This is a genomic window from uncultured Sphingomonas sp., from assembly GCF_964243315.1.
Classification (GTDB): domain Bacteria; phylum Pseudomonadota; class Alphaproteobacteria; order Sphingomonadales; family Sphingomonadaceae; genus Sphingomonas.
In genome coordinates, this window is sequence record NZ_CAXTEM010000002.1 from 1 (window position 1) to 55,656 (window position 55,656).

The 55,656-nt window shown below is 67.4% G+C and carries 52 protein-coding genes and 2 pseudogenes (1 of these 54 only partly in view); 24 read left to right on the top strand and 30 right to left on the bottom strand.

Translation table 11 applies throughout. From position 1 onward, the window contains the following. Positions 1–206 (top strand): annotated as a pseudogene (locus ACFE77_RS00705) (cation:proton antiporter); the annotation flags it as partial. 8 nt (positions 207–214) lie between these two features. Here the strand turns inward: ACFE77_RS00705 and ACFE77_RS00710 are convergent. From ACFE77_RS00710 to ACFE77_RS00755, 10 genes are all read right to left on the bottom strand, one after another. Then, on the bottom strand, positions 215–928 hold the full coding sequence (locus ACFE77_RS00710; RefSeq protein ID WP_375419696.1) for a PIG-L deacetylase family protein: 714 nt from the start codon (positions 926–928) through the stop codon (positions 215–217). Further along, on the bottom strand, positions 895–2,052 hold the full coding sequence (locus ACFE77_RS00715) for a glycosyltransferase family 4 protein (protein WP_375419697.1): 1,158 nt from the start codon (positions 2,050–2,052) through the stop codon (positions 895–897). Before ACFE77_RS00715 ends, ACFE77_RS00710 begins: the two co-directional genes overlap by 34 nt. Before the next feature lie 44 nt (positions 2,053–2,096). After that, complete coding sequence (locus ACFE77_RS00720) at positions 2,097–2,927, bottom strand: sugar phosphate isomerase/epimerase family protein (RefSeq protein ID WP_375419698.1); 831 nt, start codon at positions 2,925–2,927, stop codon at positions 2,097–2,099. Then, positions 2,924–4,414 carry a YcaO-like family protein gene (locus ACFE77_RS00725; RefSeq protein WP_375419699.1) on the bottom strand — a complete coding sequence of 497 codons (1,491 nt, stop codon included), beginning with the start codon at positions 4,412–4,414 and terminating at the stop codon, positions 2,924–2,926. Before ACFE77_RS00725 ends, ACFE77_RS00720 begins: the two co-directional genes overlap by 4 nt. Then, entirely contained in the window at positions 4,411–5,226 is an 816-nt protein-coding gene (locus ACFE77_RS00730; protein ID WP_375419700.1) for a hypothetical protein, read from the bottom strand. Before ACFE77_RS00730 ends, ACFE77_RS00725 begins: the two co-directional genes overlap by 4 nt. Further along, positions 5,217–6,212 carry a Gfo/Idh/MocA family protein gene (locus ACFE77_RS00735; protein WP_375419701.1) on the bottom strand — a complete coding sequence of 332 codons (996 nt, stop codon included), beginning with the start codon at positions 6,210–6,212 and terminating at the stop codon, positions 5,217–5,219. The genes ACFE77_RS00730 and ACFE77_RS00735 overlap by 10 nt, the downstream gene beginning before the upstream one ends. Then, positions 6,212–7,306, bottom strand: coding sequence for a class I SAM-dependent methyltransferase (locus ACFE77_RS00740; RefSeq protein WP_375419702.1), 1,095 nt, complete (start codon positions 7,304–7,306; stop codon positions 6,212–6,214). Before ACFE77_RS00740 ends, ACFE77_RS00735 begins: the two co-directional genes overlap by 1 nt. Further along, positions 7,303–8,199, bottom strand: coding sequence for a hypothetical protein (locus tag ACFE77_RS00745; RefSeq protein WP_375419703.1), 897 nt, complete (start codon positions 8,197–8,199; stop codon positions 7,303–7,305). Before ACFE77_RS00745 ends, ACFE77_RS00740 begins: the two co-directional genes overlap by 4 nt. Beyond that, positions 8,196–9,377, bottom strand: a complete 1,182-nt coding sequence (locus ACFE77_RS00750) for an inositol-3-phosphate synthase (RefSeq protein ID WP_375419704.1) — start codon at positions 9,375–9,377, stop codon at positions 8,196–8,198. Before ACFE77_RS00750 ends, ACFE77_RS00745 begins: the two co-directional genes overlap by 4 nt. Positions 9,378–9,491: 114 nt before the next feature. Continuing rightward, positions 9,492–10,271 (bottom strand): Crp/Fnr family transcriptional regulator, encoded by a 780-nt coding sequence (locus ACFE77_RS00755; RefSeq protein WP_375419705.1) that lies wholly within the window; start codon positions 10,269–10,271, stop codon positions 9,492–9,494. 237 nt (positions 10,272–10,508) lie between these two features. Between ACFE77_RS00755 and ACFE77_RS00760 the strand changes: the two genes are divergently transcribed. From ACFE77_RS00760 to ACFE77_RS00770, 3 genes are read left to right on the top strand one after another with little or no spacing between them, the layout of a single operon-like run. After that, a complete protein-coding gene (locus ACFE77_RS00760; RefSeq protein WP_375419706.1) occupies positions 10,509–11,978 on the top strand; it encodes a DUF4173 domain-containing protein in 1,470 nt (489 codons plus the stop codon). 53 nt (positions 11,979–12,031) lie between these two features. Continuing rightward, positions 12,032–12,733 (top strand): response regulator transcription factor, encoded by a 702-nt coding sequence (locus ACFE77_RS00765; RefSeq protein ID WP_375419707.1) that lies wholly within the window; start codon positions 12,032–12,034, stop codon positions 12,731–12,733. Then, complete coding sequence (locus tag ACFE77_RS00770) at positions 12,730–14,292, top strand: sensor histidine kinase (RefSeq protein WP_375419708.1); 1,563 nt, start codon at positions 12,730–12,732, stop codon at positions 14,290–14,292. The genes ACFE77_RS00765 and ACFE77_RS00770 overlap by 4 nt, the downstream gene beginning before the upstream one ends. Here ACFE77_RS00770 and ACFE77_RS00775 read toward each other — a convergent pair. The 4 genes from ACFE77_RS00775 to ACFE77_RS00790 form a co-directional block, all read right to left on the bottom strand. Continuing rightward, positions 14,289–14,555, bottom strand: a complete 267-nt coding sequence (locus ACFE77_RS00775) for a hypothetical protein (RefSeq protein WP_375419709.1) — start codon at positions 14,553–14,555, stop codon at positions 14,289–14,291. The two genes, ACFE77_RS00770 and ACFE77_RS00775, sit on opposite strands and share 4 nt — an antisense overlap. Next, the gene (locus ACFE77_RS00780) at positions 14,552–15,106 is read right to left on the bottom strand and encodes an SAM-dependent methyltransferase (protein WP_375419710.1); all 555 of its coding nucleotides are present in this window, start codon (positions 15,104–15,106) and stop codon (positions 14,552–14,554) included. Before ACFE77_RS00780 ends, ACFE77_RS00775 begins: the two co-directional genes overlap by 4 nt. Positions 15,107–15,293: 187 nt before the next feature. Further along, the gene (locus ACFE77_RS00785) at positions 15,294–15,455 is read right to left on the bottom strand and encodes a hypothetical protein (protein ID WP_375419711.1); all 162 of its coding nucleotides are present in this window, start codon (positions 15,453–15,455) and stop codon (positions 15,294–15,296) included. Positions 15,456–15,555: 100 nt separating this feature from the next. Then, entirely contained in the window at positions 15,556–16,428 is an 873-nt protein-coding gene (locus ACFE77_RS00790; protein ID WP_375419712.1) for a TorF family putative porin, read from the bottom strand. 548 nt (positions 16,429–16,976) lie between these two features. Between ACFE77_RS00790 and ACFE77_RS00795 the strand changes: the two genes are divergently transcribed. The 6 genes from ACFE77_RS00795 to ACFE77_RS00820 all read left to right on the top strand — a co-directional run bounded on the left by ACFE77_RS00795 (position 16,977) and on the right by ACFE77_RS00820 (position 23,168). After that, positions 16,977–18,125, top strand: a complete 1,149-nt coding sequence (locus ACFE77_RS00795; RefSeq protein WP_375419713.1) for a helix-turn-helix transcriptional regulator — start codon at positions 16,977–16,979, stop codon at positions 18,123–18,125. A 173-nt stretch (positions 18,126–18,298) separates the two neighbouring features. Further along, positions 18,299–19,945: a beta strand repeat-containing protein gene (locus ACFE77_RS00800; protein ID WP_375419714.1), complete on the top strand. Its 1,647-nt coding sequence runs from the start codon at positions 18,299–18,301 to the stop codon at positions 19,943–19,945. A 109-nt stretch (positions 19,946–20,054) separates the two neighbouring features. Then, positions 20,055–20,417, top strand: coding sequence for a hypothetical protein (locus ACFE77_RS00805; protein ID WP_375419715.1), 363 nt, complete (start codon positions 20,055–20,057; stop codon positions 20,415–20,417). Next, the gene (locus ACFE77_RS00810; RefSeq protein WP_375419716.1) at positions 20,414–21,112 is read left to right on the top strand and encodes a C39 family peptidase; all 699 of its coding nucleotides are present in this window, start codon (positions 20,414–20,416) and stop codon (positions 21,110–21,112) included. The genes ACFE77_RS00805 and ACFE77_RS00810 overlap by 4 nt, the downstream gene beginning before the upstream one ends. Next, positions 21,109–21,795, top strand: a complete 687-nt coding sequence (locus ACFE77_RS00815) for a hypothetical protein (RefSeq protein ID WP_375419717.1) — start codon at positions 21,109–21,111, stop codon at positions 21,793–21,795. The genes ACFE77_RS00810 and ACFE77_RS00815 overlap by 4 nt, the downstream gene beginning before the upstream one ends. An 11-nt stretch (positions 21,796–21,806) precedes the next feature. Further along, positions 21,807–23,168, top strand: coding sequence for a transporter (locus ACFE77_RS00820; protein WP_375419718.1), 1,362 nt, complete (start codon positions 21,807–21,809; stop codon positions 23,166–23,168). Positions 23,169–23,235: 67 nt separating this feature from the next. Here ACFE77_RS00820 and ACFE77_RS00825 read toward each other — a convergent pair. The 3 genes and pseudogenes from ACFE77_RS00825 to ACFE77_RS00835 form a co-directional block, all read right to left on the bottom strand. Then, a pseudogene (locus tag ACFE77_RS00825) lies at positions 23,236–23,349 on the bottom strand (PEPxxWA-CTERM sorting domain-containing protein); the annotation flags it as partial. Between the two features lie 387 nt (positions 23,350–23,736). After that, complete coding sequence (locus ACFE77_RS00830) at positions 23,737–24,171, bottom strand: hypothetical protein (protein ID WP_375419719.1); 435 nt, start codon at positions 24,169–24,171, stop codon at positions 23,737–23,739. Positions 24,172–24,375: 204 nt separating this feature from the next. Continuing rightward, positions 24,376–24,990, bottom strand: a complete 615-nt coding sequence (locus ACFE77_RS00835) for a carbonic anhydrase (RefSeq protein WP_375419720.1) — start codon at positions 24,988–24,990, stop codon at positions 24,376–24,378. 209 nt (positions 24,991–25,199) lie between these two features. On the opposite strand from ACFE77_RS00835, the gene ACFE77_RS00840 reads away from it, so the two are divergent. Together ACFE77_RS00840 and ACFE77_RS00845 are read left to right on the top strand one after the other, a co-directional pair. Beyond that, on the top strand, positions 25,200–26,150 hold the full coding sequence (locus ACFE77_RS00840; protein ID WP_375419721.1) for an alpha/beta hydrolase: 951 nt from the start codon (positions 25,200–25,202) through the stop codon (positions 26,148–26,150). 21 nt (positions 26,151–26,171) lie between these two features. Further along, a complete protein-coding gene (locus tag ACFE77_RS00845) occupies positions 26,172–28,115 on the top strand; it encodes a sialate O-acetylesterase (RefSeq protein ID WP_375419722.1) in 1,944 nt (647 codons plus the stop codon). Between the two features lie 18 nt (positions 28,116–28,133). Here the strand turns inward: ACFE77_RS00845 and ACFE77_RS00850 are convergent, their stop codons facing one another. Further along, complete coding sequence (locus tag ACFE77_RS00850; RefSeq protein ID WP_375419723.1) at positions 28,134–28,826, bottom strand: NnrU family protein; 693 nt, start codon at positions 28,824–28,826, stop codon at positions 28,134–28,136. 137 nt (positions 28,827–28,963) lie between these two features. Between ACFE77_RS00850 and ACFE77_RS00855 the strand changes: the two genes are divergently transcribed. Next, the gene (locus ACFE77_RS00855; protein WP_375419724.1) at positions 28,964–29,164 is read left to right on the top strand and encodes a hypothetical protein; all 201 of its coding nucleotides are present in this window, start codon (positions 28,964–28,966) and stop codon (positions 29,162–29,164) included. Between the two features lie 18 nt (positions 29,165–29,182). Here ACFE77_RS00855 and ACFE77_RS00860 read toward each other — a convergent pair whose 3' ends face one another. The 4 genes from ACFE77_RS00860 to ACFE77_RS00875 form a co-directional block, all read right to left on the bottom strand. Beyond that, the gene (locus ACFE77_RS00860) at positions 29,183–31,516 is read right to left on the bottom strand and encodes a xanthine dehydrogenase family protein molybdopterin-binding subunit (protein WP_375419725.1); all 2,334 of its coding nucleotides are present in this window, start codon (positions 31,514–31,516) and stop codon (positions 29,183–29,185) included. Further along, positions 31,513–32,499: an FAD binding domain-containing protein gene (locus tag ACFE77_RS00865; protein ID WP_375419726.1), complete on the bottom strand. Its 987-nt coding sequence runs from the start codon at positions 32,497–32,499 to the stop codon at positions 31,513–31,515. The genes ACFE77_RS00860 and ACFE77_RS00865 overlap by 4 nt, the downstream gene beginning before the upstream one ends. Continuing rightward, positions 32,496–33,002 (bottom strand): 2Fe-2S iron-sulfur cluster-binding protein, encoded by a 507-nt coding sequence (locus ACFE77_RS00870; RefSeq protein ID WP_375419727.1) that lies wholly within the window; start codon positions 33,000–33,002, stop codon positions 32,496–32,498. The genes ACFE77_RS00865 and ACFE77_RS00870 overlap by 4 nt, the downstream gene beginning before the upstream one ends. A 134-nt stretch (positions 33,003–33,136) precedes the next feature. Continuing rightward, positions 33,137–34,147 (bottom strand): glycoside hydrolase family 43 protein, encoded by a 1,011-nt coding sequence (locus ACFE77_RS00875; RefSeq protein WP_375419728.1) that lies wholly within the window; start codon positions 34,145–34,147, stop codon positions 33,137–33,139. Positions 34,148–34,328: 181 nt separating this feature from the next. On the opposite strand from ACFE77_RS00875, the gene ACFE77_RS00880 reads away from it, so the two are divergent. Genes ACFE77_RS00880 through ACFE77_RS00890 form a run of 3 tightly spaced genes read left to right on the top strand, consistent with a single transcriptional unit; the run spans position 34,329 to position 38,910 of the window. Further along, on the top strand, positions 34,329–35,912 hold the full coding sequence (locus ACFE77_RS00880; protein ID WP_375419729.1) for a carboxylesterase/lipase family protein: 1,584 nt from the start codon (positions 34,329–34,331) through the stop codon (positions 35,910–35,912). 53 nt (positions 35,913–35,965) lie between these two features. Beyond that, a complete protein-coding gene (locus ACFE77_RS00885; protein WP_375419730.1) occupies positions 35,966–37,387 on the top strand; it encodes a DUF4139 domain-containing protein in 1,422 nt (473 codons plus the stop codon). Further along, the gene (locus ACFE77_RS00890; protein ID WP_375419731.1) at positions 37,387–38,910 is read left to right on the top strand and encodes a DUF4139 domain-containing protein; all 1,524 of its coding nucleotides are present in this window, start codon (positions 37,387–37,389) and stop codon (positions 38,908–38,910) included. The genes ACFE77_RS00885 and ACFE77_RS00890 overlap by 1 nt, the downstream gene beginning before the upstream one ends. 17 nt (positions 38,911–38,927) lie before the next feature. Here the strand turns inward: ACFE77_RS00890 and ACFE77_RS00895 are convergent, their stop codons facing one another. Then, positions 38,928–39,293: a response regulator gene (locus ACFE77_RS00895; RefSeq protein ID WP_375419732.1), complete on the bottom strand. Its 366-nt coding sequence runs from the start codon at positions 39,291–39,293 to the stop codon at positions 38,928–38,930. Next, positions 39,294–40,703 (bottom strand): sensor histidine kinase, encoded by a 1,410-nt coding sequence (locus ACFE77_RS00900; protein ID WP_375419733.1) that lies wholly within the window; start codon positions 40,701–40,703, stop codon positions 39,294–39,296. A gap of 131 nt (positions 40,704–40,834) precedes the next feature. On the opposite strand from ACFE77_RS00900, the gene ACFE77_RS00905 reads away from it, so the two are divergent. Next, a complete protein-coding gene (locus ACFE77_RS00905; protein WP_375419734.1) occupies positions 40,835–41,842 on the top strand; it encodes a chemotaxis protein CheB in 1,008 nt (335 codons plus the stop codon). Positions 41,843–42,117: 275 nt separating this feature from the next. Here ACFE77_RS00905 and ACFE77_RS00910 read toward each other — a convergent pair whose 3' ends face one another. Further along, a complete protein-coding gene (locus tag ACFE77_RS00910) occupies positions 42,118–44,355 on the bottom strand; it encodes a CheR family methyltransferase (RefSeq protein ID WP_375419735.1) in 2,238 nt (745 codons plus the stop codon). A 175-nt stretch (positions 44,356–44,530) separates the two neighbouring features. On the opposite strand from ACFE77_RS00910, the gene ACFE77_RS00915 reads away from it, so the two are divergent. The 4 genes from ACFE77_RS00915 (at position 44,531) to ACFE77_RS00930 (ending at position 47,364) form a co-directional block, all read left to right on the top strand. Next, a complete protein-coding gene (locus tag ACFE77_RS00915) occupies positions 44,531–45,286 on the top strand; it encodes an HWE histidine kinase domain-containing protein (protein WP_375419736.1) in 756 nt (251 codons plus the stop codon). Between the two features lie 6 nt (positions 45,287–45,292). Beyond that, positions 45,293–46,033 carry a Crp/Fnr family transcriptional regulator gene (locus ACFE77_RS00920; RefSeq protein ID WP_375419737.1) on the top strand — a complete coding sequence of 247 codons (741 nt, stop codon included), beginning with the start codon at positions 45,293–45,295 and terminating at the stop codon, positions 46,031–46,033. Between the two features lie 87 nt (positions 46,034–46,120). Continuing rightward, positions 46,121–46,360: a DUF6894 family protein gene (locus ACFE77_RS00925; protein WP_375419738.1), complete on the top strand. Its 240-nt coding sequence runs from the start codon at positions 46,121–46,123 to the stop codon at positions 46,358–46,360. Positions 46,361–46,509: 149 nt separating this feature from the next. After that, positions 46,510–47,364: a manganese catalase family protein gene (locus tag ACFE77_RS00930; RefSeq protein ID WP_375419739.1), complete on the top strand. Its 855-nt coding sequence runs from the start codon at positions 46,510–46,512 to the stop codon at positions 47,362–47,364. 72 nt (positions 47,365–47,436) lie between these two features. On the opposite strand, the gene ACFE77_RS00935 is transcribed toward ACFE77_RS00930, so the two are convergent. Further along, on the bottom strand, positions 47,437–49,632 hold the full coding sequence (locus ACFE77_RS00935) for an ATP-binding protein (protein WP_375419740.1): 2,196 nt from the start codon (positions 49,630–49,632) through the stop codon (positions 47,437–47,439). A 117-nt stretch (positions 49,633–49,749) separates the two neighbouring features. Between ACFE77_RS00935 and ACFE77_RS00940 the strand changes: the two genes are divergently transcribed. Beyond that, a complete protein-coding gene (locus ACFE77_RS00940) occupies positions 49,750–51,237 on the top strand; it encodes a deoxyribodipyrimidine photo-lyase (protein WP_375419741.1) in 1,488 nt (495 codons plus the stop codon). 187 nt (positions 51,238–51,424) lie between these two features. Here ACFE77_RS00940 and ACFE77_RS00945 read toward each other — a convergent pair whose 3' ends face one another. The 4 genes from ACFE77_RS00945 to ACFE77_RS00960 all read right to left on the bottom strand — a co-directional run bounded on the left by ACFE77_RS00945 (position 51,425) and on the right by ACFE77_RS00960 (position 54,536). Continuing rightward, positions 51,425–51,796: a tRNA-binding protein gene (locus ACFE77_RS00945; RefSeq protein WP_375419860.1), complete on the bottom strand. Its 372-nt coding sequence runs from the start codon at positions 51,794–51,796 to the stop codon at positions 51,425–51,427. 141 nt (positions 51,797–51,937) lie between these two features. Next, positions 51,938–52,846 carry an MBL fold metallo-hydrolase gene (locus tag ACFE77_RS00950; RefSeq protein WP_375419742.1) on the bottom strand — a complete coding sequence of 303 codons (909 nt, stop codon included), beginning with the start codon at positions 52,844–52,846 and terminating at the stop codon, positions 51,938–51,940. After that, positions 52,843–53,448: a hypothetical protein gene (locus tag ACFE77_RS00955; protein WP_375419743.1), complete on the bottom strand. Its 606-nt coding sequence runs from the start codon at positions 53,446–53,448 to the stop codon at positions 52,843–52,845. Before ACFE77_RS00955 ends, ACFE77_RS00950 begins: the two co-directional genes overlap by 4 nt. Positions 53,449–53,531: 83 nt before the next feature. Beyond that, positions 53,532–54,536, bottom strand: a complete 1,005-nt coding sequence (locus ACFE77_RS00960; protein ID WP_375419744.1) for a sterol desaturase family protein — start codon at positions 54,534–54,536, stop codon at positions 53,532–53,534. Positions 54,537–54,837: 301 nt separating this feature from the next. On the opposite strand from ACFE77_RS00960, the gene ACFE77_RS00965 reads away from it, so the two are divergent. Both ACFE77_RS00965 and ACFE77_RS00970 read left to right on the top strand, forming a co-directional pair. Then, positions 54,838–55,137 (top strand): hypothetical protein, encoded by a 300-nt coding sequence (locus ACFE77_RS00965; protein WP_375419745.1) that lies wholly within the window; start codon positions 54,838–54,840, stop codon positions 55,135–55,137. A 118-nt stretch (positions 55,138–55,255) separates the two neighbouring features. Further along, positions 55,256–55,656, top strand: the 5' portion of a protein-coding gene (locus tag ACFE77_RS00970; RefSeq protein WP_375419746.1) for a hypothetical protein. The gene runs 307 nt beyond the window's last position; 401 of the gene's 708 nt are visible here — the first part of the coding sequence; the start codon lies at positions 55,256–55,258; its stop codon lies beyond the right edge, outside the window.

A 55,656-nucleotide genomic window follows, 5' to 3' on the forward strand; every position in this document is an offset into this window, starting at 1 on the left:
ACTCGCGCGGGCTGATGGAGCTCATCATCATCAACATCGGCCTGCAAAAGGGCATTATCGGGCCGACGCTTTTTTCGATGCTGGTGCTGATGGCGATCATCACGACGATAATGGCGACACCGCTGTTCGAGCTGTTCTACGGCCGCAAGGGCCGCGAGAGCGGGGAGCTGGCGGCGCTGGACGGCACCGTGGCGAGCCCCGCCTGACCGGCGACCTACAACTCGTAGAGCCGTTCCTCCACGATTCCGGCGATCTGTTCCTGCAGCCCCGCGGCCCCGCCGAACTGGAAGCCCAATTGCGACGTGTACGCCCCGCACATCGCCAGTCGCGCCTGCCGGTCGTCGTCCGTCAACGGGTGGCTGACCGCCGGCGTCGCCTCCTGCGGACCCGCACGGCGCAGATACGGCCAATCCTCCCACAGCATCAGCCTCTGCGCCGACGCCGCCAGCGCATCGCGCACGATCCAGTGATCGACGTGATCGCCAACCGCCAGCGGACCCAGCAACAGGTCGGGCGCAAGGCTCTCGACCAGTTCGCCGAGCGCATAGGTCAGCGGTAGCAGCACGCCGTCGTCCATCCGCCGCTCGGCGAACAGCTCCGCCGCGCTCGCATAGCCGCGGTGCGGCGCCTCCAGGAACGACAGGTGGATCGCCTCGGCCCCGATAACCGCACAGGCGGCGAGATCCTCCTCGCGGCGCAGCGCCATATAGTCGACCGCCGCATCCAGCCCTTTGTCGAGCTGACACGCGAGCGCGAAGCCCTGCGGCTGCGCGACGTTGCCGGTGAAGCAGGTCACGATCGTGATCCTGTCCCCGGCCCGCGCGCGCGCCGCCAACAAGCCCCCGACGGAGAAAGCCGCGTCGTCCAGATGCGGCGAGATGGCGACGACATGCGTCACAGCAGTTGCGGCTCCGCGCGATACCGACATGGCGCGATCGGGATGGTCTCGGCGATCCCCGTGGCCGGCGCGGTGCCGCGCAGCGCCTCGTAGATGTCGATGATCTGCCGCCCGACTGCATGCCAGCTATAGACCTGCCGGCATTCGGCGAGCGCGGCACGCGCCAGTCGATCGCGCAACGCCCGGTCCTCGATCAGGCGGCTGAGTGCCGCTGCCTGCGCGGGCAGGTCGCCGGGTTCGACGAGCAGACCGTTTTCGTCGTCGCGGAGGCAATCGACCACCCCGACCGACCGGCACGACAGCACCGCATGACCGCTCGCCATGGCTTCCAGGATCGTATTCGAGAACCCTTCCGCGTAGGTCGGGGACACGAAGACGTCGTGCGTGCGATAGAGCGCGGGCACCTCGCCATAATCGGCATAGCCGGTGAAGGTGACGCGGTCGTCGAGCGACAATGCCGTGGCAAGCGCGCGTGCGGGTTCGAGATCGGGACCGATCCCGGATACCGTGCAGCACCAGTCGCCGCGCACCGCCGGCAGCGCGTGGAGCATGTCGAGCACGCCCTTCCGACGATCGACGCGGCCGTGATAGAGCAGCCGCACCGGGCCCTCGCCCGGCTCGCCCGGCGTGAACCGTTCGGTATCTACGGCGCCCGGGACGATCGTGAAGCGCGACAGCGGCGTCCCCATCCGCTCATGCACCTCGGCCGCGAAGCTGCGCCCGCCGATCAGGATTGCGCCGGCGTGCGCTAGCACCTGTTCCATCGCGACGCGGTGCGTCTCGCAGCACGAACCCACCCAATGGCCATCGCCGCCCTGGATCGACACCACGCACGGCACGCCGATCCGCTGCGCCGCCAGCAAGGTCGCCCAGCCCGTTGGATAGCCATATTGCGCGTGGAGGATGTCGAACGGCGCAACCGCGTGTTCGGCGACGATCGCGTCGGTCATCGCCACGATGTCGCGCTCGAAGTCGCCGCCGTCCTGCTCGCCGACCGCCTCCAGCCCGATCACGCGAACCCCGGGCACCGCGGGCGGCGCGCCGCCGCCATAGACGCGACGCTTGTCGGCATCGCCGTAATATTGGCTGATCATCGTGACGTCGTGCCCCGCCGCGACCAGCTGGCGCAGCAGGTTGATCGCGTAGATCGACATGCCCGAAATCGCGGGAAAAAAGCGCCGCGAGACGAAGCATATCCTCACGCGGCCGCGGCCCGCAGATACGCGATCGCCTCAGGTATGGCGGCATGCGCGCGCGGGCTTTCGCGCGACAGTTCGACGCAGACCAGTCGCGAGTAGCCGATCTCTTCGAGGGCGGCCAATACCGCGGGCACGTCCATGTCGCCCTCGCCGAACGGCAAATGGATGTGCTCGCCCCGACGCATGTCCTCGACCGCGACGGTGCCGATCCGGTCGGCATAGCGGCGGACCGCGTTGGCGGGGTCGATGTCCTGGGTGACGAGGCAATGCCCGGTGTCGAGCGCCAGTTTCAGCCGGGGATGCCGCGCGCGCAACGCGTCGTAATCCGCCACCGTCTCGATCAGCATGCCCGGCTCGGGCTCGAAGCTCGCATCGACCCCGCGCTGCTCGGCATGGTCGAGGACGCGCCCGATCCCTTCTCCAAGCCAAAGCCGCGCCTCCTCCGTCGCGACACCCGCCTGCGGGACTCCCGCCCAGAACGAAACCGTCTCGCTGCCGAGCATCGCCGCGATGTCGATCGCGCGGTTGAGGAACGCGACACGACGGGCACGGCCCTCGGCTTCGGGCGCGATCAAGGTCGGTTCGTGCTTGCGGCGGGGATCGAGCAGATAACGCGCGCCCGTCTCGATCACACTGCCGAGCGCGAGCCGTTCGAGCAGCGCCGCCACGCGTTCCGCCTCGTGTTGCCAATCGTCGGCGAACGGATCCAGGTGATGATGATCGAGCGTCAGCGCGACGCCGTCATACCCGCAATCCGCGATCAGCCGGATCGCGTCGTCAAGCCGGTGGTTGGCGGCACCGTTGGTGTTGTACGCGAAGCGCAACGTCATGCGGATCGCTCCAGCGCGGCGACATGATGCGCCTCGGGCTCGCGGTAGAGCGGGTAAAGCGACCCCACGATCGCATCGGCCGCGACCGTATCGAACAACGGCCGGCCTAAGCGCTCTTCGTCCTCCGGTGTCAGTCGGATCGCGCGCATGATCTCGGTCGGCTCCCCAAATCCGATCAGCGGCGAGTCCATCGCGAGCAGCTTCTCGGCGTTACGTGCGCCGATCCGGTAATAGCTCATCGTCTCGACCTCCATTCCGGGGACGATCACCTTGACCACGGTCACGGCGCGGTCGGGCGGCGACATGTCGACGTAGAGGATGTCGAACCCCGCCGCCTCGACCGCGGCGCGCGCACGGGCGGCACGCGCATGGCCGTCGGCCGCCGGCTGGTTCGGCAGGTCCGAGAAGCGGCGGGTGGAGCGTTCCGACAGCATCGTGTCGGCGAGCCAGCCGCGCAGCGTCACCGCGTCGCGCCGGGTCCAATCGCGCATCGTGTCGAACGCGCGCGTGTCGCTGGACTTGGCCGCACGCCCGGCCTGCGCCAGGAAGCGGCGGACATACCCCTCGGGCGCGACCGCCGCCGCGAGTTCCGCCGGGCCGTGCGCGAACGCCTTGCGCGCGCGGCTCGCGGCATATTCGGTGAGCGCCTTATCGAGCGCCGCGGTGCGATCGGGGTGGCACGCCTCGCCGCAGGCTGTGACCATGATCGGCGCGGCGGGCGCGCGTGCCTCGTCGACGCCGACGCAATAGAGGTTGGGAAGCCCGAACTGGTCGGTCGCAAACTTCGGGATCGCCCTGATCCCCGCCTCGGCGAAGCGATCGAGGATCGCTTGGCTCGATGCGGCCAATGGCGTATCGAGATCGAGCGCCACGCCGCGGTCAAGCGCGCGGAACAACAGGCCGTTGCCGTCGCGTTGCAGGATCTCGCATAATCCGTGGCCGACCGCCCAGTCGAGGTCGGGGCCCGCACCCATCCCGTTGGAGATGATCGTCGTGAACGGCTGGTAGCCGGGCGCCAGCTCCTTGGCCGAATAGGCGGCGAAATCGATCGGCACGAGCACGCTCGATCCATCCGCCCAACGTCGTGCCTCGACCCAGTCGAGAACGGTGTCGCGATCGACCGGCGAACCAGCGGGCAGACACAGCGTCAACGGATCGGCGACCGACCGATCGCCAAGGTTGGTGGCGAGATCGTTGTAGCTGCCGGACGTCTTGGCACGCGCACCGAGCGTCAGCGTCGGCCACACCATCTCGGCAATTTCGCCGAGCGCACCGAGCACCGCCGCCTCATCGGTTGAGCCGTACCCGACGCCATAGGGCATGATCCCCGACAGCGCCTCGCCCTCGGGGAACAGCGCGACAACCCACACCGGCAGCCCCAACGCATCGAGCTGGTGGATCGGGAATGCAACGACCTCGCCGGGCGGAAACGCGTCGAGATACGCCTGCGCCGCGGTGCCGAGATCCTGGGGGAGCCCGGTCCTCATAGCGGCAACCGCTTGACGCCCGGCGCACGCGCCAGGCCGTCGTCTAGGGCGGCTAAGGCGACCGCGCGGTCTACCTCTGGGGCATATTCGAACGGCGTCAGTACCGCATCGAATGACAGCGGCGCGATCGTGTCGCGATAGCGTCGCAGCTCGGCGTGGGTCAGCGGGATATCCTTGTGGAACGCCTTGTGGCTGGAGATCGCGGTCGATCGGCCCGTCGCATCCTGGTCGATCTTGAACATGTCGCCGCAGAACAGCCGATGGCTGGGCGCATCATGGAGGCACGCCTGCCCTTCGTAATGACCCCCGACCTGATGAAGCGTGTAGCCCGGCGCGAGTTCGTAGGTGTCGTCATAGGGCGCGGTGACGCGGAACGCCTTGGTCAAGCGCAGGTCCTCCTTCTGGATCGCGACGGTCGCGGGATCGAAGTGGCGCTGGAGCTGGAACAGCGCGCCATAGCCATGGACATGACTCGCCGCGAGGAAGGCGATGCCGCCGAGCGCCTCGATCTGTGCCAGCATCGCATCGGAATGATAGGGCGCCGCCTCGAACGCGATGTTGCCGCCGTCGCGCACGATCAGCCAGCCGGTCCCGGCCAGCCCCAGTGCGGGCGTGGTGGTGAACGCCCACAAATCCTGCGCCACCTGCCGCGCTTCGCCGGTGTGCGTCGCCGCGACTTCCGCCTCGGGTAAGAACCGCCAGCCCTCCTCGGGCAGGTCGTTGCGAACATCGCTGCACACCGGGCAATCGGGTGGCGCGAAATGACGCTGCCAAAAGCCGCAATTGGCACAGGCGAACCAGCTCAGAGCCATGTCAGCGCCTCCCGGTACGCGTTGTCGAACAGCCGCATCAGCGCGAGGTCGCGCGTGATCGAGAAATCGTGCGGCTCACCGCGTGCTGCAGCCATGAACGCCGCGGCTTGCCCGGCAAAGGGCGATCGTTCCGCAGCGAAGTCGATTGCAACTCCCTCGCCGCCGTCACTCGATCGGCGCATCAGCGTGCCGCCCGCGGTCTGTCCCATCGTGTCCGTCGCGATCAGCAGGCCATGCTCGCCGAGCACCTCGAGCCGCCGCCGCGGCAGCGCTTCCGCGCAATTATACGCGACATGGCTCTGGAAGAGCACGCCCGACGCGGTGCGCCCGGTGAGCATCCCGCCATCGTCGACCGCATAATCGTGGATTCGCCGCTGCAACGCGATGGACAGCCGCTCGACCGGCTCGCCCAACAGCCGTTCGGCAAGGTCGAGCCCGTGCAGTGCTAGGTCGATCACGGCACCGCCGCCCGCCCGCCCGGGATCGGCGCGCCAATTGTCGTGCGCACCGCCGTGGGGCGACCAGTGTGGATCGACCCAGCAGGCATAGACGATCCGCACCCCGACCGGCCGACCGATCGACCCCGCGGCGATCGCCGCTGCCATCGCGACGTGCGCGGGATGGTGGCGCTGGTCGAATGCGGTCCCATAGAGCGTGCGATCCGCGACCGTCGCAGCGATCGCCTCGGCGCCATCTATCGTCGCGGCCATCGGCTTCTCGCAGAGCACCGGTATGCCTGCCGCTGCCGCGGCTGCCACCGGTTCCAGATGCGTGTCGTTCGGGGTGGCGACGTAGAGTAGATCGCACATCCCCGCCGCCAGCATCGCCTCGGCGGTCTCGAACGCCCGCATCCCCAGCGACGCGGCGCGTTCCCGCGCGCGCGGCGACGGATCGGCGATGGCGGTCACGGTGCCGCCAGCAGCGCGGATCCCCGGCGTCATGTAATCGGCCGCGACCCAGCCGAACCCGGCGATCCCCCAGCGCATCACCACCGCTCCGGCAGGTCGACGACGCGCCGCGCCCGCACCGCATCGGCAGTAGCGGGATCGGCCCAGCGACACCCCGCGCCATATTCGTCGCGCCACCGGTTCGACGGCCAGGTCACAGCGCCTTCGGCCAGCAGCGGGTTGTCGCGCAGCGTCGTGCCGGCTCCGGGCACGGCGAGCCCCCGATCGACGGCACGAGGCGCGTCGCCCCCTTCGACCAACGACCAGGCCTCGACCGCCGGATCGTCGACCCAGCCGGTCGGGACGGGCGTGCCGGCGCCGACCAGTGCATCGAGCAGCGCTCGCTCGTCATAAACCGTCGCATCGGGGAACAGCGCCTGCCACTCGTCCACCGACCGCGCCGGGCCCTTCGCACCCTCACGAAAGGCGCTGTTGTGCAGATGGCTTATCGCCAACACGCCATCGTCTGCCGTCAGCGCCCGCAACTGCGCGGCAACCGCCGCCTGATCAGGCAGGAAGTAGAACGCGTCATGGCACGCGACGAGATCGAACCGCATGTCCGCGATCGGCCAAGGGGCGCCGGCATCGAACACCAAGTAATCGGCATCCGGTGCTACCCAATGCTTCGCCAGCCAGCATTTCGCGAACACCACGTCCGCGCCGATACAGGCGACTCCCAGCCGACCCAGATCGCGCAGGTAATGCCCGATCCCGCACGCCAGCTCGAACGCGCGCACAGGCCGCCGCCAATGCGCCTCCATCAACGCCAGCCCCGCAAGATACGTCGGATCGACCCAACGATACGCGAAGTAATCGGCCACCGGCCCGAACCGCAGCAGCGCCATCGCGTCGCGTAGCGACACCGTCTCGCGCTCGCGCACCAATTGTTTCAGCTCGCGAAGATCCGTCGCCGGCCCGGTCCACCAGCTGTCCTGGTCGGTCAGCAACGCCACCAACGCGTCGTCGGGGCAGCCCGCATCGAGATGGTCCAGCGCCACCGCGACCAACCCCTCGCTCTCGACCCGCAGATACGGGATGCCATCCACCACCGGCCACCGCTCGCCCGGTGCCGCCAGCGAGTGCGGCGTGTCGGCGACCAGCGGTCGTCCGGACAGAGGCGAGCGATAGGTCACGCCAGCCCGGCGTCGGCGAGGATGCGATCGTGGAACGGCTTGACTGGCCCGTCATGCACCAGCCCATATTCGTCGAGCACCGCCGCCATCGTCAGTTGTCGGGTGCGCAGATGCTGGTCGATCTCCAGGACGCGGTCGAGCACGTCGGCGACATGGAACGCCTTCGCCTCGGGTGTGGCGTCCCCTGCGATCGGCGCGAGCGCGCCGCGGACCTGCTCGGCGAGCCGCGCCGGCAACTCGGCCAGCGCGTTGTCGCGTGCACGAACGATGACGCCATCCAGCGCCGCGCCAAGCAGCATTTCCCCAGTATAACCGCTGTCGGGCATCTCGGCATTGTGCAGATGATGCGCCATTGCCGCGAGGAAAGCCTCGGTAGGATCGGCACCGTACCAGGGGCTGGCGATCACCACATAGACTGCGACCATCAGGCAATGTTCGGCGTGGTTCTCGGACGGTTGCAGCACCACCCGCGCCCGCCCCGGGCAGGTTACCCCGGCGCGCGGCTGCCACGCGAGCTTGCCGACGAACGCCGGCGTAGCGCCCGTGGGCGGCGCGCCCGCCGCCAGCGCCGCGCGGAGCCGCGAGCGCAAACCCGCATCCAGATCGCCCGTGACGGCATCGAACCCGGCTTCGAGTGTGGCAGTCCCATCTGCCGTTAGCCCCAGCACGCGCAACTTGGTCGCATCCAGATCGCCTAGCCGCGCCGCCGCCAGTGCAGCCGCGACGATCCGCTCCATCACCTCGCCCGCCGGCATGCCCGCGACCAGTGCCGCCCAACCGCCGATGAAAAGCCGCTCCGCGATCGATCCGATGCGATCGGCCGAATGGATGCGCTTCAGATCGCCCAGTTCGCGGAACAGCGGCAGGACGTCCGGCGACAATCCGCCACTCACGCGGTCTTGTCGCCCAGCCAGGTGTCGAGGATCAGCTGCTGTTCGGGAAAGCCGTGGACCGGATCGCTGCCGTCGCTGGTCTGGGGCAGCTTGAAGAACACCCCCATCTGGTCCTGCACGCCACCGTCGCCGCGCTGGTGCGCGAGATCGAGGCAGCGCGCGATCTCGATCGCGAGCGGCGCCGCGAGCACCGAATCCTTGCACAGGAAGTTGAGCTTCAGCTGCATCTTCTGGCCGAGGAACCCGGTTATATCGATGTTGTCCCAGGCTTCCTTGTCGTCGCCGCGCGGCCGGTAATAATGGATCATGACGATGTGATCCTCGACCGGGTAGCCGAGGATCTGGTTGAGCACGCTGCCCTTGGTGCCGAGCTTCGACTTCAGCGCATCCGGATTGTCGAGCGCCAGGCCGTCCGAATTGCCGAGGATGTTGGTCGAGAACCAGCCATCGACGTGCAGCGCGCGATCGCGCAGTGCGGGGGCGATCACCGTCTTCATGAAGGTCTGCCCGGTCTTGCCGTCCTTGCCCGCGACGGGGACATTGCGCTCTCGCGCGAAGTCCGCGAGCGGCGCGACGTCGGCGGCCATCGACGGGGTGAAGTTGGCATAGGGCGTGCCCGCGTCGATCGCGGCATAGGCGTAGAGCATCGCCGGGCTGATCGCGGCATCGTCGCTGTCGAGCCCGCGTTCGAACGCATCGCGCGATTCCAGGCATGCGGCGTCACCGCCTGGCTGGCGCTCGGTCGAGGCGAGATTGATCATCACGACCCGGTCGAGCGACTGTTCCTCGCGGAAGCGCTGCAGATCGCCCTGGATCTGGCTCACGACCGCACGGTGCCCGCTTGCCAGCTTGTGGCCGCCATCGATGTTGGCGCAATAGGCGGTGCTGCCCGCCGCCTTCCACGGCCGCATCTCATTCAGCTTCGACGCGCCATCGGCAAGCTCCTTCTCGCCGATCACGCCGTGGCGCATCGCGCACGCGCCGAGCGTATCTTCGGTAAGGTCCCAGCCGCCGAAATGCAGGTCGCGGTACGGGACCATCCCCGCGACATCGCGATCGGCGAGCGGCAACCCTTCGAGGCTGTTCGACCCCGCCTTGATCATTTCCACGCCCGCGATCGCGGTGGTCGCGACTGCGCCGCCGACGCCGACGATCGCTACGCCTAGACGATCCGCCATGCCTGTTCTCCCAAATGGCGGTCCGCACGTCGGACGACCCGAGCAAGCCCAAGTCGCGGCGCGGGGCGGGGTTCAGCAGTCGGCGGGGGAAATCGCGAAAATAGTTAGCACGCGTTACATATGTTCGCGGACGCGAGTCTCGGAGTGATCTATGTCACCCTTGCCACCCACCGGCGGCAGCCAGTCGATCGCGACATGCCCGTGGCGATCGCGGAAATCGACCAGCGCGGACAACCGGGCGACGTCGTTGATCCGGATTATCCGGCCGTCGCGTTCGATCAATCCGGTCTCCGCCAACGCCTTCAGTCCGCGGTTGACATGGGTCTTGGTCAGCCCGACCGCATCGCCGAGATCCTGCTGCGTCAGCGGCAGTTCGAACATGCCGTCGTCCAGCCCGTCGGCGATCCGCAACCGCGACCGTACGTCGAGCAGCAACGTCGCGATCCGCGTCATGCCGTCGGTGCGTCCGATCGAGGTCAGCCGATCCGCCATCGCGACATTCTCCGACGCGCTAACCGCATAGAGTAGCGCGCCGAGCCGCGGATGATCGCGGAACAGTCGTCCGAGCGCATCGCGCGGGGTCTCGAACAAGGTGCAGCCGCTGACCGCGGTCAGCGTCGCCGCACTGCTGCCCCAAGCTATCGAGAAGGTCGTGGTGATGTCGCCGACGAAGTAGAAGCGCAGGATCTGCCGCCCGCCATTCTTCAGCTGGACCGACCCGTGGAGCCAACCGGACGCAATGATGTGCACCAGGTCGAGCGGCTCGCCTTCGCGCACCACCACCTCGCCCGCCTCATACCGGCGCTCGCGACGTTCGAGCCAGCGCAACGCGTCGCGTTCGGCGAAGGTGAGCGCCAGATATTGCGATAGACGGTGTTCGAGCGGACTTGTCACGGGCGATGCTCACCTTTTCACCTGGTCGGCACGCGGTGCCTCCCGGCCGTCGCGGCAAATCTATGCGCTTACGTACCGCAATTGTTCGTCATCTTCCAAATGGTTCGCGCGACAGGTCCGCGTTCGGGTGTCCCGTGCACATGATCTGCACAGCTTCTCCCGGCAACGCTCACGCGGCCGGCATTACCGCGTCACTCCCTCCGGATAGATCGACCGCTTCTCGTGGAGGATGCAGCGGTGCGACATGGTTTCCTGATCAAATGTGCGGTTCTCGTCGTGCTGGTGGTTCTGTTCGACCGCTTGTTTCCAGGGCCGTTTGCGGGTGCGAAGGTGGGCGTGTTCGCCGCGGCCTGGCTGACGGGCGTGCTGATCGCGCGGCCGGAGATACGCCGCGACCGTCGCGCCTGGGTTGCGCTAGGGGCGGCGGCGATCTTCGCGGTCGCGCTGTTCGATGATCCGGGGCCCCTGGCCTTCGCGATGTTCTGGTGTGCGCTTTCCGCTGCCGCGCTGCTGCCGAAATTTACCGCGTTCGACGATGGGTGGCATTGGGGCGCGCGTCTGGTGCTCCACGGCGTGAGCACGATCGCCAAGCTGGCCGGCGATATGCGACGCTTCGTCCGCCGTGGACAGGGCTCGCGCGCCAACCCTCTCGCCCTGGTCGCGCTGCTCGCGCTCCCGGTGATCGGCGGGATCGCCTTCCTGATCCTGTTCGCCGCCGCCAACCCGCTCATCGAACAGGCGATGACGGATATCCGGCTGCCGGCAGGCGATCGCATGGCGTTGATGGCGTTCGTCGCCCTGTGCTTGTGGCCGAGCTTGCGGCCGCATGCCGCGGTGATGCGGCTGGCGGCGCGGCTTCCCGACCCCGAACCGGCGCTTCCCGGTACGTCGCTGCCGTCGGTGCTGATCGCACTGGTCCTGTTCAACATCATCTTCGCGGTCCAGAACGGCCTCGACATCGCCTTCCTGTGGAGCGGCGGCGCGTTGCCGGCGGGGATGACGCAGACCGAATACGTCCACCGCGGCGCCTATCCCCTGATCGTCACCGCGCTGATCGCGGGTGTGATGGCGCTGGCGATGCTGCGGCCGGGCAGCGCGAGCGAACACCACCCGCTGGCACGGCGACTGGTGACGATCTGGGTCGCGCAGAACCTGATCCTCGTCGCCTCCAGCGCGCTTCGCACAATCGACTATATCGAGGCCTCGATGCTGACCGCGTGGCGGATTGCCGCGCTCGCCTGGATGGCGCTGGTGGCGCTGGGGCTGGTCCTGATCTGCTGGCGGATCCTGGCGGGCCGCAGCGCGCGCTGGCTGATCAACTGGAACGCCCTGGCCGCGGCGGTCGTGCTCACCGTCTGCACCTTCGTCGATCTCGGCGCGGTCGCCGCCGCCTGGAACGTCCGTGCCCGCACCGCGATGGAGGTCGATCTCTGCTACCTTCGTGATGTCGGCGATGGCGCGCTGATCCCGTTGATCGAGTTGGAAGGGCAGCCGATGGACCCGATCACACGAGAGAAAGTGCGCTTCGTCAGGCATCGGCTGTTCACCGATCTACGGGCGAACCAGGCGGACTCGACCGCCTGGACGCCGCGCGGCGCACGGCGACTAGCAACGGCCAAGGACCTGCTCGGCCCGCACCCGGCGCGTCCGCATGCCATCGGCGGATCAGCCTATCGCAACTGCGACCGCCGGGCAGCGCAGCGATGAGCGGATGCGACCCGGTCTTGACCGCATGGTCCGGAGCGATGATCCCTTGCCCCATGCCGCGCACGATCCTGGTAGCCGACGACGACCCGCACATCCGCCAGCTGCTCGTCTTCGCGCTGGCGAAGGCGGGGCTGGACACGATCGAGGCCGATGACGGCGAACAGGCGCTGGCCGCGGTGGCGGACCATGCCCCCGATCTGGTCATCCTCGACATCAACATGCCGCGGATGGACGGGATCGAGGTGTGCCGCCGGCTGCGCGCGACTGGCGACCTGCCGATCATCTTCCTCTCGAGCCGCGACGACGAGCTCGATCGCGTGCTCGGGATCGAACTCGGCGCCGACGACTACGTCACCAAGCCCTTCTCCCCGCGCGAGGTCGTCGCGCGGGTGATGGCGATCCTGCGGCGCACCGCGGGGCGCCCGCCCGCGGTCGCCGAGGCGGCGGCGCCGCTGCGCCACGGCCGGCTGGTGCTCGATCCGGACGGCTGGCAGGCGAGCTGGGGCGGCACCCCGATCGCGCTGACCGTCGCCGAATTCGGCATCCTCCGCACCCTCGCGACGATGCCGTCCAAGGTGTTCAGCCGCGAAGCGATCATCGACCGTCTTCACGGGCCCGGCTTCGCGATCACCGACCGCACCGTCGACAGCCACGTCCGCAATCTGCGCGGCAAGTTCGCGCTGGTCGGCGCCGGCGACGTGATCGAGACCAGGGCCGGGATCGGCTATCGTCTCGGTTCCTGCGGCAGCGGATGATCGCCGCGTTCAAGCAGGTCGTCCGGCGTCATTGGCCCGATCTTCGGCTCCGCACGATCCTGCTGCTCACTTTCGTGTTCGTGGCCGCCTTGCCGGGGGTCGGCGCGCTGTTCCTGCGCGTCTACGAGAACACGCTGGTCCGCCAGACCGAGGCGGAGCTGATCGCGCAGGGTGCCGCGCTCGCCGCTGCGGCGGCGGCCGACTGGCCGGGCGCGGCCATGCGCGACGCCACTCGCGGCTACGCGCCCGAACCGCCCGCGATCGACCTGCGCCTGACCCGCATCCTGCCCGATCGCCCGCCGCCGCAACGGTTGGTCGGCGCGCCCGACACGGTCGTCGCCGCGTGGCGCGATCGGCTGCGGCCCGTGCTGCGGTCGACCGCGCGCACCACGCTTGCCTCGATCCTGCTGCTCGACGCGCGGGGCACGATCCTCATCGGTCCGCAGGCCGGCTATAGCGAGGCGCAGCTGCCCGAGGTGCAGTCGGCGCTGACGGGCAAGCCTGCGACGACGCTGCGGCGCAACGACGCCTATCGCCCCGAGTATGCCTTCGAATGGCTGAGCCGGGCGTCGAACCTGCACATCCATCATGCCCGCCCGATCGTCGCGGATGGCCGCGTGATCGGCGTGCTGCTGCTTTCGCGATCGCCGCGCGCGCTGTTCGTAGGCATCTATGAGGATCGCGGCAAGATCGCGGTCGGCATCGTCCTGATCTTCGCGACGCTCGTCGTGCTGAGCGGCCTGTTGTCCCGCGGTATCGTCCGCCCGGTCGAGGCACTTGGGGCAGCGACCCGCGCGGTCGCGAACGGCGGCGGAACCGTCCCCGCGCCCCCGCCGACCGCCGCCGTCGAGAACCAGGCGCTCTACCGCGATTTCGCGACGATGGCGGAGGCGATCGAGCGCCGCTCACGCTACCTGCGCGATTTCGCGCACGCGGTTAGCCACGAGTTCAAGACTCCGCTCGCCGGGATCGGTGGTGCGGTCGAGCTGCTGCAGGACCATGCCGACATGAGTTCGGCCGATCGGGACCGCTTCCTCGCGAACATGGCGGCGGACGCGGCGCGCTTGAACCTGCTGGTGAGCCGGCTGCTCGATCTCGCGCGGGCCGACATGACGGAGCCGGTCGATGGCCCCGCGACCGACCTTGGCATTGCGCTAACACGCGTCGCCGACGCCTATCGCCGGGAAGGCTTCGCGATCACCGTCGACTTGCCCGCAGGCGCGGTCGCCGTCCGCGTCCCGGCGGCGGTCATCGAGGCCTGCGTCGAAGGCCTGATCGAAAACAGCCGTCATGCCGGCGGCGCCAAGGTCGCCGTCGCGGTTCGCCGGACGGCGACGGCAGTGATGCTGACGATCGGCGACGACGGGCCGGGCATCCCGCCGGGCGGCCGGGACCGCATCTTCGAGCCCTTCTTCACGAGCCGTCGCGCGTCGGGAGGAACCGGGCTGGGGCTACCGATCACCCGGTCGCTGCTGCGCGCGCACCGCGGCACCATCGACCTCGACCCCCATGCGACGACCGCCGGCGCCGCCTTCCTGATCACGTTGCCGGCGGCCTAGTCCAAGGATCGATCCGCATGGCGTCGCCGTGACCGGTTGCGCATCGCGTGGATCGCCGCAGCGGTATCGCGGTGACCATGCCGTTCGGCCCTGATCGCCACCGCGACACGCTTCCCGTGCAGCATCAAGGCCAGCCCAACGAAGGCAGCGGCGAACGGGAAGATGATCCAGCCCGGCGCCACAAGATCGAACGACTGGGCCGCGCAGGCGCTGGCGAAGAGTAGCGCACCCATGCTCCGCCAGCGAAGATCGCGCCGGGTCATGCTGAACGCCCACCAAGATCCTGCGGCTTACGGTCGCCGAGCACGACGGCCCCGCCGGCCTCAAGCGCGCGCAAGGTCTCGGGTCGTGCGCCGTCCGCCCGCGAATCTTGCCACAAGACGATGTCGGGCAGCAGATCCTGCTCCGCCGCGAGCGCTCCGGCCATGTCGGCCATCTCGAACGTCACGCCGACGCCGAAATCGCGGACCCGGTCCGCGGCGGCGCGAGCGCGCCCGATCAGTGCCGGCGAGCCGTCGATGCCGTGGCCTTCGATCGCGGTGAAGCCGAGTGCGCGGGCGTGGTGGACCGCGTTGATCAGCAGGCAACCGGTGCCGCAATCGGCATCGACGATGCGGACGGCGAACCTGCCCTGGTCGCGCAATTCGGCAAGCACGGCGGTGACCGCCGACCAGCGCGGATCATGGGTGGCACCCCTGGAGCCGGGCAGCTGACGGGCGGTGCGCGCCGACGCGCGACCTTCGCCGCAACGACGCAGGGCGAGATGGAGGATCGGCCTGGTTCGGTCAGGCTCCGGGCTTGTTACGGACGACATCGGGTCGACTTTCCTTTCGATCGGCGAGCGATCACGCTCGAGTCCGGTCTACGGGTCGCCAAATTGGGTTTCGAGACCGATTCCCGACCGTCGCATAGCGCGCGCATAGCGGCGGCAAGGGCGCGGCTCGCCTGCGACGCCGCGCCGCGTGTCGACCCACGCGGCATGCTGGCTCTCATACGCGCCATCACTCGCCCCAATGCCGCCACCGGGCACTCACCTCGATCTCGTCGAACAGGTGCCTGCCGTACAACGCCAGCGCGCTCCCCGCACTCGCGCCGACGAAGCCGCCCAAGGCGAGCGAATACGCGACGATGCCCGATGCCCGGAGCGCGACCGGCAAAGCCATCAGCCTCCCGAATGTAACATAGGCCAAGCAACACAGGATCAGTCCCGCGATGCGCAGGGCGATGCCCGCCCCGTGCGACCGATGCCACCCCGCGCGCACCTCAGAACGCCGCCGTCACCGCGAGCACGACCGTGCCGCCGGCAATGTTGCCGGTGCCGTCCTGGCCCTTGCTGAAGCTCGGCCGCAGATACGCGGCTTCGCGGTTCGATATGTCGGCGTCGATGTACGACAGGTTGAAGGTCAAGTTGTGCCAGCTCGCGTCGGCGCCCAGCGACCAGTCCCAATAGGCCCCGGTCGGGGCCACCGCGGTTGCGTTGGGACCGAGGCCGTCCTGTCCCCAGCTATGCCCGATATGCGCCTTGGCGGTGATCGGCGTGCCCGCGATGCCGTACGCACCGTCACCCCAGAGATAGAGGTTGTCGTCCTTGTCGCCCGGATCGGTATACACGCCGGCCTGCGCATCCGCCCCCGTTTCGTACCATTTGCCGATCGCCTGCTGCCGCGGGGAATAGGCCGCCCCCGCGGTCAGCGTCGCGGCGCCGGCGGTGCCGGTGAGCTTCACATAGGGTTCGGCGAAGTCGGTCTTGTCGGCGCCGCCGGGGTACATGTACCAGGTGAGCCCAGCGTCGATCGTTGCATTGTCCGCCAGCGTCGCCTTGTACCCGCCGATCAGGTCGAGCTCCATGTTGGCACCGCCGAACGTCCCCCAGCCGGCGAGATTCGACGCCCAGGTGCCGATGTAGAAGCCGCTGTCGTGCGCGACCGTGATCCCGCCCTGCACCGCCATCTGCTGGTCGGACTGCGACACGCCGCGGAAGCGATAGTCGGAGACGATCGCCACCGAGCCGCTGACGGTCAGCGCCGGGGCCGATGGCTCCGCAGTCGTCGCCGGTTCGGCAGGCACCGATTGCGCGTGCGCGGCGACGGGCAGCGCGAGAATGGCCAAGGCGGCGGCCGACTGAACAAGCTTCATTGATACCCCATGCGGAAGTGACCCCGTGCCGGATCGGCGGGGCCTTCAGGGCATGGCGATTAGGCTTGCGCGGCGTAGCAATTCGAGAGCGAATTCGGAAAAACGCATATAGCGCACATCGCGTCCGCGCTTTTTACTGCGATTGGGGCCGCACGGTAAAAAGAAGGCGAACATATCGGTAGATGCGGCCGAACCTGATGGAAGTTACGGTGATAAAACTCAGCTGCTGCCATTGCGACCATTGCGCGACATAGTGAACGAGCGTTATGAAACGCTTGCTGACCACGTCGAGTCGAAAGACGTGGCGGTAAGTACCGAACGTCGGGACACAGGTGGCAATCACCGGCCCGCTCGCTCGTAAATACTCCAGGGCCGCGCGTGATCCCGTGCCGACGTCGTCGGCGCACTGAGTTGGTGAGCCAGGAGAGTGTGATGAAACACAGGCACGGTGCGACGCGAGTCGATCCCCCGATTGCAAGCTCGAGCGCTTGCCCAATCACGCCAAGCCCGCGCGCCGATGGCGGTTCGGGCAGCAACGGCGGTCGTCGATGACGATGGCGACCCAGCTCCGCTCGATCGCGACTCGCGGCATAGCCGGTCCGGCCCGCGCGTTCGGAACCCAGGATCAAGGTCCGCCACTGATCAGGTCGCATAATCTGGACGACGAGAGCGTCGAGCCGCTGGCGCATTTTGCGCGCGAGATGAACCGCGAGCTACAGGGCGACGGCTTGCTGGTCACCTGGTACGACGGCACCACCGATCCGCTGATCCTGTTCGCCGAGGGCGACTGTACGCCGCTATCGGCGGAAGAGCGCGACATGGCCGAGATGTCGCTTGCGGTCGCCCGCCAGCCATCGAGCGGCGCGCGGTCGCAATGGCGCGTGCGGGGCGAAGTGGCGGAGAGCGCGCTGCTCACCACCAGCATCCCCGCGGATGGTGGCATCGTCACCATCACCACGCTGTTCAAGCGTATCGGTCATGCCGCGCGGATCCGCGCCAGCGACACCGCCGCGCGGCTGTTGCCGCTGGTCCAGCCCTTCTTCAAGATGTGGACGCTCCGGCTGCGCACGCTCGGCCGCGTGAGGGCGCTGACTTCCGCGCTCGACAACACCGATGTCGGCATCCTGCTGGTCGATGCGCAAGGCGAGGTGACGTTCGCGAACAACGTCGCGCAATCGATGCTTGCGCATAACGATGGCTTGCGACGCAAGGGCAATTCGCTGTTCGGGGCGCGGCTGGCGGACACGATGCGGCTTCAGGCCGCGCTCGAACATGCGATCTCGCCGCACCCTAACCAGATCGGCAAGCCGGTTGCGCCGGTGGTCGCGCTTCATCGTGCGAACGGCCGGCCGCTGCTCGCCGCGATCGTCCCCGCCGACGGACAGCCCGATGTCGTCGGATCGAGCGCCGCGGTCCTCTACGTCGTCGATCCGGATCAGGATTTGCGCCCCGTCGTCGAGCCCGCGTGTAAATATTACGGCCTGTCCCCGGTCGAGACCCGACTCGCCTGCATGCTCGCCAACGGCAGCAGTCTGGCCGATTCGGCGAAGGCGATGCACGTCACCGAACAGACCGCGCGCTCTTACCTGAAGCAGATCTTCGTCAAGACCGAGACCAACCGTCAGGCCGAACTCGTCCGGCTGATGCTCACCAGCTCAGTGCGGACCGCACCGCACAGCCGCGCCAGCTTCGTCTGAAAAGCCACCCCCATTCGGGGGGCGCGAAAGGCCGCATCCGAGGGGCGGCGTTCCTGAACGGAAGGTTAATAAAGACCTCGCGCTGATCCCGGCGCCGCCACCGTTCATCGCGCCGACCAGACGGTCTGCCCGTCCGGATCGGTGCGAAACTGATAGACGAGGATGTACGAGCGATGAAACTGCACTTCTTCCAAACCTGCTCGGTCGCCGCCCTGCTGGCGGCTGCCCCGGCGATCGCCCAGGTCACCACGAGCCCCGGTAGCAACAATGGCGGCGACGCCACGCTGACCGACAGCGCCAACGCGTCGTCGACCACCACGACGAACCAGAGCACCGCCGACAGCAACAACTCGGCGACCGATAGCTCGGGCAGCTACAATGGCGGCAACACCGCCGACAGCCAGAACACCGCGACCAACACCGACAACTCGGGCAGCTACAACACCGACAGTTCGGGCAGTGGCAACGGCGGCAACACCTCGGTCGCCGACAGCAACAACGGCGGCAACAGCGCTTCCGACAGCTCGGGCAGCTACAATGGCGGCAACACGTCGCTTGCCGACAGCCAGAATGGCGGCAACACCGCGACCAACACCGACAATTCCGGCAGCTACAACACCGACAGTTCGGGCAGCGGCAACGGGGGCAACACCTCGATCGCCGACAGCAACAACGGTGGCAACAGCGCTTCTGACAGCTCGGGCAGCTACAATGGTGGCAACACCGCGGACAGCCAGAACACCGCGACGAACACCACCACCAACACCACGACGAACACCGATTCGTCGACCAACGGCAGCTACAATGGTGGCAACACGTCGTATGCCGACAGCAACAATGGCGGCAACACCGACAGCTCGACCGACACCTCGTCGACGGGCGGCACCTCGGCAGCCAGCAACGGCGGCACCGCGGTAGGCGATGTCAGCGTCTCGATCGCCGACAGCGGCAACACCGACTCGTCGACCAACGGCAGCTACAATGGTGGCAACACCGACAGCTCCGGCAGCAACAACGGCGGCAACACGTCGCTCGCCGACAGCCAGAACACCTCCACCAACACATCGACGACGAACACCACCAACACCTCGACCACCGACAGCCACGATGTCGTCAGCACCACCGATGGCGGTCGTGTCGCGGCAAACAACGGGGCGAACGTGACCGATTCGAGCAACAACTCGACCAACACGTCCACCACCACCAACACGACCAACAATTCGGTCGCGGACAGCAACAACGGCGGCAACGACAGCAGCAGCGCATCGGGCGCTCAGGTCGCGGCCAACAACGGTGGCAACGCGTCGGACAGCCGCAACAGCTCGACCAACAACAGCAACAACGACAGCTCCGACAACAGCAGCGCTTCGGGGGCACAGGTCGCGGCGAACAACGGCGGCAGCGCATCCGACAACCGCAACAGCTCGACCAACAACAGCAACAACGACAATTCGAATCGGTCGACAAACAACAGCAACAACACGGACAGCTCAAGCAGCGTGGCGAACAGCTACAACGACAATTCGCAGCGTACCGTTGCCGACTACTCGACCGGCACGGGCACCGCACGCAGCAACAGCGTGTTCGGTAACGATGCGGTCGTCGCCAGCTCGACGCTCTCGAGCTACGTGACCGGCGTCAACGTGACGTTCCACGGGTCGGACGGCAACCGCAACTCGACCGACAACAGCCTGTCGAACAGCGGCAGCTCGTTCCAGAACTTCGCAGGGATGCAGGCGCTCAACCAGAACACCGGTGTCGGTGCTTCGCAGAACGCCAGCGTCAGCGTCGCGGCGAACACCGGCGATATCGGCCTGTAAAATACTGGAAGGTCGGCAGCGTGGCACCCCCACGCTGCCGACCCTCGTCTTTCCCGAAGGTGTCCGTATGGCCCGTCTTCCTTCCCGCCTAATCGCAGTCCTAAGCTGCATGATCGCGGTGCTTTACCCGGTCGTCCCCAATGCCCAGACTGCGTCGGCGTCGCAGGTTGCGGCTCCGTCGGATCCCGCCACTGCCGCGGCGGCGACGCCGTTCGGCGATGCAGCGATTGACGACGATGCGCTCGGCACGATCGCCGGTCGCGAGGATCTCAGCCAGATCTCCCTCGCCAATTCGACCGCGGGCGTTTCCCAGAACAGCGTCGGCAACAATGTCAGCACCGGCGACGCCAGGGTTTCCGACAACGCGTTCCAGAACCTGTCGGGGCTCTCGATCCTGAACGTCAACACCGGCAACAACGTCGCGATCAACGCGACGATGAACGTCAACATCGCGATCCAGCCGACTCCGTGAACCGCATCTGGCCGACCGTCCTGTTGATGCTGTCGGGCTGCGCGACGCAGACCGCGGGCCCTACGCGCTTTGTCGCCGGCGGGGGACCGGTCGGCACCTACGACCTGTCGGTGCGCAGCGTCGTCGATCGCCGCTTTACCGGCGTCATCCGCCAGCGCTACGATTTCAGCTGCGGGTCCGCCGCGTTGGCGACGCTGCTGCGCTACCATTATGACTTCCGCGTCGGTGAAGACACCGCGTTCCGCGGCATGTGGGCGCATGGCGACCGCGACCAGATCCGCCGCCTCGGCTTTTCGCTGCTCGACATGAAGCGCTGGCTCGGCAGCCGCGGCATCGACGCCAATGGCTACAAGGTCTCGCTCGACCGCATCGCGCAGACCGGCGTCCCCGGCATCGCGCTGATCGCGATCAAGAACTACCGCCACTTCGTCGTCGTGAAGGGCATCAACCGGCACGAGGTCCTGCTCGGCGATCCGTCGAGCGGCGTGACCGTGATGCCGATCGACAAGTTCCAAGCCGCCTGGAACGGCATCTATTTCGTGCTCGGCGACGATCAGGCGCTGGCGAAGTCGCGGTTCAACGAAGGGCGGCAATGGTCCGCCTATACCCGCGCGCCGATCGGCCAGCGCTTCTCCGATCCGGTCAGCCAGCAGGCGCTGCTGCTGACTGCGCCCGCCTATGGAGACATCTCATGAGTCCGCTCTGGCTGCTGCTCGCCGCGCAGGCCGCGACGCCGCTCGGCGCGCCCGCGGTATCCGATCCGGTTCTGGCCGAACAGCGTGGCGGGTTCCGCCTGCCGAGCGGCATCGACGTCGCGATCACCGTCCAGACCCAGACCGTGCTCGACGGCGCGGTGGTGCTGCGCACGGTGTTCCGCGCCGACCAGGGCGCGCCGACGCTGACCGTGCTCGCGCCGACGCCGGGGCAAACCGTCGCGGCGACCCGCAACGCCGCAGCGGCAGGCGGCGGTCAGCCGACCATGCCGACGGTTACCTACGACCGCGCCAACGGCATCCAGCTCATACCGGGTGTCGCCGCGCCGCAGATCGCAGTCACGTCTGGCGACACCCAGTCGCTCGCCGCCGCAGCCGGCCTCGCGCCGGTCGCGCCCGGCGCAGTCACCGACAACGGCACGGTGTCGGCGGCGGGCGACAACGGGCTGCGCACGGTGACGCTGCAGGGCCCAGACCTGACGATCACACACCTTGCCGGAAATGCGTTCGGCTCGGCGATCCTCAACGCCGGCAACGATCGCGCGATCGACACCCAGACGTCGGTGTCGATCGATCTGCACAATGCAGGCCCCGACGTGCTCGGCTCGTCGATGTTCAAGATCCAGGATCTGGCGATCGCGTCGGCGGCGCTGCGCGCACAATGAAGGGGACCGGAATGAAGAGCTGGATGGCGGCTGGAACTGCGACGCTGGCGATCGTGGCGGCGATGCCCGCCGACGCGCAACGCACCCGCCGCCCCGCGCTGCAAAGCCAACTCGATCGCGCGATGACCCTGATCCAGGCACAGCAGCAGCAGCTGGAAAGCCAGGCCGCCGAGATCGACGCGCTGAAGAAGCGGCTCGACTCGACCGAAGCCGCGGCGACCGGTCCCCTCCCCGTCATCGCCCCCCAAGGAACTCCGCCCCGACCCGCCATCGCCGCGGCCCAGGGGGCCGCGCCGGGCAACGGCGATCCGGGCGCGGTGCTCCAGCCGCCGGTGCAGACCGTCGCAGGGCCTGCCCCCCAGCCGCTCGAGCGCGTCGGCGCCGCGCCGGAGGGCGAGGACCGGCCGATCCAGCTCGCGGTGCTCGAGAACCAGGCGAGCGTCGTCACCCGCCGCGGCGCGCTGACCGCCGAGTTCCAGGCAGATTACGCGCGCGCCGATCGCAGCCGCGCGGTGTTCCGCGGGATCGAACTGGTCGAGGCGGTGCTGGTCGGCGTGTTCGACATCAACGAGAGCCGCCAGGACGTAATCACCACCTCCGCCGCGCTGCGCTACGGCGCGACGCGGCGGCTCGAGCTCGGCGTGCGGGTCCCGTTCGTGCACCGTTCCGACGCGTCGATCGTCGCGCCGATCGCGGGCAGCTCGAACAACGATGCCGCCGCGACGATCGACAATTCGGTCAAGGGCACCGGCATCGGCGATGTCGAGATCACCGCGCGCTACCAGCTGCTCGACGGCGGCAACGGTTCGCCCTTCGTGATCGCCAACCTGCAGGGCGTGATCCCCACCGGATCGGACCCGTTCTCGATCCCGCGCACCGACCTGGGCAGCCTGACCCGCGCCGCCACCGGGGCGGGCTTCTGGGGCATCTCGCCGAGCGTCACCGCGATCCTACCGACCGATCCCGTCGTCCTGTTCGGCACGCTCGGCTACACGTTCAACCTCGGTAAGTCGGTCGACACCCGCTTCCCGTCGGTGATCATCAACTATGTCGATCCGGGCGACGCGATCTCGGGCAGCGCCGGCGTCGGCATCTCGTTCAACGATCGCACCACGATCAACCTAGGCTATGCGCATAGCTGGGCGTTCGGCACCAAGACCCGGACGATGCTGCCGACGCCGACCGGATCCTGGTCGGGCATGCGCGAGACGGTGTCGCGCGACCTCCAGATCGGTCGCCTCCTGTTCGGCGTCACCTACCGCATGACCGATCGCGCCAGCCTCAACTGGTCGGTCGAGGTCGGCGCGACCGAGGACGCCACCGACCTGCGCACCGTCCTGCGCATCCCGGTCGTGCTGCTGACCGGCGGCTGACGCGAAGAGGGCCGCCGATCCTGCGATCGGCGACCCTCTCAAACCTCAGCGACTAGTCGCAGCAGCGTCAGGCGCCGTAGGACAACCGCGTCGTCACCTTGCCGCGGCGGCGCATCGAGACGCCGACCGCACCCATGCCGAGCAGCATCATCGCCCAGGTCGATGGCTCCGGCACCGCGCTCTGCACGGTCTCGAAGTTTACCGCATCGGTGCCAAGGCGGGTCGTGAACTTCGCGTTGTCGACGAAGCCGGTATAGCCTGCACCGAACCCGCTGCCGGCGCCGAAGCTCAGCCCAACGACCTTTGCATCGCTCGAGAAATACTGCGCCCAGCTCGACAGGTTCAGGTTGAGCTGATTGCCGCTGACGCCCAGCACGCCAGCGCCCGTCATGCTGGGGTTGATGATGTTGAAGCCGGTGGTGTCGCTCTGGCTGTTGCTCTTGAAGGTGCTCAGAACGGCACCGCTCGGTGCACGCAGGTTGGCGTACCAAACCGAGTTTGCGTCCGCGTTCAGCCAGGAATCGGTCGGCGACTGCACACCCGCAGCGCCGCCGTTATAGACATATTCTCAGATCAGCTCGGCACGCTCGCCACCCCTGTCGGCGACGATCACCCGCGCGACCGGCGCGGCATGAGGCTGCGAAGCGGTGGTCTGGTCGTTGTTCCAGTCGAACGTGAACGAGTTGAGCGAGCTTAGGCTGAAGCCCGGCGAGTTGATGTTACCGAACAGGTCACCGATGATGTAACGGCTGCGATCGCCATGGATTTCGAGCGACCCGGTGTCGCCTGCGGTCGTGTACGGGCGAGTTGCGGTAACCGCGGTCGAACCGCCATTGGTGTTCTCACCAACGCCGCCGCCATTGGCGCTGAAGGTGATGCCGCCGACGCTGACGGGCTGCGTCGTGCTGATGACGATCTGGTTGGTCGCGGCCTGCGCAGCGGACGCGAGCCCTAGGACGAGGGCGATCGAGGCAGTCTGAACAAGCATCTTGGAAATGTTCACGGTCTTCTCCCTGTCGGGCGATACATCGCGCAAGGCGAAGCCACCCGATCGACTCTGTTGTGTACCCGCAAGAACTTGCCGGCAGCACGACATCGCATTGATGAACGACTTGTTCATCAATTGAATCACCCCATGATAATGGTCAGCAAACGATTGAATGACCTCAAATGGGACAGGATGTCGACCGTTGGTCGACCGACAGCGCTACAACCAGTCCACCTTTCCGGTCGCCAGCCGGTACACCGCGCCCACCACCTTCAGCGCGCCGGCGCGCTGCGGCTCGAGCAGCATCGGTTCCGAATAGGTCTGCAACCGCTCGACCATGCGGCGGACATTTTCCTCGACCGCCCGCGAGACGAGATCGCCGTCGCCGATGTCGCGGTTGGCGGCGATTACCGCCGGGATGATGGGTTCGATCATGCGGCCGATGCTGCCCGGAAAGCGGACGTCGTCCGTCACCACCTGGGTCGCCGCGGCGACCGCGCCGCACTTCTCATGCCCCAGCACGACGATCAGTGGCACCTTCAGCGCGGTGACCGAATATTCGATCGATCCCATGCCCGCGGTGTCGACGTTGTTGCCCGCGGTCCGCACGATGAACAACTCGCCGAGCCCAGCCCCGAACAGCTGCTCCGGCCCCACGCGTGAATCGGAACAGCCGACCAAAGTCGCGAACGGCTGCTGGCCATGCGCGAGTTCGAGGCGCCGCTCGCGGGACATGTCGGGGCGTACCGGGCGATCCTCGACGAACGCCGCATTGCCGTCGATCAGCCGCTGCAAGGCCACTTCGGGGGTAGGTTGGTCGGTGGTCGTCGGCATCGAAGCGCTCCCTGCTGCTGCATATCAGGTCGCCATCTAGAGAGCCGATCCTAAACCCGTATAGCTCGCAGGTGACGAAGTTTTGCTGTCGCCGCCACCGAGACGTTCGGCCAGCGGCAAACCTGAAGGATGACGTCGAAGACGATTGTGCGATGGTAGCGCTATCTCTACGGTCTGGCTCAACGATAAAACGAGAGGAGGCCCCTGACATGAAGAGCATCCACCACTTGGCCAAACAACCGTTTCGCGCCTGCCTGACCGCGGCACTCGCCGCTGCGGCGGTGATGACCACCCCGGCTCGCGCGCAGAGCGACCAGATGACGCCGATCGCCGTTCCCACTCAGCCGGGTGCGATCGAACTCGGCACCGGCAAGCTGCCCGGTGCGACCGCTCCGGAGGCGTGGCACCGCCAATACAACAGCACCTTCACCCGCAACGTCACCGTCGCCACGCTGACGCCTTTCCTCCCCGATCCGGCCAAGGCGAACGGCACCGCGGTGATCGTCGCGCCGGGTGGCGGGTTCCGCACGCTGTCCATGGAGAATGAAGGCTGGGACGTCGCGCGCGCACTCGCGGCTCGCGGTGTCGCCGCGTTCGTGCTGAAATACCGGCTCAACCCGACCCCGGCCGACATGCCGGGGTTCGAACGGTCGATGGCCGAGATGTTCGGCCCCGGCGCACGCCCGCCCCGCCCCAAGCCCGACGCGATGATGGCCGGCCTCCAGCCGCAGATCGCCGACGCGCGCGCCGCCTTCGCGCTGGTGCGCAAGCGCGCGACCGAATGGCGCGTCGATCCGGCGCGGGTCGGCATGGTCGGCTTTTCAGCGGGCGCGATGCTGACGCTGGCGACAGCGCTCGCCGGTCAGGACGCCAAGCCCGCCTTCATCGGCAACATCTATGGCCCGCTCGCGACGATGACCGTGCCCGCCGATGCACCACCGATGTTCGTGGCGCTGGCCGCGGACGATCCGTTCTTCGGCAATGACGGTTTCGGGCTGATCGACAGCTGGCGCGCCGCCAAGCGTCCGGTCGAATTCCACCTGTTCGAACAGGGCGGGCACGGCTTCGGCATGTACCAGAAGCCGACCACCAGCACTGGGTGGTTCGACGAATTCGCGCGGTGGATGGCGATGCACGGCTTGCTGAAGCCGGCACAGTAACCAGCGAAGGACCGACCGATCATGCGCATCAACCCACCGCGTCCACTGCTCGTCGCCCTCATGATCGGCAGCGCGTCGACCGCGGTGGCGGCGCCGCGGCTGGACGGCGTCGTCTCCGACCATGCGGTGATCCAGCGCGGCCAGCCCATCGAACTCACCGGCGAAGCAGCCGCCGGCGAGACCGTGATGATCACGCTGGCTGGTGCGGCGGTTACCACCAAGGCCGATCGCGCGGGGCGCTTCGTGGCGCAGCTGCCGGCGATGCCAGCGGGCGGCCCGTACGACCTCACGGTCGCGGCGCCGTCCGGCGGCGCGGTGGTCCGCGACATCCTGGTCGGGGACGTCTACCTATGCTCCGGGCAGAGCAATATGGAACTCGCGGTGTCGGACGCGCAGGATCTGATCCCCGACGCGCACCCGCCGGCGGACGACCAGCTACGGCTCCTCACCGTGACGAAATCGGCGGCCGCGACGCCCCGGACGCAATTCACCAGCCAACCGCGCTGGGCCGCAGCAGCCCCCGCGACGGTGCCCGGCTTCTCCGCCGCCTGTTTCTACATGGCGCAGGCGCTCCGCCGCACCGCCAAGGTGCCGATCGGCGCGATCCACTCTAGCTGGGGCGGCTCCCGGATCAGCGCCTGGCTTAGCGGCGCCGCGCTGCATCGCGCGGATCTCGGCGACGAAGCCGATCTGCTCGCGCTTTATGCTCGCGATCCAGCCGCCGCCTCGCGCCGCGCGATGACGATTTGGGAGGGCTGGTGGCGCCAACAATCGGGCGATGCCGCGGGTCGCGAACCCTGGCAGCCCGCCGCCTTGCTCGATTGGCAGGCGGTGCCTGCGATGACGAACTTCGAGACCTGGGGCGTCGCCACGCTCGCCGACTATAACGGCATGGTCTGGTATCGCCGCGAGATCGAGGTCACCGCCGATCAGGCGCGCGGCGCCGCCACGATCGCGCTTGGCGCGGTCGACGATGCCGATCGTACCTGGGTCAACGGCCAGGGCGTCGGCGGCAGCAGCCTCGCGTCGCAGCCCCGCGTCTATGCGTTGCCCGCCGGTCTGCTGAAGGCCGGCCGCAACGTCATCACCGTCAACGTCGACGACGTCTATGCCAATGGCGGCATGACTGGCCCCGCGGAGGCGATGCGGATCACCTTCGCCGACGGCACCAGCCTGCCGATCGGCACCGACTGGCGCTACGCGGCGGCCAGGAAGCTCGCGGGGTCCGCGCCGCGCGTACCGTGGGACGACATCAACGGCGCCGGCACGCTCTACAACGCAATGGTCGCGCCGCTCGGCCGCACCCGCGTCGCCGGGATCGCCTGGTATCAGGGTGAGTCCGACACCGGGATCCCGGGATACGACCGCCGTCTTGCCATGCTGATCGCCGACTGGCGCCAGCGTCTCGGCAGCCCGCAGGCGGCGTTCGGGGTGGTGCAGCTCGCAGGCTATGGCCAGGCGAGCACCGCGCCCGCCGAGAGCGGCTGGGCCGACGTTCGCGACGCCCAGCGCCGGGTGGCAGCGGCCGATCCGCATGCCGGCCTCGCGGTGACGCTCGACATCGGCGACGCGCTCGACATCCACCCGGGCGAAAAGCACGCGGTCGGCCAGCGTCTCGCACAGGCCATGCGCGCGGCGGTCTATGGCGAGCCCGTCGCCCCCGCTGGTCCGGCGATCGCCACCGCGCAGCGCAGCGCGGACGGCGGCGTCACGCTGCTATTCGCCGGTGTGACCGGCGCGCTCCACGCGCGCGGCTCGAACCAGGCGATCGGCTTCGAGCTCTGCGGTGCGGGGCAAGGCAGCTGCCGCTACGCTGCTGGCCGCGTCGACGGCACGCGCGTCACGCTGCCGAGCGACGGCAAAACGGTGACCCGCGTCCGCTATGCCTGGGCCGACGCACCCGCGATCAACGTTAGCGACGACGCGGCACTGCCGGTCGGGACCTTCGAGATCGCCGTTCGCTAACGTCCGGATCCGATTCGGTCAGACGATCCAGCGCCAGACCCCGGCAGCCCAGCCGGCGAGCGGCAGATGCGCCCATGTCGCCGCGAGCCAGAGGACAAGTCCCCCGGCGAGCGCATGCATGCCGAACCGGCCGAACCGCGCTCTGCCGCGAAGAATGGCGGCGAACGGCACGTAGCTCGTCCGCGCCTGCCACGCCGGCCAGCCCTGCGGATCGAGCCTCGCCTTCTTGCGGTCCTGCAACGCGGCGCCGACGAGCGCGAGGACGATGATCGCGGTAGCGAGGATGATGTTCTTGCCGATCGGGTAGATCAGGATGTGCGCGAGGCCCCAGATCGCGAACGCCCACATCATCGGGTGCCGCGTCACCGCATAGACGCCGCGCGCCTCGGCGGTGGCGGCACTTGTCGTCGCCTCCACCAGCCCCGGATTGCGGACTAGCGACCCCAGTAGCAAGACCGACGCGATCAGCATTGCCACGGTCGCGACCACCCACAGGCCGTCGCCCACCGTCCACAGCGGCTCGGTGACATCGGCGGCCCGATAAGCCCAGACGGTGGCGCCGAGCGTGGCGAACGCGACGAGCGAATAGATGCCGAGAAAGCCCCTCTCCCCGACGGCGCCAACCAGCGGGCGGCGCAGCGGATGCGACAGGAGGAAGTGCGACCCGACGAAGCTCGCAGCGGTCGCGAGCACGGCCATGGCTCCGCTCATCGGCATCTCTCCTGTTGGTTCGTGTAAGCAGTATCGGCGCTTGGAACGGCTGTGTCACGACCTGCCGCGCGCGATGCGACCCTTACCCGCCCCCGCGCGTTGCTGCTCCTGATATCGTCGCTGCACAGGGAGAGATCATGACCGATCCAGACAACACCGATACGCCGATCGAAAGCCTTACCGACCTGCCGATCCAGCCGACCGGTTCGGGGGTCGCCGACCTTGAAATCGCCTATGAGCAGATGAGGCTTGCCGAGGACGCCGCGGAGCCGCCGATCGCCGAGCCCGAAGCTACGCGCACCGAAGACGCCGCAGAAAGCGCCGCCCACCCGAGCTGACGCGCGCAGACCGGCCGATCACATCAGTTTGTCGAGCGTGATCGGCAGGTCGCGGACGCGCTTGCCGGTGGCGTTGTAGATCGCGTTGGCCACGGCGGCGGCAACGCCGGTGATCCCGATCTCGCCGATCCCGTGCGCGCCCATCGGCGTGTGCGGGTCGGCGATGTCGGTCCAGATCACGTCGATCTCGGGCACGTCGAGATGCACCGGCAGGTGATATTCGGCCAGGCTCGGGTTCATGATCCGGCCGTTGCGCTCGTCGATCTGCGTCTCCTCCATCAGCGCCATGCCCAGCCCCATGATGATCCCGCCGCGGAACTGGCTGCGCGCCGTCGTGGGATTGAGGATGCGGCCGCAATCGAACGAGCCGAGGATGCGGCTGACCCGCGTTTCGCCGGTGACCGCATTGACCCGCACCTCGCAGAAGATCGCGCTGTGCGAATGCATCGACCAGTGCATCAGCTCGAGCGGCGGCGACGCTTCCTCCGCGGCGACGATCTCGTCGCGTTGCGCGCGCGTCAGGATCGATACGAAGCTCTCGCGCGCCGTTGGATCGTCGAGCTTCACCAACGCGCCGTCTTCGCTGCCCACTTCATCGACCGACAAGCCCGCCAGCGGCGAATCATTGCCCGCGAGCTTCAGCAGGTCGGCGACCAGCGCGTTGTGCGCGGCGATCACCGCGGCGCCGATCGCCGCGGTCTGCTGCGATCCGCCCGCCATGATCGCGCCGGGGATGATCGAATCGCCGTAGCGGACCTCGACCTGGTCGATCGGCAGCCCGAGCCGCTCGGCCGCGACCATCGCGGTGGTGGTCGACGTGCCCATGCCCATCTCGTGCGCGGCGACCTCGACGATCGCGCGGCCCTCGCGCGTCAGCGTGATCCGCGCCGCCGCGCCGGGCATCCGGTAATAGGGATAGGTGCCGGTCGCACAGCCCATGCCGACCAGCCACTCGCCCTCGCGGCGCGTGGCCGGGGTGGCGGAGCGCTCGCTCCAGCCGAACTTCTCGGCACCGGCCCGATACGCCTCGGTGATGTGCCGCGACGAGAAGGGCAGGCCCGACAGCGGGTCCTTGTCCGGCTCGTTGAGCAGCCGCAGCTCGATCGGATCCATGTCGAGCTCGACCGCGAGTTCGTCAATCGCCGATTCGAGCCCGAACGTGCCGACCGCCTCGCCCGGTGCGCGCATGAAGGTGTTGGCGAGCATGTTCATCGTCACTGTCTCGACCGACAACTTGAAGGTGTCCGCCGCATAGCCTGCGCGGGTGCCGAGGATGAAGGGCTCGGGCATGTTGTTGTGCGGGGTCATCGCCGCGATCCCGGTGTGGAGGATTGCGGTGAAATGCCCGTCCGCCTTCGCGCCGATCGCGACCCGCTGTTCGGTCAGCGTCCGCCCGCCGACGATCCGGTAGACACCCTCGCGCGACAGGTTGATGCGCACCGGCCGGTCGATCATCCGGGCGCCGGCCGCGGCGATGATCTGGTGGTCCCACAGGCCCTTGCACCCGAAGCCGCCGCCGACATAGGGCGAGGTGATCCGGACCTGCTCGGGTTCGAGATCGAACACCCCCGCGATCGTCGCCGCCGTCGCGGTGACCATCTGGCTCATGTCGTGGATGACGAGATCGCCATCGACCCAGGCGAGCGTCGCGCCGTGCGGCTCGATCGGATTATGGTTGTGCCTCGGCGTCCGATAAAGCTGGTCGACGCGGTGCGCTGCCGCCGCAAGCGCGACCTCCGCGTCGCCGACTTCATTGAGCAGCGGCTGTCCCATGAACAGGCCGGGCTGCGATCCCTCTGCCATCGCCTTTGCGAGCGAGGTCGTGGATGCTTCCTCGGCATAGGTAACGGCGATCAGCGACGCCGCGTGATCGGCCTGTTCCTGCGTCTCGGCGAGCACGAGCGCGATCGGCTGGCCGTTCCAATGGACGCGATCGTCCTGGAGGATCGGCAGGTCGTTCTGCCCGACCGCGGTCGGCGACGTGCCGAACACCGCCGGCGGATTCATCCGCGGCGCGTTCAGATGCGTCATCACCAGCACCACGCCGGGTGCAGCCTGCGCCGCATCGGTGTCGATCGCCGTGACCCGCCCGCGCGCGATCGTCGAGTAACGGAGCGCGGCATAGGCCATGTCGTCCAGCCGGACCTCGGCCGCGAACCGCGCCGCTCCCTGTACCTTCAGCGGCCCGTCGAGCCGCGACACCGGCGTGCCGATCGTACCGTGCTTGCGCGCGATCAGCGGATCGGGGACCCCGCCCGGGATCCAGCGGTCGGGCGCGAGCGGCACCAGCTTGCTCATTGCACCCTGAACCAGACCTTGGGCGGCTTCCTTGGCGGTATAGAGGATGGTCATGCGGCGGCTCCAGCGAGATCGCCGAGCACGGCGACGAGGGTGCGGGTGGCGAGTTCCGCTTTGAAGGTGTTGTCACGCAACGGCTTCGCGTCCGCGAATTCCGCCGCGGCGGCGCTGCGGAACGCCGCCTCGCTCACCGGTCCGCCGCGCAGCAGCGCTTCGGCCTTGAAGGCGCGCCACGGCTTGTGCGCGACGCCGCCGATCGCGAGGCGGACGTCCTTCACGATGCCGCCCTCGACCTCGATTGCCGCGGCGACCGAGACCAGCGCGAAGGCGTAACTCGCCCGGTCGCGAACCTTGCGATACGTCGACGTCGCCGCGAACGGCAGCGGCGGCAGCTCGATCGCCGTGATCAGCTCGCCCGGCGCCAGCACCGTGTCGATCTCCGGATGATCACCCGGTAGCCGGTGCAGATCGCCGAACGCGATCGCCCGCGCACCGTTGCCGCCCTGCACATGGGCCGTAGCGTCGAGCGCGGCGATTGCGACGCACATGTCGGACGGGTGGGTCGCGACGCAGGCAGCCGACGCGCCGAGGATCGCGTGGATTCGGTTGACCCCGTCGATCGCGTCGCATCCCGACCCCGGCGCCCGCTTGTTACAGCGCGACCCTTCGGTGTCGTAGAAATAGGTGCACCGTGTCCGCTGGAGCATGTTGCCGCCGACCGTCGCCATGTTGCGGATCTGCGCCGAGGCCCCGGCGACGATCGCGCGCGACAGCATCGGGTAGCGCGCCCTGACCGCGCGATGCTCGGCCAGTGCGGTGTTGCGCACCGCCGCGCCGATCATCAGCCCGCCGCCTTCGGTTTCTTCAATCGCAGTGGACAGCCCGGTCACGTCGACCAGCGTATCCGGCTGCGCCACCGTCTCGCGCATCAGATCGACAAGGTTGGTGCCGCCGCCGAGATAGGCCGCGGCGCTACCCGCACCGAGCCGCACCGCCTCCGCGGTATCGCTGGCGCGGGCGTAGGTGACGGGGTTCATGCCGCCAACTCCGTCGCGAGCCCGTCGCGGATCGCGTCGATGATCCCGTTATGCGCGCCGCACCGGCACAGGTTGCCGCTCATCCGTTCCTGAAGCTCTTCGCGGGTCATCGTCGGGTCCCCGGTCAGATCCACGGTGACGTTGCTCGGCACGCCGCGCTTCGCCTCGTTGGCCATGCCGATTGCGGAACAGATCTGGCCCGGCGTGCAATAGCCGCACTGGAAGCCGTCATGCTCGATAAACGCGGCTTGCAGCGGGTGGAGGCCGGCATCGCCGCCGATCCCCTCGATCGTCGTGATCGAGCGTCCGTCATATTGCACCGCCAGTGCCAGGCACGACAGGATGCGCTCGCCGTCGACCAGCACGGTGCATGCCCCGCATGCTCCCTGATTGCAGCCCTTCTTGGTGCCGGGCAGATCGAGCCCTTCACGCAGTAAATCGAGCAGCGAGACGCGGGCGTCCGCGGGCGCCGACACCGCCTTGCCGTTGATGACGAGTGACATGGGATCCCCCTGGTTGGCGATGCGCGACGATCGACCCGCACTCCGGGTCATCAATGTAAGTTAGCGTATAGCGCGTTGTCGTACGCAGCCGAAACGCCGATTGCGTCAGCCTGTCGCATCGGCCGGCACAACGATCACGGCGCGGTCACGCCCGCATCGGTCTGGATCACCGGCTTCATCGTACCGTCGCGATTATAGTGGAGCCGTTCTACCGTCACCGCCCGCCGCCCGATCGATCCGTTGAGGTCGCCGATCGTCAGCGTCGCATTGTGGAGGAACAGGTACCAGTCGTTCTTGAACTCGACGATGCCGGGGTGGATCGTGAAGCTGTACTTGCCCGATCCGGTCAGCTCGCCGCGATGCGTCCATGGACCGCGGATCGACGGCGCGGTGGAATAGGAGACGCGCTCGTCGCGGTGCTTGGCACGATCGAGCGAGGCGTAGGTCAGGTAATAGAGCGCGCCACGCTTGTGCAACCACGGCCCCTCTTCGAAATGCGGCGGCGTGATCTCGGTGATCGGGCCGTCGATCTCGATCATGTTGGGCTTCAGCCGCGCGATATAGCATTGCCGGTTGCCCCACGCGATCCAGGTCGTCCCGTCGCTGTCGGTCAGCACCGTCGGGTCGATGTCCTCCCAGCTATGGGTGCCCTTGGGCGTCATCTCGTTGGTGATCAGCGCCGATCCCTTGGCGTCGACGAACGGCCCGGTCGGGCTGTCCGACACCGCCACCGCGATCGCCTTGCCCGGATGGGTGCCGTCATGCTCGACCGCGGCGTAGAACCAGTAGCGGCCGTTCTTGCGGATCGCCTGCGACGCCCACGCATCCTGCTTCGCCCATTTGAAGTCCGCGACCTTCATGATCGGGCCATGATCGGTCCAGGTCTTCATGTCGGTCGTCGAATAGACCAGCCATTCGCGCATGTTGAACATCTCGTCGCGCTGCGCCTCGTCATGCCCGACATAGAGGTACAGTCGATCACCGACCACGAGCGGCGCCGGATCGGCGGTGAACTTGTCGCGGATGATCGGGTTCGCGCCCGGCTTGGCCTGTGGTTCCGCGACCAGCGCCTGCTGCCCCGGCGCGGCGCTGCCGAGCGTCAGCATGAGCGAGGCCAACCCGATCTTCGACCATGTACCCGACATGCACTCTCCCGCGTCCGCCGTTCCTCGTCGGCCGCACCATAGCCGCAAAAACCGGTACGCCAACGCATCAAGCTCGTCGGCTTGGCGGGCACGATGGCTTGACCGTCGCCGCGACCGGCCAATAGGGTCCATGTCGACAAGAACGACGCGGGGGCTCTCCGTGCGTGGGGAAGAGGATTGCATGATGCGGAAGCTCGGATCGTTGGTCGCCTTGGCGGCCCTCTGCGCCACGCCGGCCCTGGCGGCGGGCGACCCGACCGTCGCGGTCGAGGGGGGCAAGCTGGCCGGGACGGTAGACGAGCGCGATGCCTCGGTCCGCAGCTTCCGCGGCATTCCCTTCGCCGCACCCCCGGTCGGCGATCTGCGCTGGCGGGAGCCGCAGCCGATCACACCCTGGAGCGGCGATCGCCCCGCCAAGAGCTTCGCCGCGCGGTGCATGCAGCTGCCGCTGTATTCCGACATGATGTTCCGCTCGCCCGGCGTGAGCGAGAACTGCCTCTACCTCAACGTCTGGACCCCCGCCGCGCTCGACCGGCCCGCACGAACCAAGCTGCCGGTGCTCGTCTATGTCTATGGCGGCGGGTTCCAGGCCGGCGACGGATCGGAAAAGCGTTACGACGGCGCCGCGATGGCCAAGCGGGGGATCGTCGTGGTGACGATGAACTACCGGCTCGGCGTTTTCGGATCGATGGCGCATCCCGAACTCACCGCGCAGTCGCCGCACCGCGCGTCGGGCAATTACGGGCTGCTCGACCAGGCGGCGGCGATCGCCTGGGTCAAGCGCAACGTCGCGGCGTTCGGCGGCGACCCTGCGAGGATCACGATTGCCGGCGAATCCGCGGGATCGATGTCGGTCAGCGCGCTGATGGCGTCACCGCTGTCACGCGACAACATCGCGGGCGCGATCGGCGAGAGCGGTGCGGTGCTGCAGAGCAGGACGCCGCCGACGCTGGCGCAGTCCGAAGCCATGGGAGCGGCGTTCGCGCAACGCATCGGCGCACCCACGCTCGCCGCGTTGCGCGCGCTCCCCGCCGAACGGCTGCTCGAGGAACAGCGCACCGCCAGGGATCTGCCGTCGAATGCGATCATCGACGGCTATTTCATGACCGAGCCGCCGGCGGTCACGTTCGAGAGCGGCCGGGCGGCGAAGGTGCCGTTGCTGGTCGGGTCGAACTCGCAGGAGGCAGCGGGGACGTCGATCGTCGGCGACGCCCCGCCGACCCTCGCCAGCTACCGCGCAGGGCTTGCGCAGCGGTTCGGCGACCGGGCGGACGCGCTGTTCGCACTATATCCCGCGGCTACGGATGCGGAGGTGATGCCCGCTGCGACGGCCTTGGCGAGCGACGCGTTCCTCGGGCTGCCGACGTGGAAATGGTTCGATCTCCACCGCCGCACCGGCGCGCCGACCTTCTACTATCTCTACACGCGGGTTCGGCCCCGTGCACTCGCCGACACGTCGAACGGACCGATGCCGCTGGGGGCGGTGCACAGCGCTGAGATCGAATATGCGCTCGGCAACCTCGACGCCAATCCGCTTTATGCCTGGGCCGACGCGGACCGGACGGTGTCGGCGACGATGAGCGGCTATTTCGCGAACTTCATCAAGACCGGCAATCCCAATGGCGCGGGCCTGCCTCGGTGGGAAAACGCGCCCGCGAGCGGTGACGCGATCGCTCGCCAGGTCATCGACGTCGAGACCAAGAGCGTGCCGTTCGTCGAGCAGCGCCGTTATGTCGCCGCCGAACCGCTGCTGTCGATGCGCTGATTGCGTCCGCCGTCCGCCCGCCGCATGATGCGCGGATAAAGAGGGGGATCACGATGCGGGTGAGTTTGGCGCTGGGGATCGCAGCGATAGCGTCGGGCGTCGCATCGGCGCAGCAGGCATTGCCGGCACCGGCAGCCGCGCCGGGTGCGGGCAGCGCGCAGGGCGATGTCTCGGTCACGATCTACAACAACGACATCGCGCTGGTGCAGGACGTCCGTACGCTCGATCTCGCCAATGGCCGCGTGCGCCAGAGCTTTCCCGACGTCAGCGCGCAGATCCGCCCGGAAACGGTATCGCTCACCGTGCCCGACGCGACCATCGTCGAACAGAATTTCGACTACGACCTGCTGAGCCCGTCGAGCCTGATGGAGAAGGCGGTCGGCGAGACGATCACGTTGGTCCGCACCAACCCCGCCACCGGCGCCGAGACCCGCGAGCGCGCGCGGGTGCTGGCGGTGAACGGCGGCGTGGTGCTCGACATCGGCGGGCGCATCGAAGTGCTGCGCGACGACGGCCTGCCGGTCCGGGCGGTGTTCGACCGGGTGCCCGATTCGCTGCGTGCACGACCCACCCTGTCGGTGACGCTGGCGAGCACGCGCTCCGGCGCACGGCCGGCGCGGCTCGCCTATCTCAGTCGCGGGCTGGGCTGGAGCGCCGACTATGTCGCGCTGTTCGACGACAAGAACGGCATTGTGGACGTGCAGGGCTGGATCACGCTGCGCAACACCAGCGGCACGACCTTCAACAATGCCAAGGCGCTGCTGGTCGCGGGCAATGTCGGCGGCGAGGGTGGCGACATCGAGAACTACCGCCCGAGACAGCGGCGCGCGGTGCGCATGCGACCCGGCGTGGAAAGCGCCCCGCGCGAACAGCTCGGCGATTATTACCTCTATCCCCTCGCCGAACGCACCGTCATCGCCGACAAGCAGACCAAGCAGGTCAGCTTCCTCGATGCCAAGGGCGCGTCCGCCAGCTCGGGCTATCGGTTCGAGAATAGCTGGCTCGGCAGCACCAACGAACCGCGCAGCGCGCAGAGCGTGCTCCGCTTCGCCAATTCCGGTTCGGCGGGCCTTGGCGACGCGCTCCCCGCCGGCGTCGTCCGCGTCTATGTCCGCGATGCGCGCGGCCAGCCGCAGTTCACCGGCGAGAACCGGATCGATCACACCCCGCAGGGCTCGACCATCGCGCTGCCCACCGGCGACGCGTTCGACGTGAAGGTGCAGCCGGTGACAGTGGCGCGCACCCGCATCAACAGCACGCGCTGGCGCACGCAGATGCGCTATCGCCTGACCAACGCGCGGGGCCGCGCGGTCACCGTCGAGCTGGCACAGGCGGGGGTCGACTGGAGCGATACGCGGATCATCGAGGAGAGCCGCAAGAGCGACCGGACCGATGCCGCCACCGCGGTGTGGCAGGTCCCGGTGCCCGCCAACGGGGAGAGCGTGGTCACCGCGACCTTCGACACGCGCTATTGATGACCGCGCGGCGGCTCTGCCTCGGCTTGGCGCTCGCGCTCGCGCCGGCGCCCGCGGTCGCGCAGGACCGCGTGGTCACGTCGCCCGCGGCGAGCGACGTTGCCCTGACCGTCTACCGCGCGCCTTACGGCAAGGGGGCGATCGACCTACAGTCATTAGGCGGCTTCGCGCTGGTCACCGAGACTCGCCGCGTCCGCCTGCCGCGCGGGGCGAGCGTGCTGCGCTTCGAAGGCGTGGCCGAGGGCATCGTGCCGGTGAGCGCGGTGATCGACGGCCTGCCCGGCGGCGTGATCGAGAAGAACCGCGATGCGCGCCTGCTGTCGCCCGCCTCGCTGGTCGACGGCACGCTGGGCCGGCAGGTGACGCTGACCCGCACCGATCGCGCCACCGGACGCGCGGTCAGCGAGGAAGCGACGATCGTGGCGGGACCGGAGCCGGGGATCGTGCTGCGCACATCGGCGGGAATCGAGACACTGCGCTGCGCCGGGCTTCCCGAACGCCTGACCTTCGACGGCGTGCCGGCGGGCCTGTCGAGCAAACCGGTCCTGAGCGTCGCCACCGTCAGCCCGGTCGCCCGCACCGTGACACTACGCCTGAGCTATCTCGCCTCGGGCTTCGACTGGCGCGCCAGCTATGTCGCCACCGTCGCCGCCGACGACAGATCGCTCGATCTGTTCGCGTGGCTGACGCTCGCCAACGGCAACCCGGAGGCTTTTGCCGACGCACAGGTCAACGCGGTCGCGGGAAGGCTGAACCGCGTGTTCACGCCGGCGCTACAGGCAGCGGCGGGCGCGTTGTCGCTGCGCTGCTATCCGCTCGGCACGACGACATCGGATCTGCGCACCACGCGCTTCCGGGAAGCCGACGAGATCGTCGTCACCGCTGCGCGCATGATGGCTTCGCCGATGGAGATGGCAATGATGCCGGCACCCCCACCCCCGCCGCCTCCGCCTCCGCCGCCGGTCGCCGAAGACCTCGGTGACCTGAAGCTGTACCGCGTCCCCGACCGCGTGACCGTCAGCGCGCTCGGACAGAAGCAGGTGGCGCTGCTCGCGCGCGGCAAGGTGCGGTTCGAGCGTCGCTACCGACGCTCGATATACCCCGGGCAGACGATAGCCGCCGCGCCGACCGCGATCGTGCTCGTGCTCCGCAACCGCAAGGAAGACGCGCTCGGCCTCGCGCTGCCGTCGGGCAGCACCGCAACCTATGCCCGGCGCGGCGACGAGCAGCTGCTGCTCGGTCTCGGCGATCTTGACGATCGGGCGGAGGGCGAGACGTTCCGCATCGCCGCCGGCGTCAGCACGCAGGTCATGATCGAACAGGTCGCGGCGGAAAAGAACCTCGGCATTGTCACCGCGACCAACGCGTCTCGGTCGCCGGTGACGCTGGAGGTGCCGATCGGCGCTGCCGGGCAGAAGATCACGTCGGACGACGAGGCACTCGCCCCGATCGACGGCGTCGCCACCTGGTCGGCGATAATCGCGCCCGGCGCCCGTGCCGAGCTACGCTATCGCTACGAATGAGCGCGTAGCGGCGGGGGTCAGACCAGCGGTTTGAGCGCCGCGAGGATGTCGGGCGCCTTGATCGGTTTGACCAGGCTCGGCATCGCCGCGAAGCGATCCGGGATGAAGCTGCGGTCATACCCCGTCGCGAAGATGAACGGCACGCCGAGTTCCACGAGCTTGTCGGCGACCACGAAGATCTCTTCCCCGCGCAAATTGATGTCGAGCATCGCAACGTCGGGCGTCGGTTCGCTGCCGATCAGGTCGAGCGCCTGCGCGATCGACGGGACCGGTCCCAGGACGGTCGCACCGGCAGCCAGCAACGCATCGCGGATGTCCCCCGCAATGAGATATTCGTCCTCGACCACCAGGATGCGACGGCCATTCAGGCCGGAGTCAGTCAATTACCATCTCCGTTGGTTGACGGTCCTGTGCGCGTCTAACTCGATCGTGCAGTGAAGACCATCGGCTTTGAACGCGTAGCTCGTGCGCGCGCCGAGTTGATACGGCAGCGCACGTTCGATCAGTTCGCGGCCATAGCCGCTACCCCGCGGCATGCCACCGGGTTGGGGCAGATCGGTGACCCCGGTCTCGTCCCAATCGACCAGCAGCCGCGATCGATCGCCCTCTTCCACGACCTTCCAGGTTACCCAGAGATGCCCGGTCTCGGTCGCGAGCGCGCCATATTTGACCGCGTTGGTCATCAGTTCGTGTAGCGCCAGCGCGAAGGTCTGGATCAACGCGGTCTTGAGCGGCACGTCTTCGGGTCCGCTCGTCGTCACCTGCGGCGCATTGCCCTGCGCATCGAGTTCGACATGCGCGGCGAGTTCGTCGCGCAGCAGCATCGCGAACGAGATCCGCCGGCCGGCATCGCGCCGCGACAACAGTCCCTGGACCCGCCCCAGCGCCTGCAACCGATCCTCGAAGGCAGCGCGAAATTCGGGAAGGTCGGGGCTCCCCTTCAGCGTGCGGAGCATGACCGCTTGCACCACCGCCATCAGATTGCGGGTGCGGTGCTGCAATTCGGCGACCAGTATCGCCTGCCGTTCCTGGAGCTGGATGAGGTCGTCGATATCGGTCGAGGTGCCGAGCCATTCGCGGATCTCGCCACTGGGCTCGTGCACCGGCTGCGCCCGGGTTCGGAAATGCCGATAGCGCTGCTCCGCCGCATGATGGATGCGCCCCCCAAAGTGCAGCCAGTCGCGCTCCGGCGCTGCCGCCCAGGCGGCGCGCACCGCCTCACGATCATCCGGATGATACGCGTCCAGCCACCCCTGCCCCGCGCTCTGTTCGGTCGTTTGCCCGGTATAGTCGCGCCACTGCGAACTCGCCCAGGTCCAGTCGCCGCCGTTATGCGACCGCCAGACCAGCTGCGGAATGCCTTCGATCAGCGTGCTGAGGCGTGCCTCGCTCCGCTTCAACGCCTCGTTAGCGGCGGTGACGTCGCGCGTGCGATCGGCGACGCGCTCCTCCAGCACCGCATTGGCCTCGTGCAGGCTGGTGTTCGCGACCTCCAGTTCCTCGGTCAGCACCTGAAGCTCTTCGAACGCGACCCGCAACTCCTCCTCGGTCTGGCTGGCGACCGCTTCGGCTGCTTGCGGCGATGCCTCAGCCTCTCTTTGCCGTTCGACCACGCGCGTTTGTACGACCTGACTGACCTGTAACTCGCGCGCCAGCACCGCGACGCGGCCGAGCAGACGATCACGGTCCTCCATCAGCGAATTGGCCTCGTCGAGCGCGTTCTCCAACGCGGTGCGCAGCTGCTCGTTCTCATCAAGCAAGCGGTCGGCGCGGTCCAGATCGACAGGAGGCATATCGTTCGCCACACTAATTCCAATCCTGCCGACCAACGCGCGTCACCTCGCTACGCTCCGCGGTCTTTCTTTTCCTTAACCTGTAACCTGATCGGCTGGCGCACGTTGTTTTGTGCGAGGAGAAGAGCCCGGTGGCGACAAAGGATATCGTAGTGGTCGGTTCGTCGGCCGGAGGCGTCGAGGCACTGCAACGGCTCTGTGCGTCACTGCCCGCCGACTTTCCCGCGGCAGTGTTCATTGCCCAGCATCTTTCCGCAAGTGCCCGCAGCGTCCTGCCGCTGCTGCTGGGTCGCGCGGGACCGTTGACCGCCCTCTCTCCCGCGGATGGCGATCCGATCGAGGCCGGCCGGATCTACGTCGCGACGCCAGACCACCATATGCTGCTGCGACCCGGCAGGATCCTGATGCGGCGCGGCCCCCACGAGAACCGCACGCGACCCGCGGTCAACGCGTTGTTCCGTTCGGCGGCGCTCGCTTATGGCGGCCGCGTCATCGGCGTGGTGCTGACCGGCTTGCTCGACGACGGCACCGAGGGCTTGATCGCGATCAAGGCCGCCGGTGGGCTGTCGATCGTGCAAGACCCCGCCGATGCGGAATGGCCGTCGATGCCGCGCAACGCGTTGAAGCGCGACCATGTCGATCATGCGGTGCCGCTTGACCAGCTCGGGGACCTGCTGACGCGCTTGGTCGTTGAACCCGCAGGCCCCACCGTTCCTCTGCCTGCCGAGTTCGAGGTCGAGGATCAAATGGCCGCACAGGATTTCGCGGTGATGGAAAAGACGATCGTTACCCCCGGCGAGCCGAGTCACATCTCATGTCCCGATTGTGGTGGCGTGCTCAACGAGATCGCCGCGCAAGAGGAATTGCGCTTCCGCTGCCAAGTCGGCCATGCCTTCACCCCGCTCGGGCTGGCGGCCGCGCAGAGCGACGAACTCGAACGCGCGCTCTCCATCGCCGCGCGCACCCATCGCGACCGGATCCGTTTATTCGAACAGATGCGCGACAATGCCGATGCCCGAAAACTGCCCCGCGCGGTCGGCCGGTGGGAGGGCGCTGCCAAGGAGTCCGCGGAGATGATCGCGATCCTCGAACAGGCGATGACCAGCCTGCGCCGCCCGATCGGCGACGAGGAGGGCTGACGCCAGTGCGGAAGGGGAAGACTGAAACGCCGTCCGTTCGTGCTGAGTAGAGACGGAGTAGCTCCCTTCAGGGAGCGTATCGAAGCGCAGGTTCCGCGCGCCAACCTGTCCTTCGATACGGGCTCTCGATACGCTGCTGACGCAGCTACTCGATCCCTACTCAGGACGAACGAGGTAGGTAGAGCTTCGTCACTTAAAGTCGTTCGCTACCAAGTTGATACGCCATGGCCCTTCCCCTTGAGGGGAGGGGAGAGCAAAACCTGCTCTAGCCCCGATCACTCCGTCGCTAGCGCCTGGCGATCGCTGATGTCGTGGACGATCGCGACCAGGATCGGCGGGTGTTCGTCGGCGAAATACTGCATGCAGATCTCCGCGGGATATTTCCGCCCGTCGCCCGCCCGGATCACCGTCTCGAACACCACGTCCGCCTTAGCGCCCGACATCAACGGCGCGAGCAGCGTGCGCACTTGGCCGACGTCGATGCCGGGCAGCACGTCGGTGAAGCTCATCAACGCCAGTTGCTGTTCCGAATGGCCGAGCTTGCGCTGCGCCCCTTCGTTCGCGAGCATGAAGTTCAGCGTGATCGGATCGAGGAAGTAGATCTCGTTGAGCGCGCGGCCCATGATCCTGCCGAGATACCGCCCGAACTCGTCCTTGCGATACTCGTTGGTCACGTCCTGCATGACCAGCACGGTGCCGTGGTTGCGATTGTCTTCGTCGAGCAGGCCGGACACCGTCACCCGGCACAGGATGCGACGCCCACGCCGGTCCATGCCCTCCAGCACCTGTTCGACCTGCTCGTCGTCATTATTCTGCACCTTGGCGATGGCGTCGCGCAGCAAATGGGTCGGCAGCCCGATATCGAGCGCGCCAAAGTTGGTTCCCCCGACCTCCTCCGCCCGCAAGCCCCAGATATTCTCGCTCCACCGGTTCCAGCTCTGGATGGTCTGCTTCTGGTCGAGCACGATGATGCCGCCGTTCATGCTGCGCAGCACCGATTCGAGGTGCAGCCGGTAACCCGACGCCTGCTCGGCCTGGATCCGCAGTTCCTCGTTGACCGATTCCATCTCCTCGTTGCTGGACCGCGCCTCCTCGTTCAGCGTCTCGAGTTCCTCGTTGGTCGACTGGAGCTCCTCGTTGGTCGTCTCCAGTTCCTCGTTGGTCGACTGAAGCTCCTCGTTGGTGGTCTCCAGTTCCTCGTTCGCCGACTGCAGCTCCTCGATGGAATTCTCCAGGCTCTCCTGCGCGGTTTCCAGCTCGCGTTGCAGCGCGTGCATCTCGGTCATGTCGGTGAACGATAGCAGTACCGCGTGGATGCTGCCGTCGGCACGGGTCAGCGGCCGCAGATCGATCGTCAGGCGGATCACGTCGGTCTGGGTCTGGCGATATTCCTGTTCCTCGAGCCGCAGCCCGCGGCGCGTACGGAACACCTCCTCGATCGGGCCGCGCAATTCCATCGGCCGGTAGGAGATCGGCAGGTCCTGGAACAACCGCCCGATGTCCGCCTCGCCGACCCCGAGGAGGTGTCGCGCGGATCGGTTGGCGAGCGCGACCGCGCCGGTCTCGTCCACCACCAGCAGTGCCGTGGTGGCTTCGTTGATCACCGCTTCGAGCAGTTGTGCGTCGGGCAGCGGCGCTTCGGCGCTCCGGGTGCGGCCTGCACCGAAGGTGATGCCGTTCGGGCGGCGCCAATCCTGGGGCACCTTGACGAAGATCCGGTGCTTCGTCTCCACCGCCTTGAACAGCGGCGATCGCGCCAGTTGCGTCTCCGCCTTGCCGAGGAACAGATAACCGTCGCCGCTCAGCGCGTAATGCAGCCGCGGCAACACCGACGACTGCGTCTCCGCCTCCAGATAGATCAGCAGATTGCGGCATACGAGCAGGTCGATGCGCGAGATCGGGGCGTCGTTGACCACGTTGTGCCGGCCGAAGATCACGCATTTGCGCAGCTCGCGCTCGAACACATAATGGTTGTTGGTGCGCTCGAAATACTTCTCGAGAAGTGGTGGCGGCACGCCTTCGACGTCGCGCGGCGTGTAGGTGGCGAGGCGCGCGGCCTTCAGCGCCTCTTCGTCGAGATCGGTCGCGTAGATCTTCACCCGCCGGCAGAATTCGTGGATGCCGAGCGCCTCGGCGAACAGCATCGCGATCGAGAACGGCTCCTCGCCCGACGCACATCCCACGCTCCACACCCGGATCGGCTTGTCGGGTTCGGCATTGGCGATGAGCGTGGGCACCACCTGCGTCTTCAGCACCTCCCATGCATCGGCATCGCGGAAAAACGACGTAACATTGATCAACACGGTGTTGAGCAGGTCGTCGAATCCGGCGGGATCGGCCTCCAGATGCGATTGATAGCCGCTGAAGCCGTCCACCCCGACGGCCTCCATCCGCAGCGTGATTCGCCGCATCAGGCTGGTGCGCTTGTACCCGCGGAAATCGAGCCCGCGGCTCTCCTGGATATGCCGCAACAGGGCTTCGAATTCGGGGTCTTGGGGGGTCGTGTCAGCCATGATGTCGCGATGCTCGAAGCCTGTCGCGTTCGGTGCTACGCGCTTGCACCCGCTTCCACCAATCGTAATTTCGGACCAGCCCGACCGTGCAATCGTCCCAACCTGCGTTGTCCTACGGCACCCGAACGCCGCGCACGCGTTTGAAGCGCCGTCATGACTCCTTGAGGTTGCGGTAATGGACGATGTGTCCGGCCCGGGTGCCCCGTCGGATGACGATGGGGGCGCACCGCGCATCGTGCGGCTGGAAGAACAGTTGGCCGCTCTGCGCGCGGAGCTTCGTGCCGCGCAGGAACGCGAACGTCAGCTGGCCGGCGCGTTGCAGAATCGGGTTCGGAACAACCTCGCCGCGCTTCGCTCGATCTTCTCGCGAACCGTCGATGCCGGCACCGACCTCGTCGACGTCGCCGATCATTTCCGCGGACGAATGGACGCGATCGGACGATACCAGCTCGGCGCGGGCGATTTCGCGCTCCGCGGGTTCGATCTGGATGCGATCGTTCGCGACGAACTAATCGTCTTCGCGACCGATCAGGCGCGGATCGACATCGGCGGTCCTCCGGTCCGCCTCAACGACCGTACGGCGGAGGCGCTGGCGCTCGGGGTGCACGAACTCGCGACCAATTCGATCAAGTTCGGCGTGCTCGGCGACCCCGGCGGCAGCGGCAAGCTGAGCGTCCGCTGGACGGTGCACGACGCGCGGCTGACCTTCGTCTGGCACGAGACCGGCGTATCGGTCGTCGCGCCCGCACCGCTACCCTATGGCTTCGGGCGCGAGTTCATTGAACAGGGGCTGCCATACCAGATCGGCGCGAACACCAGCTTCACGCTAACCCCCGGCGAAGTCCGCTGCGTCATCGAATGCGATCTCGACCGGCAAACATCGTCAGCAAGCGACGGATTCATGGATCGAAACCCGTCGATGCGCGATTAAGCTAGTATGAACGTAGCGGAATCCCTGGCGACGATCGATCATCCCGCACTCCGGCGGATCGCGGCGCTCGCCCCCCTCGGCGCCGACGAGCGCTCCCTGCTTCACACCGCAATGACGCGGAACCTGCGAACCGTCCCGGCCCGTCGCGATCTGGCGATCGAGGGGCGACCCGTCGATCAGCCGCTGATCGTTCTCGAAGGCTGGGCGTTCCGGTCGCGCATCCTCAACGATGGTCGCCGGCTGATCTTCGACTTCCTCGTGCCCGGCGACCTGATCGGGTTCTGCGCGCACAAGAACCCGCTCGCGATGACCACGATCTCGACGCTGAACCCGGTCACGGTCTGCGTCGCGCCACAGCCGCTGGACGACAGCGTCGGCGAAGGTCTGGCCGAAGCCTATGCGGTCAGCCACGCGCTCGAACAACGCTATTGGCTGCGGCAGATGACCCGGCTCGGTCGCCTGACCGCCTATGAACGCGTGATCGATTGGGCGCTCGAGATGTTCGAACGCTGCCATGTCGGCGAGGCGGTATGGCCGACGTCGCTGCGCCTTCCGATCACGCAGGAGGTGCTCGGCGACACGCTCGGATTGACCAGCGTCCACGTCAACCGAACGTTGAAGGCTTTGATGCGCGACGGCCTGCTGCAGATCGCCGGTGGCAAGTTGACCCTGCTCGATCGCGAACGCTGTACGCGGATCGCAGGGATCCAGCAGGCGCGGGTCAGCGGCGCCAGCCTGTACCGGTGAACACAGCGGTTAGTTGCCCAACATAGAGCAAGCCAACGGCTGAAGCTCGTTGTAAGCACTCGGCTTTTCGGGTCTGCTACGACATCTATGGAAACTTATTATCTGAGACTGGTCGGCCCCAATCGCGACCGTACCCCGATCGAAACCGATGGGCTCGAAGAAGCCCGGAACGAAGCGGTGCGCTATCTGGGCCGCTTCCTGTCCGAACATCCGGGCTTCGCCGAGGAAGGACATTGGCAGCTTAACGTCGAGAATGCGTCGGGCCAATCGCTCGTCCACGTCATCATCGCGACCGTCGTCCCCCGCGGCAAGGCCGCCGCGCCGTAATCGCAATATCGCCAATCACGCGACTGGTCCGCTAGCAGCGGTTTTCATCCAAACCTATGTGAAGACTGGCGAATAATCAGGATAGTACCGGAAAACGACGCGTTGTGCGCGGGTCATCAACATCGGTGGCGTGGCAACGGAGAGACCCGATGTACTATCACGACAAGCGCCTGCAATATCCCGTGCAGGTCACCGAACCCGACCCCGCCTTTGCCCGGATGCTGCAACAGGCGATCGGTGGCGTGGAGGGCGAGATCCGCGTCTGCATGCAGTATTTCTTCCAGGCGTGGGGCAACCGGTCGCCCACCCCCAAATATCGCGATCTGCTGCTCCATACCGCGACCGAAGAGATCGGCCATATCGAGATGCTCGCCCATGCGGTCGCGCTCAATCTCGAAAAGGCGCCGGCGCATCTTCAGGAAGAAGGCGTGAAGGACAGCATCGTCGGTGCCGTGATGGGCGGTGAGAACCCGCGTCACAGCATCGAAGGCATCATCCACAAGAACCTGTTGTCGTCGGGCATGTCGGCGATGCCGATCGATTCCGACGGCGTTCCGTTCGACATGAGCCACATCTATGCCAGCGGCAACATCGGCGCCGACATGTACGCCAACGTCGCCGCGGAGAGCACCGGCCGCGTGCTGGCGGTCCGCCTGTTCAACGCCGCGCATGACGAGGGCATGAAGAAGATGCTCCACTTCCTCATCGCGCGCGACACCATGCATCAGCAGCAATGGCTTTCGGTGATCGAGGAATTGGGCGCGGAGGCGGTCAACCTCCCCATTCCGAACAGCTTCCCGCAGGATATGGAAGACCAGACGCACAATCACGATTTCTTCGTCACGTCGGTCGATGGCAGCTACCCGGAAGGTCGCTGGACCACCGGCCCGACGCTGGACGGCAAGGGCGAGTTCAGCGTGTTCCGCTCCGAGCCGATGGGCCAGGAGCCGATCCTCGGCCCCGCGCGCCCCGATAGCGGCGCCCAGGCGGCACAGATCGCGTAGCCATGCGGGCGCGGGTGGGCGAACCGTTCACCCGCGCCTTCGCGGGACACATGGATATTCCGCGGCCCAACCCTAAACCGTCGTCAGCGCCTCCAGGCTCGCCGCAAGCTCGGCCGCGCGGAACGGCTTGGACAGCCGTGGCAGATCGGGCGGGATCCCCTCCGCCTCGGCGTAGCCCGACACGATCAGCACCTTCATCTCGGGCGACAGCGCGCGCAGGCGGCGTGCGAGATCCGCACCGCTCAGTCCCGGCATCAGATGATCGGTGATCAGCAGGTCGGCAATGGCGCCACGATCGACCATCTCGAGCGCCTCTTCCGCGGACTGCGCTTCGACGACCTCGTACCCCATTTCCTCGAGCATCCCTGCGGTGCTCATCCGTACCAGCTGTTCGTCGTCGACCAGCAACACCCGCCCGCGAGCGGTGCGCTCCTCGATCGGGCGCAATGCCTGGCTGTCCTCCGACAGCGCCATCGCGCTGAGCGGCAGCCACAGCGTCACCGTCGTGCCCTCGCCGACGATGCTGTCGATCGCCAGTCCGCCGCCCAATTGCGACGCCAGCCCATGAACCATCGACAGCCCGAGTCCGGTCCCGCGACCGATCCCCTTGGTCGAGAAGAACGGCTCGACCGCACGCGCCAGCGTCGCCGCGTCCATGCCGGCGCCGGTGTCGCTTACCGCGATCCGCACATAATGCCCGCGCCCCAGCCCCGCCGGATGCGCGCCGTACACGCTCTCGCGCGCGGCCGCGATCGTCACGGTGCCGCCTTGCGGCATCGCGTCGCGCGCATTGACCGCGAGGTTGAGCAGCGCCATCTCGAGCTGGTTGGCGTCCGCAACCGCCGGTGGCAGACCCGGCGCCAGATCCTTCCGGATCAGGATCGTCGGCCCCAGCGTCGATCCGATCAACTCGCCCAAGCCGTCGATCACGGTCTCCACATCCACCGCGGTCGGCTGAAGGGGTTGTCGCCGCGCGAAGGCGAGCAACCGCTGCACCAGCGTCTTGGCGCGTTCGGCGGACTGTAGCGCCCCGTCGATTAGCCGGCGTTCGCGATCGCTGCCGATCTTGCGCCGCACCAGCATATCGAGCGAGCCGATGATCGGCGTCAGCAGATTATTGAAGTCATGCGCGACGCCACCGGTCAGCTGCCCCATGCTTTCCAGTTTCTGGCTCTGCCGCAGCGCCTCCTGTGCCTGGAGGAGTTCTGCGGTCCGTGCCTCGACCCGTGCCTCCAGCGTCTCGTTGATCTCGCGGAGCCGCGCCTCCGCCCCGACGCGCTGGACATGTGCCCAGCAGCGCTCGACGATCGACTCTACCAGCGCGACCTCGTCCTCGCGCCAGTCGCGCGGCGTGCTCTGGTGCACCGCCATCATCGCGACGAGCCGCCCCTGCTTCACCAGCGGGCAGCAGACGATCGCGCTGATCCCGATCGACAGGAACATCTCCCTGCCCTCGCCCATCGCGAGTTCCGCGGCCATGTCGCGGATGATCAGCGTCTTGCCGCTCCGCATGTCGGCGGCGGCGCGTGGCCCGAACAGGTCGAGGCTGTACGTGCCCGCCGAACTTTCCAGCCCCGGCACGGTATAATCGTCGCGGATGATGAACCGGTCGCTGTCGGCGTCGACATCGGCATAGGCAGTCCGCGATGCGTTCAGGTGCAGCGCGAGATGCTTGGCCGCCGCCCGCATTGCGCTGCCGGCGTCGGTCGAGGCACGAAGATGCTCGTCGAGCTCGCCGGCGAAGCGCAGGCGCGTTTCGCTCTCGCGTAGCTGACGTTCCGAGGCCACGGCGTTGGTGGTCTCCGTCGCGGCACAATAGAAGCCGGTCGCTTCACCGGCCTCGTTGCGGAGCGCGGTGTAGGAGAAGGTGAAATAGCCCATCGGCGAACCGGGCCGCTCGGCGAGCGCGATCGGCAGGTCGACGAAATGCTGCGCCTGCCCCGCCATCGTCGCCGCGACGATGGGCTCGAAATCCTTCCAGATCTCTGCCCACAGCAACGCATAGGGCGCGCCGAGACCGTCCGGATGCTTGTCGCCGACGATCGGGAGATAGCCGTCATTGTACAGCGACGTCAGCTCCGGGCCGAACGCGATATAGACCGGCTGTGAGGCGCCCAGCATCAGACCCACCGCGGTCTTCAGCTCGCTCGGCCAGTGCGCGCTGGGGCCGAGCGGCGTAGCGTCCCAGTCGAACGCCCTGATCGCCGCGCCCATGCCGCCGCCGCCCCGCAAGAACGGCGGGATCGCAATGTGTTCGTCGGTCCGCACCATTCCTCGCCTTCGTGTAATCCGCACCACCTGCCGCATCGACCACGCCACCGCAACAATGACTGTTCGGGGCGACGGCATCGGCAACCGGTACGACCGCGCGGGTGTTCAGCTCCCATGTCATCCGATCTCCCCCGCTCGCTCGCGACCTGGACCGAACTGCCGCGCGTCCGCCGGCTCAACGATGCGCCCCTGCGGCCATCCGGGCGCTACGTGCTCTGCTGGCTGCAACAGGCGCTGCGTGCGCGCGACAATCCGGTGATCGACGCGGCCATCCGGCTCGGCAACGAGCTCGGCCTGCCCGCGCTCGTCTATCACGGCCTGCGCGAGGATTATCCGTTCGCGTCCGATCGGCTGCACCGCTTCATCCTCGGCGCGAGCCGCGATGTCGCCACCGGCTGCGAAGAGCGCGGGCTCGCCTGCATCCAATATGTCGATCGCGCCGAGAAGCGGGAGAAGGGGCTGGTCTATCGCCTGGCGGCAGACGCCGCCGCGGTGGTCCTCGAAGACCAGCCCGCCTTCGTCGCGCAGTGGCAGGCCGAGCGCATCGCCGCGAAGACCGGCACCGCGGTGTTCGCGGTCAACGCCGCCTGCCTGGTGCCGCCAGCCGCGCTCGATCAGGGCGTCGGCACGACCTCCGCGTTCCGCCGCCGCCACGAGAAGGCACGTGCGGACTGGACGCAGTCGCACGACGAGGCACCTAGCGAGCCGCCCTATGACGGCCCGCTCGCCTATGATCCCGATCGACTGGTCGGGGTGGACGACGCAAAGCTCGACGCGTTGATCGCGACGCTCGACATCGATCACGCACTGCCGCCGAGCGAGATGCTTCCGGGATCGCGCTACGAGGTCCTGCTGCGCCTCGATCGCCTGAAGCGCGAGGTGCTGCCCGCCTATGCCGAGGCGCGCAACAACGCCGCGCGTCCCGAGGGCGCGAGCACCCTGTCGCCCTACCTTCATTTCGGCGTGGTCGGGCCGCGCGAGGTGATGGCGGCGATCGAGGCGAGCGACATCGCCGCGGACAAGCGCGCCAAGTTCGCCGACGAACTGCTGACCTGGCGCGAATGGTTCCACTACAAGGCGCGCACGTTGCGCGTCCCCGAAAGCTATGCGCGCATTCCGAATTGGGCGCGTGGCCAACTGGAGACGCATGCGCATGATCCACGTCCCGAGCAGGAGACGCTCGACGCGCTGATCCACGGCACCACCCGGGACGAGACCTGGAACGCCTGCCAGAAACAATATCTGGTCGACGGCTGGATGCACAATAATCTGCGGATGTATTGGGCCAAGCGGATCATCGCGATGACCCCCGACCCGCGCACCGGCTGGGCGACCGCCTGTTATCTCAACGATCGCCTCAGCCTCGACGGCCGCGACCCGTCGACCTACGGCAACCTCGCCTGGGCGTGGGGCGATGCCGCGCCCGGCTATCGCGACAACCCGGTCTACGGACTGGTCCAGACCCGTACCGATCGATCGATCAGGGACCGTCCCGGCGGGCCCGAATGGATCGCCAAGACAGCGGCAAGATCCGCGCCACGGCTATCCGTGCCCGCGCGCGCGCCGGAGGACCCGTATCTGAGCGAGAAACTGCCGATCTGATCGTGTGGCTAAAGCATGATGACCCACCCACACCATTCGTCCCGAGTAGCCGTCGAGTAGCCCAAAGGGCGTATCGAGGGATGCGTTGGCGCACGGAACCTGTACCTCGATACGAGCTCTCGAGATGGCTCTTCGAGCCTATCCGCTGTCTACTCGGCACGAACGGGCGAGGTAGATGGGTGCGGGGTCAGAACAAGCGGCCGCCGTCCGGCACATGCAGGTCCGGTGCGACCAGCACCACCGCGCCGTTCTCGTCGGGAAAGCCGAGCGTCAGTACCTCCGACATGAACTTGCCGATCTGCCGAGGCGGGAAGTTCACGACCGCCGCGACCTGACGACCGATCAGCGCGTCCGCGGTGTAATGCTCGGTGATCTGCGCGCTCGATCGCTTGGTGCCGATCACCGCACCGAAGTCGATCGTCAGCTTCAGCGCCGGCTTGCGCGCCTCCGGAAACGGATCGACGGCGACGATCGTGCCGATCCGGATATCGATCTTGAGGAAGTCGTCGAAGGCAACCGTCTCTGCGATCGGCGCCGTATGGTCGTGGGTCACGTGCATGCCGGTCCGATATCCGATCGCGCCTGCCGGCTCCAGCATCCACGCCATGCACGGGCACTGACGGCTACACGCTTTCGCGAGCAGGTTTGTTCTCCCCTTCATGGGAGGGGCTATGGCGTACCAACCTGTTTGCGAACGACGCTAGCCGGCAGGCCTCGGCGGAACCGGGTACAGGATGAAGTCGTCCTGCCGCTGAATCGTCGGCGGCGACCCCTCCGCATCGGCGACCTTCTTCAGCGCGCCGATCGCCGACGTGGGCAGTGCCAGCGCGTGTTCCGCCGGGTGCGCGGCGGCCTTCATCGCATAGTCCTGCCCTGGCGTTGTCGTCATCTCGATATGCGCGCCGAGCAGCGCGCGGATCGGGTGCGTGGCGGCGAAGGTAGCGAGCCGGTCCGCGCTCGCGCGAAAGGTCGCGATATGATCGGTGGGGACATAGAGGCGACCGGCGTAGAGCATGTCGCCCGAGAACAGCAGCCGGGTCCGCGCATCGTAGATCATGATGTGCGCGGGTTCATGACCCGGCGTCGGCACGATGTCGAGCATTCGACCCCCAAGGTCATACCGGCCGATCCGGCGCGGCCAATCGCCGATGCCGAAGAAGGCCGCGACATCGGCGGGCTTGAGGCCGACCACCTCGGTGTCCGGACGGTCGCGGAACTCGGCGTCGCCCGCGTGATGGTCGCCATGGCCGTGCGAGTGCGCGACGATGAGGTGGATCGCGCGGCCGCCGTGCTGCGCCCGCCAGTCGGCGATCAAACGCTCGACCGTCGGACGGATTGCGAGGCCACCGGCGCCGCTGTCGATCAGCAGCGCGCGGTCCTTGCCGAAGAGCAGGTAGAGGAACGGCGCCTCGAAGTTCGTCTTCACGGACTGGCGGATGACGAAGCTGTCCGCGTCGATGCGCTGGACCTGGGCCTGCGGTTCGGTGGCCGCGGTGCCGTCGATCCAGGGGGCGAAGCGCGGCCCGACACCGGCAGGCGCGGCTGCGACGAGCAGCGCCCCCGCCGCCCCGATCATGCCGGCACGCCGAAGCGCGCCGACCCGGCTCATGTGCACAGCAACCTCTTCCTGAACAGCGACTTCACCAGCCGGTCTTCGAGGATCCGTCCGATGACGTAAAGCGTCGCGAACATGCCGGCCAACACATAGGCGGGCGTCGGCGACGGCTTCTTCTTCCCCTCGCCATCCTTCTTCTTCTTGGGCTTCTCCGGCGCAGGGGCGCCCAGCGCCTTGTCGATCGGGTTCATCGGCAGCGCCGCGAGTTCCGGCTTCTTGGCTGCTTTCTCGGCCTTGGCCGCGGCCGCCGCCTTCTGCCGCTCGCCGACCACGATCGTCAGCTGTGCGAAACCGATGAAGAGCAGCGGCGCGAGGAAACAGAACAGCAGCGCGCGGCTGATCAGGTGGTAGCGCAACACCGTGCCGGCCGGACCGTCCTCGATCTTCAGCGTGCCGCTGTCGAAGATCGACATCTTATCCTGTGCCGCCGCGTCCTTCTTGCGGAAGACCAGCATGTCGTCGGCCCGGTCGTGACTGGTGCCGGTCTGGCGGAATACGGGATCTAGTCGATCGAAGGCATCGGCGCGCGATAGGTCGGGTGCGAGCGCCAGGCTCCCCCTGACGTGCCAGATCCAGTCGATGAAGCGTAGGTTCACATGATCTCCTTGCGGTGTGTCATCCCGGCTCCTTGCCGCCGCCGCGCGCGGATGAACGGGCGCCATCAGGGCGGCACCGCGCATCACTCGGCGGGTACCGCCATGCCCTCGTCGGAATGCGACTGTCCCATCCGTCCGAACCGCGCCTTGATCGACTTCCAGCCCTCGGAGAAGGGATAGACCATCGTCTCCTGGATCGACATGCGCCGTCCGCCTTCCATCCCGAGCAGCTCGGCCTCGCCATCGACCGCGGTGCCGAACATCCGGTCGATGATGATCCACGTGCCCGAATAATTGCTGCGGCTGGCTTCGAAATCCTGCGAGTGATGGACGCTGTGATGCTCGGTGGTGTTGAACAGGAAGCGCCACCACCGCGGCGAATTGAAGCGGACGTTGACGTGCTGATAGGTCCCGACCGCAAGCCCGAAGGTGCCCGCGAGCAGCGCCGCGCGCGGCAGGAAGTCGAAGAACCCGCCGACGCCGAGCCCGATCAGGAACAGCTCGACCGGATTGCCGACCGCGCCCTTATTGATGTTGAGCTGGGTGATATAGTGATGCGGCGCGTGGGTGATCCACAGCGGATGCCAATTATGCATGCCACGGTGCATCCAGTATTGGCCGAAATCGAACGTGAACGAGATCAGGAACGCCTGCACCAGCAGCGGCAGCGTCATGAACCAGGTCAGCTTGTCCCAGTGCATGCCTTCCTGCAGATACCCGGCGATCGCATCGCTGCCGATATAGCTGTCGACGATCCGCAGCACGGTGTAGCCGAGCCCGACATAGAAGAGGTCGGTGACCGCCTCCTTCCAGGTCAGCCGCCAGCTGTCGAAGCGGGGGTTCACCCATTCGAGCGCCAGCAGCAGCGCCTTGAACCCGATGCCGATGCCGATCGCGGTTGACGCCTTGGCGATCGAGTTGGGCGCGTAATACCAGAAGGCGATCAGCGCGAACAACATCACCGGCTGGAACCAGGTGAAGAAGAATTGCTTCAGCGGCCCGCCTTCGATCTTCGGAAGGTTTTCCCAGCCTATGGTCACCGGCGCCTGCGCGCCGATCACCCTTTTGCCTACGCGGGTTCCGTTCATACCTGCCTCACGAATCGTTTGTGGGCGTAAGCTATTCAGAACAAGGCCGCGGCGTCATACGTCATTGAACGTACGCTCGCTCATGGCAGCCTGCGCGTGCCCCGGATCGCATCGGAAAAGCAGCGAACAGCACCGTTCCGCGACCGTCTCATCGTGGGATCGAGTCCGGCCGCACCGGCGGTCGATACGGAACCGAACCAGTTCGTCGTCGTATAATAGACACCTTCCGGCTCTTGGCGTTTGCCAATCCGGGGAGCCATGGCCCTCGTTGGTGGGTCATCAACAGCGTAGAGGTGAGTATATGAAGATCAATCTTGCAGGGCGTTCGGCATTGGCCATGCTTCTGGTCGGGTCCACCGCACTCGGCGGATGCGCCACCAAGGGCTACGTCAACGAGCAGATCGCGACCGTCAATTCGCGGATCGACGGCATGGACGGCCGGCTTCGCACCGTAGAGGGCACCTCGGGCCAGGCGCTCAGCCAGGCACAGGCGGCAGCCGGTCAGGCGCAGCAGAACGGCCAGCGCATCGATCAGATCAACAGCCGCGTCGACGGCATCGAGCAGCAGATGCAGCAGCGGCAGCGTAAGCCCCGCGGGTGATCGACCGGTCGCGTAAGAGTCGCGCCGACGGACAGCTCTGCCGATCAAGGCGGCAGTGCCCGTAGCTTCGTCGCGCGTCGTCGGTAGCCTATGCCTTGCCGCCGCTTGGTGGCTGGGCATGGCGACGCCGTCGGCAGCGCTGGCGGCGAAGACCGCGCGCGTGACCGCCAAGCCGGCGCCACGCGATGCGCCGCCCGCGCAGCCGCCAGCGGCGGGCGGTCCGGTAAAGACCGAGGGCGACCGGCTCGCGATCATGGCGGTGCAGTCGGAAGCGGCGCGGCGGATCGCCGCCTGGGTCGTCGCCGCGCGTGACAATGGCGGTCGTCCCTATGTGGTGATCGACAAGCCGACCGCGTCGCTGCTGCTGTTCGACGGCAAGGGCGTGCTCGTGGGTCAGGCGCCCGTCCTGCTCGGCATCGGCATTGGCGACGATTCGACGCCGGGTGTCGGCGGGAAGGAACTCGCGGACATCGGACCCGCCGAACGAACCACCCCCGCCGGGCGCTACATCGCGAAGTT

What these genes read in the sequence shown, in the direction of transcription:
- ACFE77_RS00710 (WP_375419696.1), bottom strand. Translation starts at nt 928, where the DNA reads ATGTCGGTATCGCGCGGAGCCGCAACTGCTGTGACGCATGTCGTCGCC.
- ACFE77_RS00715 (WP_375419697.1), bottom strand. Translation starts at nt 2,052, where the DNA reads ATGTCGATCTACGCGATCAACCTGCTGCGCCAGCTGGTCGCGGCGGGG.
- ACFE77_RS00720 (WP_375419698.1), bottom strand. Translation starts at nt 2,927, where the DNA reads ATGACGTTGCGCTTCGCGTACAACACCAACGGTGCCGCCAACCACCGG.
- ACFE77_RS00725 (WP_375419699.1), bottom strand. Translation starts at nt 4,414, where the DNA reads ATGAGGACCGGGCTCCCCCAGGATCTCGGCACCGCGGCGCAGGCGTAT.
- ACFE77_RS00730 (WP_375419700.1), bottom strand. Translation starts at nt 5,226, where the DNA reads ATGGCTCTGAGCTGGTTCGCCTGTGCCAATTGCGGCTTTTGGCAGCGT.
- ACFE77_RS00735 (WP_375419701.1), bottom strand. Translation starts at nt 6,212, where the DNA reads ATGCGCTGGGGGATCGCCGGGTTCGGCTGGGTCGCGGCCGATTACATG.
- ACFE77_RS00750 (WP_375419704.1), bottom strand. Translation starts at nt 9,377, where the DNA reads ATGGCGGATCGTCTAGGCGTAGCGATCGTCGGCGTCGGCGGCGCAGTC.
- ACFE77_RS00765 (WP_375419707.1), top strand. Translation starts at nt 12,032, where the DNA reads ATGCCGCGCACGATCCTGGTAGCCGACGACGACCCGCACATCCGCCAG.
- ACFE77_RS00770 (WP_375419708.1), top strand. Translation starts at nt 12,730, where the DNA reads ATGATCGCCGCGTTCAAGCAGGTCGTCCGGCGTCATTGGCCCGATCTT.
- ACFE77_RS00775 (WP_375419709.1), bottom strand. Translation starts at nt 14,555, where the DNA reads ATGACCCGGCGCGATCTTCGCTGGCGGAGCATGGGTGCGCTACTCTTC.
- ACFE77_RS00780 (WP_375419710.1), bottom strand. Translation starts at nt 15,106, where the DNA reads ATGTCGTCCGTAACAAGCCCGGAGCCTGACCGAACCAGGCCGATCCTC.
- ACFE77_RS00785 (WP_375419711.1), bottom strand. Translation starts at nt 15,455, where the DNA reads ATGGCTTTGCCGGTCGCGCTCCGGGCATCGGGCATCGTCGCGTATTCG.
- ACFE77_RS00790 (WP_375419712.1), bottom strand. Translation starts at nt 16,428, where the DNA reads ATGAAGCTTGTTCAGTCGGCCGCCGCCTTGGCCATTCTCGCGCTGCCC.
- ACFE77_RS00795 (WP_375419713.1), top strand. Translation starts at nt 16,977, where the DNA reads ATGACGATGGCGACCCAGCTCCGCTCGATCGCGACTCGCGGCATAGCC.
- ACFE77_RS00800 (WP_375419714.1), top strand. Translation starts at nt 18,299, where the DNA reads ATGAAACTGCACTTCTTCCAAACCTGCTCGGTCGCCGCCCTGCTGGCG.
- ACFE77_RS00805 (WP_375419715.1), top strand. Translation starts at nt 20,055, where the DNA reads ATGATCGCGGTGCTTTACCCGGTCGTCCCCAATGCCCAGACTGCGTCG.
- ACFE77_RS00815 (WP_375419717.1), top strand. Translation starts at nt 21,109, where the DNA reads ATGAGTCCGCTCTGGCTGCTGCTCGCCGCGCAGGCCGCGACGCCGCTC.
- ACFE77_RS00820 (WP_375419718.1), top strand. Translation starts at nt 21,807, where the DNA reads ATGAAGAGCTGGATGGCGGCTGGAACTGCGACGCTGGCGATCGTGGCG.
- ACFE77_RS00835 (WP_375419720.1), bottom strand. Translation starts at nt 24,990, where the DNA reads ATGCCGACGACCACCGACCAACCTACCCCCGAAGTGGCCTTGCAGCGG.
- ACFE77_RS00840 (WP_375419721.1), top strand. Translation starts at nt 25,200, where the DNA reads ATGAAGAGCATCCACCACTTGGCCAAACAACCGTTTCGCGCCTGCCTG.
- ACFE77_RS00845 (WP_375419722.1), top strand. Translation starts at nt 26,172, where the DNA reads ATGCGCATCAACCCACCGCGTCCACTGCTCGTCGCCCTCATGATCGGC.
- ACFE77_RS00850 (WP_375419723.1), bottom strand. Translation starts at nt 28,826, where the DNA reads ATGAGCGGAGCCATGGCCGTGCTCGCGACCGCTGCGAGCTTCGTCGGG.
- ACFE77_RS00855 (WP_375419724.1), top strand. Translation starts at nt 28,964, where the DNA reads ATGACCGATCCAGACAACACCGATACGCCGATCGAAAGCCTTACCGAC.
- ACFE77_RS00860 (WP_375419725.1), bottom strand. Translation starts at nt 31,516, where the DNA reads ATGACCATCCTCTATACCGCCAAGGAAGCCGCCCAAGGTCTGGTTCAG.
- ACFE77_RS00865 (WP_375419726.1), bottom strand. Translation starts at nt 32,499, where the DNA reads ATGAACCCCGTCACCTACGCCCGCGCCAGCGATACCGCGGAGGCGGTG.
- ACFE77_RS00870 (WP_375419727.1), bottom strand. Translation starts at nt 33,002, where the DNA reads ATGTCACTCGTCATCAACGGCAAGGCGGTGTCGGCGCCCGCGGACGCC.
- ACFE77_RS00875 (WP_375419728.1), bottom strand. Translation starts at nt 34,147, where the DNA reads ATGTCGGGTACATGGTCGAAGATCGGGTTGGCCTCGCTCATGCTGACG.
- ACFE77_RS00880 (WP_375419729.1), top strand. Translation starts at nt 34,329, where the DNA reads ATGATGCGGAAGCTCGGATCGTTGGTCGCCTTGGCGGCCCTCTGCGCC.
- ACFE77_RS00885 (WP_375419730.1), top strand. Translation starts at nt 35,966, where the DNA reads ATGCGGGTGAGTTTGGCGCTGGGGATCGCAGCGATAGCGTCGGGCGTC.
- ACFE77_RS00890 (WP_375419731.1), top strand. Translation starts at nt 37,387, where the DNA reads ATGACCGCGCGGCGGCTCTGCCTCGGCTTGGCGCTCGCGCTCGCGCCG.
- ACFE77_RS00900 (WP_375419733.1), bottom strand. Translation starts at nt 40,703, where the DNA reads ATGCCTCCTGTCGATCTGGACCGCGCCGACCGCTTGCTTGATGAGAAC.
- ACFE77_RS00910 (WP_375419735.1), bottom strand. Translation starts at nt 44,355, where the DNA reads ATGGCTGACACGACCCCCCAAGACCCCGAATTCGAAGCCCTGTTGCGG.
- ACFE77_RS00915 (WP_375419736.1), top strand. Translation starts at nt 44,531, where the DNA reads ATGGACGATGTGTCCGGCCCGGGTGCCCCGTCGGATGACGATGGGGGC.
- ACFE77_RS00920 (WP_375419737.1), top strand. Translation starts at nt 45,293, where the DNA reads ATGAACGTAGCGGAATCCCTGGCGACGATCGATCATCCCGCACTCCGG.
- ACFE77_RS00925 (WP_375419738.1), top strand. Translation starts at nt 46,121, where the DNA reads ATGGAAACTTATTATCTGAGACTGGTCGGCCCCAATCGCGACCGTACC.
- ACFE77_RS00930 (WP_375419739.1), top strand. Translation starts at nt 46,510, where the DNA reads ATGTACTATCACGACAAGCGCCTGCAATATCCCGTGCAGGTCACCGAA.
- ACFE77_RS00940 (WP_375419741.1), top strand. Translation starts at nt 49,750, where the DNA reads ATGTCATCCGATCTCCCCCGCTCGCTCGCGACCTGGACCGAACTGCCG.
- ACFE77_RS00945 (WP_375419860.1), bottom strand. Translation starts at nt 51,796, where the DNA reads ATGCACGTGACCCACGACCATACGGCGCCGATCGCAGAGACGGTTGCC.
- ACFE77_RS00950 (WP_375419742.1), bottom strand. Translation starts at nt 52,846, where the DNA reads ATGAGCCGGGTCGGCGCGCTTCGGCGTGCCGGCATGATCGGGGCGGCG.
- ACFE77_RS00960 (WP_375419744.1), bottom strand. Translation starts at nt 54,536, where the DNA reads ATGAACGGAACCCGCGTAGGCAAAAGGGTGATCGGCGCGCAGGCGCCG.
- ACFE77_RS00965 (WP_375419745.1), top strand. Translation starts at nt 54,838, where the DNA reads ATGAAGATCAATCTTGCAGGGCGTTCGGCATTGGCCATGCTTCTGGTC.